The sequence below is a fragment of the Candidatus Dadabacteria bacterium genome (assembly GCA_026708565.1).
Lineage (GTDB): Bacteria > Desulfobacterota_D > UBA1144 > Nemesobacterales > Mycalebacteriaceae > Mycalebacterium.
This window is the reverse complement of sequence record JAPOUR010000005.1, coordinates 1-57,671: the sequence shown is the minus strand read 5'-3', so window position 1 is coordinate 57,671 and position 57,671 is coordinate 1. Positions and strand designations below refer to the sequence as shown.

43 protein-coding genes and 4 tRNA genes (1 of these 47 running past the window's edge) are annotated in these 57,671 nt (G+C 53.2%); 31 read left to right on the top strand and 16 right to left on the bottom strand.

What is annotated here, in order from left to right:
- Positions 1–188 carry the start of a glycosyltransferase gene (locus OXF42_01330; protein MCY4046742.1) on the bottom strand. 520 nt of this gene lie to the left of the window's left edge, so 188 of the gene's 708 nt are visible here — the first part of the coding sequence; it begins with the start codon at positions 186–188; the stop codon falls past the left edge of the window.
- A 56-nt stretch (positions 189–244) separates the two neighbouring features.
- Here OXF42_01330 and OXF42_01325 point away from each other — a divergent pair, with 56 nt between their 5' ends.
- The 4 genes from OXF42_01325 to nuoD are packed head-to-tail and all read left to right on the top strand — an operon-like array spanning position 245 to position 2,922.
- On the top strand, positions 245–715 hold the full coding sequence (locus tag OXF42_01325; protein MCY4046741.1) for an NADH-quinone oxidoreductase subunit A: 471 nt from the start codon (positions 245–247) through the stop codon (positions 713–715).
- An 11-nt stretch (positions 716–726) separates the two neighbouring features.
- Complete coding sequence (locus OXF42_01320; GenBank protein ID MCY4046740.1) at positions 727–1,191, top strand: NADH-quinone oxidoreductase subunit B; 465 nt, start codon at positions 727–729, stop codon at positions 1,189–1,191.
- Complete coding sequence (locus OXF42_01315; protein ID MCY4046739.1) at positions 1,188–1,700, top strand: NADH-quinone oxidoreductase subunit C; 513 nt, start codon at positions 1,188–1,190, stop codon at positions 1,698–1,700. The genes OXF42_01320 and OXF42_01315 overlap by 4 nt, the downstream gene beginning before the upstream one ends.
- A 13-nt stretch (positions 1,701–1,713) precedes the next feature.
- Positions 1,714–2,922: an NADH dehydrogenase (quinone) subunit D gene (gene nuoD / locus OXF42_01310; protein ID MCY4046738.1), complete on the top strand. Its 1,209-nt coding sequence runs from the start codon at positions 1,714–1,716 to the stop codon at positions 2,920–2,922.
- A 38-nt stretch (positions 2,923–2,960) separates the two neighbouring features.
- On the opposite strand, the gene OXF42_01305 is transcribed toward nuoD, so the two are convergent.
- A complete protein-coding gene (locus OXF42_01305; protein ID MCY4046737.1) occupies positions 2,961–6,803 on the bottom strand; it encodes an SIR2 family protein in 3,843 nt (1,280 codons plus the stop codon).
- A 171-nt stretch (positions 6,804–6,974) separates the two neighbouring features.
- Between OXF42_01305 and OXF42_01300 the strand changes: the two genes are divergently transcribed.
- Positions 6,975–7,961, top strand: a complete 987-nt coding sequence (locus OXF42_01300; GenBank protein ID MCY4046736.1) for a DNA adenine methylase — start codon at positions 6,975–6,977, stop codon at positions 7,959–7,961.
- Entirely contained in the window at positions 7,958–8,692 is a 735-nt protein-coding gene (locus OXF42_01295) for an HNH endonuclease (protein MCY4046735.1), read from the top strand. The genes OXF42_01300 and OXF42_01295 overlap by 4 nt, the downstream gene beginning before the upstream one ends.
- 46 nt (positions 8,693–8,738) lie before the next feature.
- Here the strand turns inward: OXF42_01295 and OXF42_01290 are convergent, their stop codons facing one another.
- The 3 genes from OXF42_01290 to OXF42_01280 are packed head-to-tail and all read right to left on the bottom strand — an operon-like array spanning position 8,739 to position 13,002.
- A complete protein-coding gene (locus OXF42_01290) occupies positions 8,739–10,961 on the bottom strand; it encodes a DNA translocase FtsK 4TM domain-containing protein (protein ID MCY4046734.1) in 2,223 nt (740 codons plus the stop codon).
- Positions 10,958–12,436, bottom strand: a complete 1,479-nt coding sequence (locus tag OXF42_01285) for an NADH-quinone oxidoreductase subunit N (GenBank protein MCY4046733.1) — start codon at positions 12,434–12,436, stop codon at positions 10,958–10,960. The genes OXF42_01290 and OXF42_01285 overlap by 4 nt, the downstream gene beginning before the upstream one ends.
- 41 nt (positions 12,437–12,477) lie before the next feature.
- Positions 12,478–13,002: a TlpA disulfide reductase family protein gene (locus OXF42_01280; GenBank protein MCY4046732.1), complete on the bottom strand. Its 525-nt coding sequence runs from the start codon at positions 13,000–13,002 to the stop codon at positions 12,478–12,480.
- Positions 13,003–13,063: 61 nt separating this feature from the next.
- Here OXF42_01280 and OXF42_01275 point away from each other — a divergent pair, with 61 nt between their 5' ends.
- The 4 genes from OXF42_01275 to OXF42_01260 all read left to right on the top strand — a co-directional run bounded on the left by OXF42_01275 (position 13,064) and on the right by OXF42_01260 (position 17,645).
- Positions 13,064–15,268 (top strand): bifunctional alpha,alpha-trehalose-phosphate synthase (UDP-forming)/trehalose-phosphatase, encoded by a 2,205-nt coding sequence (locus tag OXF42_01275; protein MCY4046731.1) that lies wholly within the window; start codon positions 13,064–13,066, stop codon positions 15,266–15,268.
- The gene (locus OXF42_01270; protein ID MCY4046730.1) at positions 15,265–15,762 is read left to right on the top strand and encodes a histidine phosphatase family protein; all 498 of its coding nucleotides are present in this window, start codon (positions 15,265–15,267) and stop codon (positions 15,760–15,762) included. The genes OXF42_01275 and OXF42_01270 overlap by 4 nt, the downstream gene beginning before the upstream one ends.
- A gap of 170 nt (positions 15,763–15,932) precedes the next feature.
- Positions 15,933–16,820 (top strand): ankyrin repeat domain-containing protein, encoded by an 888-nt coding sequence (locus tag OXF42_01265; GenBank protein ID MCY4046729.1) that lies wholly within the window; start codon positions 15,933–15,935, stop codon positions 16,818–16,820.
- A 339-nt stretch (positions 16,821–17,159) separates the two neighbouring features.
- Positions 17,160–17,645 (top strand): endonuclease NucS, encoded by a 486-nt coding sequence (locus OXF42_01260; GenBank protein ID MCY4046728.1) that lies wholly within the window; start codon positions 17,160–17,162, stop codon positions 17,643–17,645.
- On the opposite strand, the gene OXF42_01255 is transcribed toward OXF42_01260, so the two are convergent.
- The 11 genes from OXF42_01255 to OXF42_01205 form a co-directional block, all read right to left on the bottom strand.
- Positions 17,620–18,000: a hypothetical protein gene (locus tag OXF42_01255; GenBank protein MCY4046727.1), complete on the bottom strand. Its 381-nt coding sequence runs from the start codon at positions 17,998–18,000 to the stop codon at positions 17,620–17,622. The two genes, OXF42_01260 and OXF42_01255, sit on opposite strands and share 26 nt — an antisense overlap.
- The gene (locus tag OXF42_01250) at positions 17,997–18,218 is read right to left on the bottom strand and encodes a type II toxin-antitoxin system HicB family antitoxin (protein MCY4046726.1); all 222 of its coding nucleotides are present in this window, start codon (positions 18,216–18,218) and stop codon (positions 17,997–17,999) included. The genes OXF42_01255 and OXF42_01250 overlap by 4 nt, the downstream gene beginning before the upstream one ends.
- Positions 18,219–18,250: 32 nt before the next feature.
- Positions 18,251–18,895 carry an HAD family phosphatase gene (locus OXF42_01245; GenBank protein MCY4046725.1) on the bottom strand — a complete coding sequence of 215 codons (645 nt, stop codon included), beginning with the start codon at positions 18,893–18,895 and terminating at the stop codon, positions 18,251–18,253.
- Positions 18,892–20,187, bottom strand: a complete 1,296-nt coding sequence (locus tag OXF42_01240; protein ID MCY4046724.1) for a malate dehydrogenase — start codon at positions 20,185–20,187, stop codon at positions 18,892–18,894. Before OXF42_01240 ends, OXF42_01245 begins: the two co-directional genes overlap by 4 nt.
- A gap of 18 nt (positions 20,188–20,205) precedes the next feature.
- Entirely contained in the window at positions 20,206–20,451 is a 246-nt protein-coding gene (locus OXF42_01235) for a zinc ribbon domain-containing protein (protein MCY4046723.1), read from the bottom strand.
- Between the two features lie 68 nt (positions 20,452–20,519).
- Positions 20,520–21,233, bottom strand: coding sequence for a cytochrome c biogenesis protein CcdA (locus tag OXF42_01230; protein ID MCY4046722.1), 714 nt, complete (start codon positions 21,231–21,233; stop codon positions 20,520–20,522).
- Entirely contained in the window at positions 21,230–21,835 is a 606-nt protein-coding gene (locus OXF42_01225; protein ID MCY4046721.1) for a TIGR04282 family arsenosugar biosynthesis glycosyltransferase, read from the bottom strand. The genes OXF42_01230 and OXF42_01225 overlap by 4 nt, the downstream gene beginning before the upstream one ends.
- A 28-nt stretch (positions 21,836–21,863) precedes the next feature.
- The gene (arsS, locus tag OXF42_01220) at positions 21,864–22,871 is read right to left on the bottom strand and encodes an arsenosugar biosynthesis radical SAM protein ArsS (protein ID MCY4046720.1); all 1,008 of its coding nucleotides are present in this window, start codon (positions 22,869–22,871) and stop codon (positions 21,864–21,866) included.
- Positions 22,872–22,894: 23 nt separating this feature from the next.
- Positions 22,895–23,230 carry an arsenosugar biosynthesis-associated peroxidase-like protein gene (locus tag OXF42_01215; GenBank protein ID MCY4046719.1) on the bottom strand — a complete coding sequence of 112 codons (336 nt, stop codon included), beginning with the start codon at positions 23,228–23,230 and terminating at the stop codon, positions 22,895–22,897.
- Between the two features lie 214 nt (positions 23,231–23,444).
- Positions 23,445–29,834: a hypothetical protein gene (locus OXF42_01210; GenBank protein ID MCY4046718.1), complete on the bottom strand. Its 6,390-nt coding sequence runs from the start codon at positions 29,832–29,834 to the stop codon at positions 23,445–23,447.
- A 340-nt stretch (positions 29,835–30,174) separates the two neighbouring features.
- Positions 30,175–32,229 carry a DUF2723 domain-containing protein gene (locus OXF42_01205; GenBank protein MCY4046717.1) on the bottom strand — a complete coding sequence of 685 codons (2,055 nt, stop codon included), beginning with the start codon at positions 32,227–32,229 and terminating at the stop codon, positions 30,175–30,177.
- 64 nt (positions 32,230–32,293) lie between these two features.
- On the opposite strand from OXF42_01205, the gene OXF42_01200 reads away from it, so the two are divergent.
- From OXF42_01200 to OXF42_01100, 21 genes are all read left to right on the top strand, one after another.
- Positions 32,294–32,971: an HAD family phosphatase gene (locus OXF42_01200; protein ID MCY4046716.1), complete on the top strand. Its 678-nt coding sequence runs from the start codon at positions 32,294–32,296 to the stop codon at positions 32,969–32,971.
- Positions 32,972–33,004: 33 nt separating this feature from the next.
- Entirely contained in the window at positions 33,005–33,607 is a 603-nt protein-coding gene (gmk, locus tag OXF42_01195) for a guanylate kinase (protein ID MCY4046715.1), read from the top strand.
- Between the two features lie 24 nt (positions 33,608–33,631).
- Positions 33,632–35,797, top strand: a complete 2,166-nt coding sequence (locus OXF42_01190; protein MCY4046714.1) for a RelA/SpoT family protein — start codon at positions 33,632–33,634, stop codon at positions 35,795–35,797.
- Positions 35,798–35,830: 33 nt separating this feature from the next.
- Positions 35,831–36,547 (top strand): signal peptidase I, encoded by a 717-nt coding sequence (lepB, locus tag OXF42_01185; GenBank protein ID MCY4046713.1) that lies wholly within the window; start codon positions 35,831–35,833, stop codon positions 36,545–36,547.
- Complete coding sequence (locus OXF42_01180) at positions 36,544–37,482, top strand: aspartate carbamoyltransferase catalytic subunit (protein MCY4046712.1); 939 nt, start codon at positions 36,544–36,546, stop codon at positions 37,480–37,482. Before lepB ends, OXF42_01180 begins: the two co-directional genes overlap by 4 nt.
- Positions 37,479–38,762 (top strand): dihydroorotase, encoded by a 1,284-nt coding sequence (locus tag OXF42_01175; protein ID MCY4046711.1) that lies wholly within the window; start codon positions 37,479–37,481, stop codon positions 38,760–38,762. The genes OXF42_01180 and OXF42_01175 overlap by 4 nt, the downstream gene beginning before the upstream one ends.
- 124 nt (positions 38,763–38,886) lie before the next feature.
- Positions 38,887–44,676 (top strand): putative Ig domain-containing protein, encoded by a 5,790-nt coding sequence (locus OXF42_01170; GenBank protein MCY4046710.1) that lies wholly within the window; start codon positions 38,887–38,889, stop codon positions 44,674–44,676.
- A 312-nt stretch (positions 44,677–44,988) separates the two neighbouring features.
- On the top strand, positions 44,989–48,642 hold the full coding sequence (locus tag OXF42_01165; GenBank protein MCY4046709.1) for a hypothetical protein: 3,654 nt from the start codon (positions 44,989–44,991) through the stop codon (positions 48,640–48,642).
- A 99-nt stretch (positions 48,643–48,741) separates the two neighbouring features.
- The gene (locus OXF42_01160) at positions 48,742–49,926 is read left to right on the top strand and encodes an MFS transporter (GenBank protein ID MCY4046708.1); all 1,185 of its coding nucleotides are present in this window, start codon (positions 48,742–48,744) and stop codon (positions 49,924–49,926) included.
- 7 nt (positions 49,927–49,933) lie between these two features.
- Positions 49,934–50,119, top strand: coding sequence for a type II toxin-antitoxin system HicA family toxin (locus tag OXF42_01155; GenBank protein MCY4046707.1), 186 nt, complete (start codon positions 49,934–49,936; stop codon positions 50,117–50,119).
- A 10-nt stretch (positions 50,120–50,129) separates the two neighbouring features.
- A complete protein-coding gene (locus tag OXF42_01150) occupies positions 50,130–50,342 on the top strand; it encodes a type II toxin-antitoxin system HicB family antitoxin (GenBank protein ID MCY4046706.1) in 213 nt (70 codons plus the stop codon).
- Between the two features lie 89 nt (positions 50,343–50,431).
- On the top strand, positions 50,432–51,901 hold the full coding sequence (lysS, locus tag OXF42_01145) for a lysine--tRNA ligase (protein ID MCY4046705.1): 1,470 nt from the start codon (positions 50,432–50,434) through the stop codon (positions 51,899–51,901).
- Complete coding sequence (locus OXF42_01140; GenBank protein MCY4046704.1) at positions 51,902–53,152, top strand: ABC transporter permease; 1,251 nt, start codon at positions 51,902–51,904, stop codon at positions 53,150–53,152.
- On the top strand, positions 53,152–53,826 hold the full coding sequence (locus tag OXF42_01135; protein MCY4046703.1) for an ABC transporter ATP-binding protein: 675 nt from the start codon (positions 53,152–53,154) through the stop codon (positions 53,824–53,826). Before OXF42_01140 ends, OXF42_01135 begins: the two co-directional genes overlap by 1 nt.
- Positions 53,819–56,098 (top strand): outer membrane protein assembly factor BamA, encoded by a 2,280-nt coding sequence (bamA, locus tag OXF42_01130; protein MCY4046702.1) that lies wholly within the window; start codon positions 53,819–53,821, stop codon positions 56,096–56,098. Before OXF42_01135 ends, bamA begins: the two co-directional genes overlap by 8 nt.
- A 29-nt stretch (positions 56,099–56,127) precedes the next feature.
- On the top strand, positions 56,128–56,673 hold the full coding sequence (locus tag OXF42_01125; protein ID MCY4046701.1) for an OmpH family outer membrane protein: 546 nt from the start codon (positions 56,128–56,130) through the stop codon (positions 56,671–56,673).
- A gap of 2 nt (positions 56,674–56,675) precedes the next feature.
- Entirely contained in the window at positions 56,676–57,116 is a 441-nt protein-coding gene (gene fabZ / locus OXF42_01120) for a 3-hydroxyacyl-ACP dehydratase FabZ (protein ID MCY4046700.1), read from the top strand.
- 80 nt (positions 57,117–57,196) lie between these two features.
- A tRNA-Thr gene (locus tag OXF42_01115) sits at positions 57,197–57,269 on the top strand.
- 50 nt (positions 57,270–57,319) lie between these two features.
- A tRNA-Tyr gene (locus OXF42_01110) sits at positions 57,320–57,402 on the top strand.
- A 16-nt stretch (positions 57,403–57,418) separates the two neighbouring features.
- Positions 57,419–57,492, top strand: a tRNA-Gly gene (locus OXF42_01105).
- Positions 57,493–57,505: 13 nt separating this feature from the next.
- Positions 57,506–57,578 (top strand) — tRNA-Thr (locus tag OXF42_01100).
- Positions 57,579–57,671 lie beyond the last annotated feature (93 nt).

Genomic DNA, 57,671 nt, shown 5'->3' with positions numbered 1-57,671 from the left:
ACGTTTTCAAAACCGGCGCACACCTCAGGAGTTCCGTCCATCGGGGTTACGGTGTCCACAACTAATATCCTGTAAGTGATTCCGTAGTCATCAAGAATGCCAATAAGACGCGGCAGGAGGATTTTCAGATTTTCCTCCTCGCGCATGCAGGTGATGAAGATGTTCAGTTCGCAGGGTGGTTTGGTCATTTGGCGGGGGGATTATACCGGAATGAGAGGTTTTTTTTGACAGGGTTTCAGGTCAAGTGTTCACTGTTTCACTCCGCTTGTCTCAAAGCGCCATTCAAAACGGGTGGGGCGTAACCGCCCGCCCACTTCTTGACAATCCCCGCCCGTCCCTTAACCTTGTTGCCGTAATGGACGGCGACGCCTACGCTCCGGTGGTTATTGTCTGGGTTCTGACGGCGGGACTTGCGGCTGTCCTGCTTTTTTTTTCCGTTTACCTCGGAAAAGACAAACCGAATACTGAGAAATCCTCCCCCTACGAATCGGGCATAACGCCGATTGGCGAAGCCGCCGGGAAGTTTCCGGTGAACTACTACATCATCGGCGCGCTTTTTATCCTGTTTGACATAGAGGCGGTTTTTCTGATTGCGTGGTCAATGGTCGCCCGCGAACTCGGCGCGGTGGCGGCGGTTGAACTTGGGGCGTTTCTCGCCGTCATAGTGGCGGGCTATCTGTATGTTCTGTTCAAAGGAGTGCTGGATTGGCGGTAAGCGGCGGCGGCATTTTAGGCGGAGACGGCTTTGTTTCAACCAAACTTTCCGAGTTTGTGAACTGGTCCAGAAAAAACAGCCTCTGGCCCATGCCGCTGGGCACGGCATGTTGCGCGATAGAGATGATGGGAGCGTTCGCCTCCCGCTATGACATGGCGCGTTTCGGGGCGGAGGTCGCAAGATTCTCGCCGCGTCAGGCGGACCTCATGATAGTTTCGGGCACTATAACCTACAAAATGGCGTCGGTGTGCCGGAGAATTTACGACCAGATGCCGGAGCCCAAGTGGGTTATAGCGATGGGCTCATGCACTTGCGGCGGCGGCCCGTTTGACAGTTATGCGGTGGTTCAGGGAATAGACGAGTTTCTGCCCGTTGATGTTTATGTGGGCGGCTGTCCCCCGCGCCCCGAAGCGCTGATAGATGCGGTTATGAAGATACAGGCAAAGATAGAAAACGAAGGCGCTCCGCTGAAATGAGCGTTCTTGAGTCAGTTAAGAACACACTCGGCCCGTTCTCGCTCTCAAGCGGAGAGATGAGGGGGGGCGAGCCTTTTTTTGTGATACGGAGGGAAGCCGTTAAAGAGGCGTGCCTCAACCTTAAACTGGAGCGCGGCTTTGCCTACCTTTCAGACATCACCGCCGTGGACTATCTGGGCGAAAGAGCCGGGGCGCGGTTTGAAGTTATCTATAACACCGTCCGCTTTGACTCCCGGTATAACGAGGAGATGAGGGTTTTTCTCAAAGTTCCGCTGGATGCGGACATGTTGCGGCTGGAAACGGTTTCCTCCGTGTGGAAGGGGGCGGACTGGCTTGAAAGAGAGGTGTTTGATATGTTCGGAATCGTTTTTAACGGACACCCGGACATGAGAAGAATCCTGCTGCCCGAAGATTTTGAGGGCTTTCCCCTCCGCAAGGATTTTGACGTCAGAGACAGAGAACCCGCAAAGCGCTCGTTTGAAAAGGCGCTCAAAGAGGGAAACTTCTGATGAGGGGTTTTTGATGGAAAAGGTTCAGTTTGTTACGGACGGCGGCAATGGCGACGCCGAAATGATTCTGAACATGGGCCCCCAGCATCCCGCCACGCACGGGGTTTTGCGCATAGTGCTGGGGCTTGACGGCGAGGTCATAAAAAATGTTGTGCCTCACATCGGATACCTGCACAGAGGCATAGAAAAACTGTGCGAAAACATCACCTACCAGCAGTGCCTCCCCTACACGGACAGGATGGACTACCTTGCGGCAATCTGCAACAACATAGGATTTGTTCTCGCGGTTGAGAAGTTGCTCGGTATAGAAGACGAAATCCCGGAGAGGGCAAAAGCGGCAGAGGTCATAATGTTTGAACTCGGCAGGATTGAGTCCCACATGGTCGGCATAGGGACGGGCGCGCTTGATTTGGGCGCGTTCAGTTCCTTTATGTATTGCTTCAAAGAGCGGGAAAGGATTTATGACATCCTTGAGATGGTTTGCGGAGCGAGAATGACAACCTCCTATCCGAGGGTCGGAGGACTCCCCAAAGACCTGCCGGAAGGGTTTGCCGATGCTGTGAACAACTTTGTTAAAGATTTCCCTCAAACCCTTGATGAGGTTGATAAACTTCTGACAAAAAACGGTATATGGCTTCAAAGAACGAAGGGCGTGGCGCAGATAAGCGCGGAGGACGCGATTGATCTCGGTTTGTCGGGTCCCACTCTTCGGGGAAGCGGTGTGGAGTTTGATGTGCGGAAGGCGAAGCCGTATTTGGGGTATGAGAATTACGATTTTGATGTTGTGGTGGGGGAAGACGGGGACGTCTATTCCCGTTACCTCTGCCGGATGGAGGAGTGTAGGCAGAGCGTCCGCATTATAAAGCAGGCGATAGACAACCTGCCGGACGGCCGCTACATTGCCGACTTGCCGGAGATTGTTCTTCCCGAAAAAGAGCAGGTTTATACAAAGATGGAGTCGCTGATACGCCACTTTGTTTTGGTTTACGAAGGCTTTTCCCCGCCCGCGGGCGAGGCGTATTGCGCGGTTGAGAACCCCAAGGGTGAACTTGGATACTACCTTGTGAGCGATGGCACGAAAAAGCCCTACCGCATGCGCGTCCGGGGCCCGTCATTTGTCAATCTTCAGGCGCTCGCGCCGATGCTTGAAGGCGCTTTTGTGGGGGATGTGGTGGCGGCTCTGGGAAGCATAGACATAGTGCTCGGAGAGGTTGACAGGTGATTGTCTATTCAAGAGTTCTGGTAACTGATTTCTACTCTCTATATGGGGTGCTGACGCAGATAAGTCATTAAATTTTCATACCGAAGATCTTTTTCCAATGCAGGATTATTAGTTTTTATATCCTCAAGACAGTCTTTAAGTTCATAGGGCGGCCATTCACTATTATCGTTGATGACCAGTCTCAAGAATTCCAGAGATTCCTCTGGAAACTCTTTACACAAGTCAGAATCACAAAGTTTATGGACTAGAAAACTGTGTCCTTCTGACGGTTGAAGCCAGTGACGTAGAAGGTCAAGCGCATCCGGAAACTTTTCCGACGCCGAGACACATAGACTGCCGAGGCTTGTGGAAATGTCGGGAGTAATTTTGTCCTTGTCTTTTGGCCAAATGGATTTCAGGTATGGGACGACTCGGTTTGTCCAATAGTTAGTGCGTTGCTCACTTGCGCTTTCCAACTCTATCACGAGTGCTTGGGCTACTTCACATAACCCGTCTGTAGAGAGCGCGTCAGTAGCTCGCTTAAGTTCAGTTTGAGTGAATGTGCTACTGCCACTCTGGTCAAGAGCCGCAAAGGTGAGAATCCGCGCATAATACTGCTTACCGTGGTTTTCCAGATCCTCATAGTGGGTTGCAGTATTGAGAAAGTCCGACTTGAGTTCCTCCATCAGAGGGTAGTATAGGCGGGGTGACCACAGGAAACCTTCCCAGACTGCCCGTGCTTCTGTTTCTGACTGTTGCCAGTTAAATAACGGCAACAAGTGCTGTATTGTCCACTCGCGGTCTACGCGAAACAAATTGATAACATGGTGCGCTAACAAAACACGGCCATGTCGAAACTGACTGGTTTGGGTATCACAAAGTTCAGTGAATATGGGTTTGAGTTTCTCCGGCAGACCTTGTTTATCTTCCAAGGTCTGCCGATACCACCAATCTAACAACGCCTGCGTTACATAGCCTACTGGATGATTGATGGCGAGGTTGACAGGGTCGTCGGTCTTGGCATTATCCTGATATTTCAGACTCAGGATACGGCGCGTGAGGATTAGAAACTCTTCTTCATGGCCCTCAAAGGTTTTGGCAATGGCTTTCAACCACCAACCAACTCCGTAGGTGACATCCTTGTTCTGTAGAAAGTCATCGGGAGCTGTGGTTAATACGGGTGCGACGGATCGCCATAAAGTCTCGCGCACTTTTTCATCTGATGACCAGACCCGTAAAGCGTCCCCCCAGCGTTGGTCAAGCCAAATGTTTTTTCTGGCAAAATGGTGTAAGGCTTGTGCTGTGTTCTCAAAATCATTTTTGCAAAGTTCTTGCCAGTCATCCTCTCTTCCTTCGGCAGGATGGTGGTTTTCTGTCAAGTAGTTTACCAACCCATCTAGGTCGCCACTCGGTATCGGTTCAAACTGTAGCCAAGGCTTTCGTCCACCCCAAACACCGCTCTCCATCCGGTCTGGAAATTCATCACGTTCATCTTCAGCAAGTTGGTGCTGGACAGAGAGCGCATTCAGACGTTCTTGGCCTGTGGAGCTCAAACCAGCACCAGATTGAACCATCTCTGCCAGTCGTAGCCAGATTTTTTTGTCAACAATGTCCCTGTCTTCCGGGGTCATATTGTCTCTGAACATGTTGAGGGGTGGCCCGGCAAGGACCGCCTGCTCAAGTTCTCGCAACATCGGTTCATCAATTTGTGGAGCCAAGACAGCCAGCAGTCGTATGGATTCACGCCGGGTTTTATCTGACCACAACCACCACTTTTCATCTGCGAGCAACCAGTCAAGTGCGCGGCGATGGGTTACTACACCGCCCTGTGTAGCGGCAAAAAATGCGAGACGCTTAAAAAGAGGATAGGGCGTTTGCCACCATGCCTCTGCCACGAGTAATGCATGTTGCGGTGATTGCTCGGCTGTGGCCAACCATGCGTCCCGAGCTAGGTCTATCAAAGAAGTCCATTCGTGAAATCCCCTATTCTGCCGGTGCTTACTGATTGAAGGTTGATACTCAAAAGACGGGTCGCTCTTGTTGTCCGCGCCACCAAGTTCACGCATCAAATCCAAGGCATCGCGCAATAAGGCGCTAAAATCGGTCAGCAATTCCGGTAAGGCCGCAGTCCAACGCTCGCGCTCGTTATCATTCAAGTCATTCAATTTGGAATGGATAGGGCCTGCCGAAAGCACAATCTCCCAACTAACAAGCTCGCTTAGACACTCTGGCTTTTGATTTTCGCTATCACCTGTTGGCAAACGGAAAAGTGGTTCACTTATAGATACTCGTGGTGTAAGTATCTCACGTAGTTCAAACCGTAAAGTTGTGGTGAGTCCGTCTCGCTCAAAGCGCTTATGCCATTGGTAGAAATCATTGCTTTGTGTCTGCGATTTACGCGATTTAACGCGCCCAGCAAGCAGAAGCCGCCATAGCGTTCGCATGTGTGGCCCGGGAATTGCCTTGGGTGCATTGTTACGAATACGGTCTATCGTGGTCGTATCACCGTCTTGCTCATACTTAGCAAGTTTGTGCAAGCATTGTTCTACCACCCGGATCAGGTCCTTATGCAGTTGACCACCCTGTTTAGCCAACCAAAGCACCAGAGCAGGGTCATCAAGATGACGTACCAACCACCGTGCCAAGTGTTGCATAATGTTATCCCATTTACTACCAAGAGAACCAGTATCAGAGATGACCATCCATGGTGCCAGACTGTAAGGTGATGGTCTGGAAACCAGACTGAATTTAAGGTCGTTATCAACCTCTGTTCCAGAAGAAACACCAAAGCGCTCCAAGTCAACATGTTTGTAGCGGTCTTCACTAAAAGGTTCCAAGAGCCAATCCAGATGTGGAACCGGATTAAACTCGGCGAAGCGCTTCATTGGGAGTCCAGTCTGGTCGCTCAGTGCCCATAGCATACGACCAACAAAGTCATCTTGCTTGGTGCTCTTCGATGGACGTGTCATTGCATATCGCACAACAATGCTTTCTTTCCCGCCCACACCATCTCTGTATTTGTCGGCCCAATCCCGCAGTGTTCTGTGAAGGTAGGAGTGACGATTGTGCTCCCGATAGAGAATGGGTGTAACATTTTTGGCCCGCCATTCGTTGTAGACCTTCTCTTCCTTGCCTTTGGAGTAACTACCAAAAGCAAACATTTCCGGTGGCGACTCACCGAGCAAACGGTCAGCAGCAAGAGCGTCCATCATATAGCGCAATACTGGGTCGCCGATGCTGTAACCGACAAAGCATACAATATAGTTGCGAAACAGTTCGCTCACGAATCGCGCTGCCCAACGTTCCGTAAGATAGGCCAACCCAAAGTCGCCACTGGAGACAACCAGACTATCCAGATCGTTTGGCATGGGTGGGTTGGTATCGGGCAACAGACCATGTAGATACACCAGCCTGTCCCATCTGTTCTTCGGAATTGGCAACTGTGGTGCCTGAGAGCGGTTGACCGACAGTGATTTTGTGGCGATTACTTCCTCAAAAAGACGGTCAAAGTTAGTAGTGACCAACCGCATTTGTCCCTCGCGGTTCCTGCCTAGCGTCAACAGGGCTTCGTGAGTCGCGGTTGCTTTCTCGGCACTCTTCGGGTCACTGATGTCTGGGGTTAGAATACTTGCCAGTTCCCTTCTTACTTTCCCGCGATCACCAGCAATATCTGCTTCCAATAAGCCTATCGCAGTATCAAACTTCTTGGCCTCTATTGCCGATTGTTGCACCTCATTGCGTGTGCCCACCAAGTTATCATAGAGTTGTTTCACTAGGTCGGCAAAGCCAGGCAAGCCTGCTGGGTAAGAAATCCCGGCCCCACAGAAAAAGGCTACTTGCCCATCTTCGTGCGCCTGTAGCAACTGTTCTGGAATGTCAGGACCACCTTTTACAAATTGCATAGTATCTCCTTATGTTGAACAATTATAAGCAAGAAACCAAGGTAGAAACTCAATATATCAACTGAATTCAATTGACACCCAAGTGGTAAGGCCAGAATCTGCCAGATCGCCTTGTACTGTTTTCCACAGTAGCGTATCAGGTCATTTATGTTACAATTTCAAGTAAGACACATGAAAGAACTCAATAGCAAAGACATGTCGCATCAACCCTTGTATCAATTACAAGAGATTGACCCGTACTGCAACTTACGCAAGTTACCACACCCATTTCCGTATCAGGGAAGCAAGCGAGGCATTGCTAAGTACATCCTCCCTTACTTTCCGTCTGATACCAAATGCTTAATAGAGCCGTTTTGTGGCGCCGGGGCTATCTCTATTGCCGCTGCCGCTTACGGAATGATGGAAACAATTTCACTAAATGATTTGAATAAACCCCTGATGGACTTATGGGTGGAGATATTAGAGCGACCAAAAGACTTGTGTGACGAATATGAAAGACTGTGGAGTGAGCAACATTCAGATAGAAAGTCTTACTTTCTGAAAGTGAGGGATGAGTTCAACATCGCACACAAACCTTGCTACTTGCTTTACTTATTGGCACGGATTGTAAAAGGCTCTATCAGATACAGTTCTGACGGCAAATTCAATCAGAGTGCGGATAACAGGCGTTCAGGAATGAAACCCCACACAATGAGACAAAACATATTGGGCGTGTCAGCACTTTTGGCTGGAAAAACCAGCACATCTGCAATGGACTTTCAAGTGATAGTGGAAAGGGCTGGCGAGAACGATTTGGTTTACATGGACCCACCCTATCAAGGCACATCGTTTACAAGGGACCATAGATACATCAATGGCTTGTCTTACGATGATTTCGTGGATGCACTTGCGGTTATGAACAAAAGAAACATCTCATACATCATAAGCTACGATGGTATTACTGGTGAAAGAATGCATGGAAAACCACTCCCGAAACACCTCCGCCTTCAACACACCACAATCTATGCAGGCAGATCCAGTCAAGCGACATTGTTGGGCAAAAACCATCAGACCATTGAATCCCTGTACTTGTCTGATCCTTTGGTGAATAGACTACGGTATGAAGGCCCCGCTTTGTGTGTTAGTAATAGAAAGCAACAAGAGATTATATTTGCATGACTAAGCAAAGTTACCCCAAGAAGTTTCTTGCTTTGCTGAAGAGTATTAATGCCAAGCGTCCCAAAACAGTTATTGACCATATCCTCAAACATGGTCAGGTAACAACCGAGGAATTGAAGGACATTTATGGCTACAACCATCCTCCTCGTGCTATAAGAGATGTGAGAGAACAAGGTGTGCCTATTAAAACTTTCCGTGCCATCGGTTCGGATGGAAGGAAAATCGCTGCATATAAGTTTGGAGACCCATCAGAAATCCGGTCTGCACAACTTTCTGGTCGTACGGCGTTTTCTTCAAGCATGAAAAATACACTGATTGAGAAGCACGGCGCACGGTGCAATATTTACCTTGAATCATTTCCCCCAAGGGAATTGCAAATTGATCACAGAATCCCTTTTGAAATTGTGGGAGACCAAAGTGATCTTTCAAGTAATATGGATGACTATATGCTTCTATGCGCGTCTGCAAACAGGGCGAAATCATGGAGTTGTGAGAATTGTGCTAATTGGACAATCAAGAAGGCTGAGACATGCCAACAGTGCTACTGGGCCTACCCAGAATCTTATAAGCATATCGCGATGCGTGACATGCGGAGGCTTGACATCTTATGGTCTGGCGAGGAAGTCAAAGAGTATGAGTTTCTCATGAAAGAAGTTTCCAAAGCCCAGAAGGAAGTGCCAGACTATGTAAAAGATGTCATCCGCAAACACCTTAAAAGAAGTTCTAGTTGATTTTCATGGGTCAACCACATGGCTTATACTGAAACAAAGACATACATTACCCCTCGCTCGGCGAAATAACCTCTCTCGGTTTTCCCGCTCCCTGCGGCTCTCCCACAATCCCCTCGCGCTCCATCTGTTCAACAATGGTCGCCGCGCGGTTGTAGCCAATCTTAAGCCGCCGCTGAAGCATTGATATTGACACCTGCCCCGCTTCGGTGACTATTTCAAGCGCCTGCTCATACATCTCGTCCCGCTCCTCAGTGCTGGAATCACCCTGCTCGCCCTCAGGTTTGTTGATGGCGTCCGCAACCGCGCTGTCAAACGCGGGCTCGCCCTGTGATTTGAGAAAATCAACAATTCTCTCCCGCTCCTCGTCCGTTATCAGCGCGCCCTGAATTCTCTCCAGCGCGCCGGTTCCGGGCTTGAGATAAAGCATGTCTCCCTTGCCTAACAGACTTTCCGCTCCCTGAGCGTCAAGGATAATCCTTGAGTCCACCTTTGATGAGACCAGAAACGAGATTCTTGCCGGAATGTTCGCTTTCAAAAGTCCCGAAACCACATCCGCGGACGGGCGCTGAGTGGCAACAACAAGGTGTATTCCCGCCGCGCGCGCCTTCTGCGCTATCCTGATAATGCAGTCCCGCGTGTCGGACGCGGCGGACATTATCAAATCCGCAAGTTCGTCTATCAGAATTACAATGTAGGGCATAATTTGCGGCGAGCCGGGACCCTCATCCCGCTCTATTGCGGAGTTGTATGAATCTATGTTTCTCACGCCTTTTTGGGAAAGAACCTTGTACCTGCCCTCCATCTCGGCGACCGCCCACTTGAGGGCGGCGATTGCTTTTCTCGGCTCTGTAACAATGGGGTGGAGCAGGTGGGGGATGTCTTCATAAATGGCAAACTCAAGCATTTTCGGGTCTATCATAAGGAGGCGCAGCCTGTCCGGCCCCGTTTTGTAAAACAGGCTTGCGAGCAGCGAGTTCAGAAGCACGCTTTTGCCCGACCCGGTCGTTCCCGCTATCATCAGGTGAGGGGCGGCGGCAAGGTCGGTGTAATAGGGCGCGCCGGATATGTCTTTGCCGACCGCTATGGTAAGAAGCGATTTATTTGCCGCAAATTCGGGGTTTTCTATAATTTCCCTCAGGCATACCTTCTCCCGCCGGTTGTTGGGGACTTCAATGCCCACCACATCCCTGCCCGGAATGGGGGATATGATTCTTATGCTGCTCGCGCTGAGGTTCATCGCAAGGTCATCTTCAAGCGAGGCGATCTTGCTCACCTTGACCCCGGAGGCGGGCTTGTATTCAAACATGGTGATAACGGGGCCGGGCCTGATCTCCGTTACTTTTCCCGAAACGCCGAAACTCTGGAGTTTTTCCTCAATCAGGCGCGCGCTCCCGTAGGCGCTTTCCTTGTCAATCTCCGTTTTTCCGCCTTCCGGCCTTTCCAGCAGGTTTATGGGAGGAAGGGCAAAACTGCGCCCTTCAGGCCGGGGGGCGGGGTCTTTTTCCGCCGGTTTGGGATTTTTCTTATCCTGTTTTTTGATGACCAGTTTCGGGGCTTCCGCCGCCTTTTCTTCGCCGGAGGGGACAACGGGCGCGGGTTGTTTTTCTTCCTTGATTACCGGCGGGGAGGGCGGGGTTTTTGCGCGGAACTTTTTCACCAGACCGGCGGCAAACACTGCCGCGCTCCGCAGCATTTCCGACAGGCGCAAAAGAACGGAAACGACGGCTTTCAGAGACACGCTCAATGTTTTTGCAACGGCGTTAAAACCTGATGACAGAACCGTCCGCAGGCTGGTTCTTGCAAGAAACACAAGGCACACGGAAACAACGGAAAGCCCGACCACATAAGAGCCGAACACACCAACCGTATCCACTGTGAAGCGTAGAATCTCCCGTCCCAGTTTCCCGCCCGCGCCGTCCTGAGTGAGGTGGTTTACCAAAACCCCCTCAAGAGCCAGACCGGACAAAAGCGCGGTTGACGCCAGAAGCCCTATGGCGGCGGCGGCGTCTTTCAGAAGCGCCTTTCCCTTCACGCTGAAAAATACAAGGCGGACGCACAGGTAGGCGCACCCGGCGGGAATCAGCAGGGAGGCGACCCCGAATGCGGAAGACAGCGTCCCCGATACTGTTTTGCCAACCCATCCGACCGCGCCTCCGCCGAACGGCGAAAGCGAGCCGCCCGCAACAAGCCCCGCCGCCGTTATTGCTCCGAGCAGAAAGACGCCGACAGCCGCCGCCTCTTTTTTAAATCCTCCTTTTTTGTTGCTCATCGTAAAGTCAGCGCCCGCGCGGCGGATTCGGCAAGCCCCGCCGTGTCAAACGGCGCAATCCCCAGCAGCAGGGTTACAACGCACAATAAGGCGACCGCCGCGCGCGCTCCGAGCCCCGCTTTCCATCCGGCGGTCTGCTGTTTTGACACCGGCTTCATAAACGCGAACACCGCAACCTTCAAATAGTAGTAGGCGGAGACCACGCTGTTGACAAGGGCAAACACCACCAGAAAGTGCAATCCCTCCTGCGCCGCCGGAAGGAAGACCCGGTATTTTGCAAAAAAACCTATGGTCGGAGGAACTCCCGCGAGCGCAAACATAAACACCGCAAGAGCCAATGCGGCGGCGGGTTTTGTCCGCCACAGCCCTGATATGTCGCCGAAAGTCTGGTATTCGTTTCCGTCTCTTCCAAGAACGGACAGCAACCCGAACGCGCCGAGGCTGACCGCCGCATAGGCGTAAGAGTAATAGAAAACGCCGGAAAGCCCCGCCGGGTCGTCCCCGGACAAATAGGCGGCGACACCGACCAGAACATACCCCACATGGGCGACGCTTGAATATGCGAGCATTCTCTTCACATTGCTCTGCGCTATGGCCGATATGTTTCCGGCAAGCATGGTTACCGCGGCAACCGCGCTGACTATCACCGGAAGCGCCCACTGCCCGGCTGACCCTATTTCCACGACAAACCTTGCCAGAACCGCAATCGCTGCCACCTTGACGCCCACGGACATAAAAGCGGTCGCAGGCATGGGCGCGCCGTGGTAAACATCGGGAATCCACTGATGAAGGGGGGCGGCGCCCGCCTTGAATATGAAGCCCGTAAACACAAGAGCCGCGCCCGCAAGCAACATCGGATTTGACGGCGAGGCTTCAAACGCGCCCGATATGACGCCGAATTCCAGACTTCCCGTCCCGCCGTAAAGCAGCGCGATGCCCAGAAGCATAACGGCGGAGGAAAACCCTCCCGTAACCAGATACTTAATCCCCGCCTCGGCGGGGGCAACGGTTCGGGACGAAAATCCGGCAAGGGCGTAGGCGCAGATTGAAACCACTTCAAACGAAACGAAAAGCGACACGAACTCAACCGATTCGGCCATCAGCATCATCCCCGGCACACACAGCGAGACAAGGGCGAGAAACTCTCCAAGCCGCTCGGATTCTCTTATGTAAGAGGCGGCAAAAAGGGACGCCGCCGCCGCGCTTGCAAGAAATATGGAGTTGAAAAAAGCGGAGAAATCATCAAGGTAAAGAGTGCCGGAAAACGCGCTCTCCGCGCCGCCGAACCTGTCCGCGTTGAGAACAAAGGCGATGGCAAACCCGATAAGCGCAACGGCGCAGAAGATCGTCCCGCGCCTCTGTTCAGAGACGGTTTTCAATACGGGCGCGGCAACGGCGAGGACAAGTCCCGCAATGCACAGCGCAATCTCCGGGGCTATCAGAGAGGCGTTTGCTGTAAGCTGGGCAAGGTTCATAACACAGGACGGGACAATTTTTTACGGCAAAGCGGGCGGTGTCAATTTTGCCTCAGTCCCGATGATATTTCGGCAAAGGTTACGGGACCCGATATCTTGCTCACTATCCTGCCGTCGGGAGAGATGAAAAAGGTTTCCGGAACGCCCGCGACACCGTAATCAATGTGGACGGCTTTGTCCGGGTCGTAGCCGTTCGGGTATTCAACGCCGTGCCTCGCGATGAACTCAAGCGCGGCTTCCCTGTCATCCATAACATTGACGCCCATAATGACGGCATCTTTTCCGTACGCCCTTTGCGCCCTGTTGAGTTCTTCCGCCTCCTGAGCGCACGGAAGACACCATGACGCCCAGAAGTTCAGCACCACAGGCCGCCCCGGCGCACCGGCAATGTCAAACTTTTTTCCGTCAAACAGGGTCAGCCGCAAGCCGGGCGCGGGCTTGCCAATCAGGGGAGAGTCCGGCCAGTCTCCGCGCTGTCCGGAGAGACGCCTTTCAAAAGAGTAAACAATTAAGACTGCGACAACGGCGATGAGCGCCGCGCTGATGACTCGCGTTACTGTTCTCATACCGCCCGCTTCGCGTATAGTATTACATTATCCGCCCGGATATTGCCAGAGCGCCGGAAAAATGGCAGGAAAAATAATCACAGTCTCAAACCGCCCGCCCCTCTCCGCAAAGGTTGGCGCGGCGAACACCGGCGCGGGGGGAGTTTCCCTCAAGCGCAACATAGGCGGGGTTGCCACGGGCATCGGCGGCGCGAACTTCGGCGCAGACGCCGTGTGGGTGGGCTGGCCCGGCGTTTCGTCTTCCGGAATGAGCCCCGGGCGGACGCAAGAGATAAAGCGGCTGCTTGGGCCCGGCCTTCATCCCGTTTTTCTGGATGATGCGGAGACCGAGGGTTACTACAACGGCTTTTGCAACTCAACCCTCTGGCCGCTCTTTCACTACTTCCCTCAGATTGCCGAATATGACAAACACTTTTTTAACGCATACCGGAAGGTGAACAAAAAGTTTGCAAAAGCCGTTCTTGAAGTGGCGGACGGGAATGACACAATATGGGTTCACGACTACCACCTGATGCTTCTTCCCTCGCTTTTGAGGGAGCGGCTTCCCGATGCCGAGATCGGGTTCTTTCTTCACATACCTTTCCCTTCCTCCGAAATTTTCAGAATGCTTCCGGGCGCGGCGGAAATCCTTGACGGCATGTTAGGGGCGGACCTTGTGGGCTTTCACACCTTTGACTATGTGCGGCATTTTTCAGAGAGCGTGAGGCGAATCAAGAGAATTGAAAACTCAATGGGCGTTTTCAATGTCGGCTCCCGCCTTGTCAAAGCGGACATGTTCCCCATGGGCGTGGATGTGAAAAAGTTTTCCTCCGCCCTCAAACTGGAGTCCGTGAAAAACAGCATCAGGAAAAAGTCGCGCCTTTTTTCCCCGAACTGCCGCGTAATTCTTTCCATTGACCGGCTGGATTACACAAAGGGCATAGACAGGCGGCTTGAGGCGTTTGACTTGTTCTTAAAGGAAAACCCGAACTGGCGGGGCAGGGCGGTTCTTCTGCTTGTCGCAGTCCCTTCGCGCTCCGATGTTGAGAGTTACAAAACTCTGCGCTCAGAAATTGAGCGGATGGTGAGTGAAATCAACGGCAAGTGGGGAACAATGAACTGGGAGCCGATTAAATACCTTTACCGCTCTTTCAGTTTCCGGGAGATGGTTTCCCTTTACGCGCTTGCGGATGTTCTTTTCATAACCCCCGTCCGGGACGGGATGAATCTGATTGCAAAAGAGTATGTCGCTTCACGCCCGGACGGGCGGGGGGCGCTTATTTTGAGCGAGATGGCGGGCACTTCAAGGGAGCTTGGAGAGGCGTTCATAGTCAACCCGAATGACTTTTCCGCCACGGCGGGGGCGCTTCGCGCGGCTCTGGAGACGCCCACAGCGGAGCGCAAGCAGCGAATGGAGGCGATGAGGCGGCGGCTTGTCAGATACGACCTTGCCAAGTGGACGCGCGATTTTCTGGACAAACTGCGGCAGACAAGGCGCATGCAGTCCGCCATGTCTTCAAGGATTTTGTCAAAGCGGGCGGCGGATGAAATCATCGGAAAGGTAAGAAGGGGCAAAAAGTCCATAGTGTTGCTGGACTATGACGGCACGCTTGTTTCTTTCAGGGAGAACCCCGAAGACGCAAAGCCCGATGATGAGATATTAAAAAGTCTGCGAGCCGTTGCCGCGAATCCGAAAATCAAACTTGTGATAGTGAGCGGCAGAGACAGAAAAACCCTCTCCCGCTGGCTTGGGAAAGTGAGCAACTGCATCATTGCCGAGCATGGCGCGTGGATAAGAGACGGGGGGAAATGGCGGCGCACTTCTCCCGAAACGCCGGGTTGGAAAAAAGAGGTTTTGTCCGTGCTTGAGATATTTTCCGACAGAACTCCCGGCTCGTTTGTGGAGGAAAAAAACTATTCTCTTGTGTGGCATTACAGAAAGGTTGACCCCGCGCTTGCGGTTGTGAGGGTGGGGGAGATTAACGAGGCGCTCGCCGGAATGGTGCAAAATCTCAATGTCAGGGTAACGCAGGGAAACAAGATTGTTGAGGTGGGGGATTTGTCGGTCAACAAGGGCGCGGGTGTTCTCCCGTGGTTTTCAGGCGGCGGGTGGGATTGCGCGATTGCAATGGGGGATGATGTTACGGATGAGGATATGTTTTCGGCGCTTCCGTCTTATGCTTATTCAATCAAGGTCGGGCACGGGCGACCGAGCAGGGCGAGGTTTTATACGCCTTCGGTCACAGAGGCGCGGCAGTTTGTGCATCGGTTGGCGAGGGTTAAGTGAAAACGCTTTTTCTGATAAGGCACGCCCACAGCGGAAGGAAGTCGGGGGTTGCGGATGATTCGAAACGTCCGCTTTCGGACAGGGGAAAGGCGGAGGCGGCGGAGATGGGGAAACGGCTTAAAGCAGGAAGGGTTAATTTTGACGCCTTTTATTCAAGTGTTGCGAAAAGGGCTTATGAAACGGCGAGAATTGTTGCGGGGGAGGTGGGGGTTTCGGTTGAGGATATTGTAAGGGATGAAGGGTTTTACACCTTTGATGTTGAAAGGCTTTTGTCCGCCGTCCGGTCTGTTGATGACGGGTTTTCCACTGTTGCGGTTTTCTGTCACAATTTTGCGGTAAGCGGGGTTGCGAACCTTCTTGCGGGAGCGGAGATAGAAATGCCGACTTGCGGGGTTGTTCATATAGAAACGGGTTCGGAAAAATGGAGCGGGGTTTCGGCGGGAGAGGGAAGGGTGGTTGAGTTTGATTTTCCGGGGCGGGATAAATCGGGTTGATGTTTGGCGGTTAGAGGCAGAGGGATGGGGGAGAAGCAGTATTGCTTTCCCCGTCATTCCGTGCTCCGCACGGAATCCAGAGGGGATGGGGAGATGTGCCGTTGACAAAACGGGGAGATTGCCGTTAGGGTTTCGCCGTCCAACAAACCGATGACGGGAAGGATTGAGAGATGAACAGAGCATTTTACGGGTTTGCCATAGCGGTTGTCGTTTTAATGGGTGCGGCTTACTATGCGGGTCTTTATGGGTCGCAAACCGAGGTGAATGAGAGAGGTTGGACACCTCTAATGTTTGCGGCGAGGGACGGAAACTCTAAAGCAATACGAGAGTTACTAAAAGCGGGTGCGGACATAGAGGCAAAGGATAACGATGGCTGGACGGCTCTGATGATTGCGGCGATCCTCGGGCAGACAGAAGCAGTAAGAGAGTTGCTAAAAGCGGGAGCAGATATAGAAGCAAGAGAGAGTGAAAGCGATTTGACGGCTTTAATGCTTGCGACAGGTGGCGGCCAAACCGAAGCAATACAGGCATTGCTGAAAGCGGGAGCAGATATAGAAGCAAGAGAGAGTGAAAGCGATTTGACGGCTTTAATGCTTGCGACAGGTGGCGGCCAAACCGAAGCAATACAGGCATTGCTGAAAGCGGGAGCGGATATAGAGGCAAGAGAGAGTATAAGCGGCGGGACGGCTCTAAGGCAGGCGGCATTTCATGGCCAAACCGAAGCAATACAAGTATTGCTGAAAGCGGGAGCGGATATAGAGGCAAAAAATCATTTAGGCGCAACGGTTCTGATGGCAGCGTTGTTCGGCGGCGGGCACATAGAAGCAATACAGACATTGCTTAAAGCAGGGGTTAATATAGAGGCAAGGGAGAATTATGGACTCACGGCTCTGATGATTGCGGCAATTCATGGCCAAACCGAAGCAATACAGGCATTGCTGAAAGCGGGAGCAGATAAACGGGCAAGTGTCGACGGAGTTACGGCTTTTGATGCATGGCAAGCGGCGCATAAAGACCATCCTGATTTTTACGAAATCACAAGGTTGCTTCAACCATGATTTTAGAAAAAGAAAAATACGGACAAACATGCTACTCTATTCTTGTTCAAGATCCTATTTATGATAACACCTATACCTATATTTACCCCGCATGCTTCGAAGCAGAATTGCTTGTGAGATATAGTGAAAGTCTGGAAGAAGTAGCAGATCAGATTACTTATATGCTTTTATATACAAAGTATCAAAAGATAGAATGCAAGGGACAATCTTGTATAAAAGGCAGTTTGCGAATGTATTCACAGACAAAAAAAATGATATTTCATATTAATGTGGTTATGAAACAGAACCACAAGTCTTTTACGATACTTAATTATGGAATAGAATGGTAGGGTCTGCATCATGAAGAAAAAACTGACAGCCATTGTTCTCTTCCTCTGTCTCCTCTCCGCCACACCCGCAGAGGCTCACAGAGTCCATTTCCCGAAAGAGTCACAGATGGAAAACTTCCTTGTGAAGAACTGGAAGCACACTGTCTTTGCTGAAAACTTTGACATATACAGAGACAAGAAAGGGCGAACCGGCAAGCAATACCCTACGGACACGGGAGGGAAGATTGACATCCTTGCCATTAGCAAAGACAAAAAGACCTTTCTTGTGATTGAACTGAAACGGGGCGGGACTTCCGATACGGTTATCGGGCAATGCCAAAGGTATATGGGGTTTGTGAAAGAGAAACTGGCAAAGAAGGGTCAGGAAGTCAGGGGAGCAATAGTAGCCTCAAAGACAAACAAGAAAATCAAACGAGCTTTGTCGGTTGTGCCTAACATTGACTTTTATAAATACAAAATCAACTACAAGGTTATTCACTTGGAGAGGGTTGAGTGAGAGATAAGAAGAGACGTATTATAGCATCTTTAGTAGATTCATTATTCTTCTTTTCTTTCTTTATGTCCTCACAAGACATGCCATATTCTTTTTTAATCTGTTCCAACATAAAGTGTTTAACAGTACCTTTGTGAAGTCCTTCTTTCATCATTGTATCTTTGAGGGCTTTTTTCATCTCCAGATGCTCCCTATATAACTTTCTTGTAGGATTAGATTCACCACGCTTTCCTTCGTATCTTTTAAGCGATTTTAGTTTTTCGATCAATTCTGTATACTCTTTATTCAAAGAACTTTTCCTCCTTGAGATCTTTTCACACTTTGTTGATTTTTCTTTCTCGGCTTTCCGCCGTTTCACACCACTATTTCAACTTCTTCAAAACTTCCGCCGCCCGCACTGCTGACCGCCTGAGAGCGGTTCAACTCAAGCATTTCAGACAGGGAAACTCTCAGCGTCTCTATAAGTTCCTCGCGGGTCGCCTCCTGACAGTTCACGCCGGAAATTTCCTGTATCCAGCCTATCCACCAGTCGCCGTCCTGTTTGATTATCGCTTTGTAATGGGATTGCTTGCTCATACCTTCAATTATCACAAGGCGCATTGCGTATGTCAAAACCCAAGCACACCCTCAACCTCCGATATCTTCCCGCAAACCGCCCCGCACTTGCCGAACTCATCCGCTTTCAAGCGCGGGTCGGGAATTGCCACGCAAAACATCCCGGCATCCGCCGCAGACTCAACCCCGCGCGGCGAGTCCTCAACCGCCGCGCAAAAGCGGGGCGCAATGTCAATCTTTTCAGCCGCAAGCAAATAAATGTCGGGCGCGGGCTTTCCGTTTTCCACACAATCGCCCGACACCACCGCATCAAACAGGGTCCCAAGCGAAAACTTTTCAAGCACATACGCTATAACCCTCATGGGCGAACTGGACGCAAGAGCGGTTTTCAACCCGCCGCCTCTGAATCTTTCAATCGCCTCCCTTGCGCCCTCAAACATTGACAGACGCTCCTCATAAATGCCGAGAAGGATCTCCATCCTCCGCTCTATCAGACTTTGGGGGGAGCAGTTCAGCCCGAACTCCCGGATAATCAGTTTTGACGAGTCAATCTGGCTCAGTCCGACAACCTTGTCCCTGAAAAGAGGGTCGTAACGAACGCCCTCCGATTTGAGCAGTTTTATTTCCGCTTCTTCCCACAGGGGCTCGCTGTCTATGAGCACCCCGTCCATGTCAAAGATGACGGCTTGAAAATTCAAAGTTGGTCTTGAATCTTGTCTTCAAGCGACTTTTTGTATTCCGCCGTGTCTATCTTCACTCTTGCAACGCCGGTTTCAATTGCCGCCTGCGCCACCGCCGCGGACTCCCACGGAAGAACGCGCGGGTCAAACGGCTTGGGCACTATGTAATCGGGAGAAAACTCTATCGGGCTTCCGCCGTACGCCTTTATAACACTGTCGGGAACGGGCTCTTTCGCCAGAGCCGCAAGCGCCCTGACCGCCGCAATTTTCATCTCCTCGTTTATGGAACGCGCCCTCACATCAAGAGCGCCCCGGAATATGAACGGGAAACCGAGAACATTGTTCACCTGATTGGGGTAGTCAGACCTTCCGGTCGCCATGATTACATCATCACTTCTCGCGCTTTTTGCATCCGGATATGAAATCTCCGGGTCGGGGTTCGCCATGGCGAATATAATGGGGTTTGCGTCCATGCTTCTCACCATATCCTGACTTACCGCTCCGCCGTTTGACAAGCCCACAAAACACTGCGCGCCTTTCATCGCGTCTTCAACAGTGCGGTGCTTGGTCTTTACGATAAAACGCTCTTTCTGAGGGTTCAGCCCCTCCTTGCGCCCTTCGTAGATTACGCCCCTGCTGTCGCACATTATTATGTTTTCCCGCTTCACGCCGAGAGAGACAAACAACTCCGCGCAAGCGATTGCGGACGCGCCCGCGCCGTTGAAAACCATAGTAAGGTCTTCAATGTTTCTGCCCGTCAACTCACACGCATTGAGAAGCCCGGCGGCGGATATGATCGCCGTTCCGTGCTGGTCATCATGAAAGACGGGGATGTCCATCTTCTCTTTCAACTCATCCTCTATCTTGAAACATTCCGGCGCTTTTATGTCTTCAAGGTTAATGCCGCCGAAAGTCGGCTCAAGGCTCTCAACGATTCTTATAAACTCGTCGGGGTCGGAGCAGTTTATGTTTATGTCGTAAGCGTCAATGTCCGCAAACCTTTTGAACAGAACCCCTTTGCCCTCCATTACCGGCTTGCCCGCAAGCGCCCCTATGCTGCCGAGGCCCAGAACCGCCGTTCCGTTGGAAACCACGCCCACAAGGTTGCCCTTGTTGGTGTATTCGTAAGCGGTGTCAGGATCTTTTTCTATCTCTTTGCACGGCTCGGCCACTCCCGGAGAGTAGGCGAGGGAAAGGTCCCACTGTGTCGCGCACGGCTTTGAGGGGATAACCTCAAGTTTTCCCTTCCTCTCTTTCCTGTGATACTCAAGCGCGGATTTTTTCAGGTTTTGTTCCGATTTTTCTGCCATGGTTTTTCTCCTTCGCCGTTACCCGCACCCGCAACTGCCGCCGCCGCAACATGTGTCTGTGCCGTTTTCCGTTTCAGCCGCCTCAACAGGGGCGGGGGGTTCGGCGGAACTCGCTCCAAACCCTTTGAAGCCAAAACCGAAAGAGGAAAGAAGTCTTGTAACTTTCTTCGTTCCGCAACTTTCGCACTTTGCAACCTCATTGCCGAGGTGAAGGAACTCAAATCTGTTTCCGCACTTCGCGCATTCGTATTCGTAACAGGGCATTGGAAGACTCTCCGTCAGCGGCTTAATATATGGAAAGACGGGGGATTAGTCAACAGGCGGCAATCCCGTCAAATCCTCGTCCAGAAATCAAGCCCCAGAAACTCAAAAAACCTCTGCCCGTAGATATTCACATAAAACAGCAACCCCGCCGCCATCAAGAACCCCGCCGCCAGCAGCATCCCCCCGACCGCATACTTATAGACGGAGTGATAGCGGCTCACAAGCGCCGAGAGAGACCGCCACCTTCCGAGGAACAGGGCGGCAAGCACAAACGGCGAGCCGAGCCCCGCCGAATAGGTCAGCAGAAGCAGCATCCCCCCGGACGGTTCGGGAGACAGCGCGGCGTAAGACAGTATGGACGCAAGCATAGGCCCTATGCACGGCGTCCACCCGAAAGCAAAGGCGCACCCCAGCATGAACACATAGGCCGCCCCTCTTCCCGCGCCGGGGGCGGACGCCCGCCGCTCCCTCATCAGGAAGGGGATTTTAATGACCTCCAAAGTGAAGAGCCCTAAAATCATCACCAGAGCGCCGGAAACAACAGAAAGGGTCTCCCTGTATTCCGCAAGAAAAGACCCGGCGAAGGACGCCGAAGTTCCCATGAGGGAGAATACTGAGGAAAATCCCGCCACAAACAAAACCGCAGGACCCACCGGGCGGGCGTTGCCCGCCGCAATCGCGGACAGGTATCCGGGAACCAGAGGAAATATGCAGGGCGAGAGAAAAGACGCCGCGCCGGCAAGAAAGGCGAGGGTGAACGCGGGGGAGGCGGTTTCAATCATGACGTTTCCCCGCCGTTTTGGATATACGATTCAAACCGCCCGCCGAGGTCTTCCGCTTCATCTATGTCGCGCAGTGTTTGCAGCATGCTCACCTTAAGGGAAAGCGCCTCCGCTTTTTCAACCGTCCGGGCGGTTACCGAGTTTGAACTCCATTCAATTCCGCAAAACAACTCCCGGTAAAGCCGCCTCATTCCTATAAGGTAATAGCCGCCGTCTTCGCACGGCCCTATAACCACATCCGCCCCGTCAAGCCGCTCAAACGCCCCGGCGATAATTGCGGGTGTAATGTCAGGGCAGTCCGTCCCGATGACAACAACCTTTTCGCTTCCCTCCCGAAGGCAAAGCCCGATGGCGTTTGCCATTCTTCCGCCCAGCGAATCCCCGCTCTGCGGAGAGAAAGCCCCCGAAAAGCCGCCGAGCCACCGCCTTACTTCTTTTTCCATTTCCGGCGGGTCAAAGAAAATCCGCGCTCCGCGCTCCGCCGATTTCACAACATCTTTCGCCATGGCGGAATAAACCGCCGCCGCCCGCCGGTTTCCCAGTTGCTTTGCCAGCCGCGTCTTCACTTTTCCCGGAGTGGGGTGCTTGAGAAAAATCGCCACCGTGTTCAATGTTGCTGGTTTCCCGTGGTCAGGCGGTTTGCCCGCCGCAACTGCTTCCCCCGCCCGCCGTGCAGCCGAAACAGTGGCTTCCGAATTTAATATCGCGCCCGACAATGCTTTCATGCGAGGAATTAAAAACGGTCGCCCCTCCGCCGTTTTCCGCCGGGACGCCCATGCCGAGCATCTGGTTGAAATCGCAGTCGTAAAGGTTTCCGTTATGGTCAACGCTTATCATGTCGCGGCACATCACGCCCTCGGCGGCGGAGGGGTTGAACGCGGACACGATTTTGTCCATGTAGGAGGAGTATTTGTTTTCCCGTATCAGCCACTGCCGGAATCTGTTTATCGGCATATTTGTTATGCAGTAAAGGTTGTTGAACTCAATGCCGTGCCGTGACTTGAGTTTTTCCTTAAATGTTTTTTCAAGCCCCGTCTGTTCGGACGGAAGATACTCTCCCGGAGGGTTGTGGACGAAATTCAGAACAAGCCCGCTTCCCTCGCCGCCGTAGCCCTGTTCGTTAAGCAGCAGGGCGGAGCGGACGCTTTTTTCAAACACGCCCCTGCCTCTCTGTTTGTCTGTGAAATACTCATCGTAATGCGGCAGAGAGGAAACCACCTCAACCCCGTGCCGGGCGAAAAATTCCGGCAGGTATTCCTTGCTTTCCCCGGTAACGGGATTTCCGTCAAAGGTAACGGTCAGGTTGTGGCGCACGATAATGTGTTTCCCCATTTCCGCCGCCCGCCGGACGAGGTGGTCAAAATGCGGATTCAGTTCCGGCGCGCCGCCCGTAATGTCAAGCGTTTCCACTTTTTCATCCGACAGTATTTCAAGGCAGCGGTTTATGGTTTTGATGTCCATCTGCTCGGTCCGTTTCGGGGAGGCGTCAACGTGGCAATGGACGCACGCCTGATTGCAGAGTTTTGTAACATTAACCTGAAGGGTTTTGAGGGAGCGCGGCGTTATGCTGACGTTTCTGTCTTTGATAAATGCGGAAAAGTTTCTTCCGCCGCCGTTGCTGCCGTTGTGTTCCGTCATTGTAAAAAAGGGGGGAGGGCGGGCTACAGCGCGCCGTTTTCCTTCAGGGTATTTTGCATCTGAACCGCGTGGATAAGTTTAACTCCCGCTTCCATTGAGGCGGCGACATGAACGGCCTCGGTCATTTCTTCGGGGCCCGCGCCGGTTTCAATGCATCTGTTGGTGTAGGCGTCAATGCAGTAGGGGCATTGTTTGGAATGCGCCACCGCAAGGGCGATGAGCGCTTTTTCTCTGGCGGTCAAAGCCCCCTCATCGGAGGTGGCGGCGTTGTAGTAGTCAAAGAACTTGTCCATCAGGTTCTTTGCGAATTTTCCGACCTCGTTGAATTTTTTAAGGTCTTCGGGTTTGTAGTAACTCATAGCAAATGCCTCCGCGCGGGTTTGGGGTTATTTTAACACAGAACGGGGCGGGGTGGGGGTTGTGGTCAAAAGGTGTTGTTCAAGGTGGCCTTTAATATGGAAGGAATTGCAGTTTATATTCAAGGTAGCCTTGAATAAGGAGATAGTTTTGCCGGAATCCGGTCTCTTTTCTGTCATTCCTTGCTCCGACAAGGAATCCAGAGGGGGAGGGGGATTATTGCTGTTTGCCTCCGAATTGGATGTCAAAGCCCGCTTTGATCGCTTTCTCGTCAAAGCCCGAATCCATTGCTCCGCTAAAGTGGAATTGTATCATATCATTCAGACGGACACCCGCACTTGCGCCGATGCCGAACTCGCCCCGATAGGCGGAACTTGTCATGCCGAAACGTGCCCGGCGGTCTTTCTCAACGGCTATGAACTCTTGGGCCATAGACATTGCGACCGCTTTGCTCAAGCGGTTGCTTACATCCACCAAGCCGGAGACGCGGCTTTCAACGGAGGAAAGGCGGGTTTCGTGGTCGTTGATACGGGCGTGTGCGCTTCCGGTGGGGTTTGGGTCATCGCCGATTGTGCCAATGCGGTCATCCATTTCTTGAAGTGAGTATCGCCCGATACGGACACCTGTCTCATCTCTCTCGCCTATGACAATGGAATTGCCTGATTCGGTTCTAACGCCTGCCCCTATGGAAATGCCGCCACGTATTGTTACACTCGCATTTGCGCCGATAGCCGTTCCGCCGCTTAAAGTAACGGATGCGTTATAGCCGAGAGCCGTTGATTCAGTTCCATCTGCGCGGGAGCGATCGCCGCCGTTAATTGAGCCGCTACTTGTCTGTATGCCAGCCGTTGCAACCGGACTTTCTGCTCTTGCCTCCGCTCCCTGAACAGAAGCATCATCAACCTCGCTTTGAATCGGGGGGCGCGGCGGGTCGGGAGGGCGGGGAGGACTTGAAGTTCCGTGGGCGGTGGCAGGGTCATAACCTACACGTCTGGCAAAATGCTGCAAATCGTAAATCCCTATCTGCACATCGGACTGATTGGTATTGCCGATGCGAATCTGTCCTACACCGCTGGTTGCCACTTTGGCCTTCACATTATGTCCAATGGCAATTGCGCCCAAACCGACCGCGTGCGCCCCCACGCCAATGGCAATGGCGCCTTCCGAGTTAAAGTTGGGAAGATTAGTTTCAGGCACGGTTGACGCCCCTGCTCCAATGGCAACGGATTGCGGCGAGGTCGCGTTTGCCGAATGGCCGAATGCTGAAGAATTAACCGCGCCCGGTCCTGCGTATGCGCCCCAGCCGAAAGTTGATGAGTTGTTGCCGACCCCGTCCGCGCCGCCCTCACCGAAAGTGGTTGCCTCCGTTCCGGTCGCGCTTGGGAGTATAAAGGAAAAGTCGGTGGAATTGATTGCGGTATGAATCGCGTTGTTAATGATTCTCCCTTCCTCTGTCTCTTCCTCTATTATGGCTCTGACAGCAGTGCCTCTGGAAGAGTTGACACCCTCTATTTGCGCCCGGAGGGTGTCGTCTGCCATGAGCAAGGCGGAGTTAATACTGCTGACCGTTTCCTTGTCGGAGAACTCACTCAGGTTGAACGCGCCAACAGTTACATCCCCAATTGAGGAATCGCCGATACGGATTTGTCCGGCATTGGCAAACATATTACGCCCGATTGCAATGGAGTTCATGCCCATGGCGCTCGCCCCGCCGCCGAGGGCGATGGCTCCGTTTGCAGTAGCGTATGAAAAGGAACCAATGGCTATGGCGTCTTCCGCGTATGCGCCGGAGGCCCTATGTATGCCCAAATTCTCATCGTAGAAAGTAAGAAAGCCACTGTGCGCACCGATGGCTATGGCTTTTACGGCGGTAGCTTGTGCGGAAAAGCCGATAGCCGTTCCCCCTTCTTCCGCAAAAGATTCACTACCGATAGCCGTTCCCCCGAAACTCGCATTTGCACCATAACCGAAGGCGGTTCCACTAGCAGACACTTCTCTTTCTATGTTATCGTCATAATAACTACGGCTATTCGCCCTCGCCCCAATTCCCACGGCGGTGGAGTTATACCCGAACACGCTCGCATTCTGACCGATAGCAAGCGAACCGTTTTTCGCATCCTGAAAGAAAGGCAACGATTGGCTAATGGTCTGAAACTCGCTCAGATCGTATTTGCCGATTTCAACATCGGATATAGACGAGTTGCCTATCCGAATTTGGTTTGCTCCGGCAGTAACACCATCCCCTATGGCGATTGCTCTCACACCGGTAGCATTTGCTTTATGGCCCAGAGCGGTTGAGTTTTCACCGCTCGCATTCGCCGCCTGTCCTATTGCGGTTGAGTAGTTGCCCGCTCTTGAGTCAACACCAAGAGCGGTTGAAAACTTGCCTCGCGCAGTTGCCCCGTTTCCAAATGCGGCGGCGTTTGTGCCTCTTGGCTCTCTTGTGTAGCCGACCGCTCTGTCAATTTCTTCCTGCCAGTTCTTTTCGGCGGCATTAGCAAATCTCCCTAAAGAGTAGTTGCCGATGGTTACATCCTTTATGGAGTTAGAGCCGATACGGATTTGTCCGGCATTGGCAAACATATCTTTGCCGATTGCTATGGAGTTTACGCCTATGGAACGCGCTCCGCCACCGAGGGCTATGGCTCCATTTGCGGCGGCGTTTGACAGATAACCGATTGCTACAGATTCTTCCCCGTGCGCACCTCCATATGTGTAAGACCTTGAAACAGAATTCCAATATCGTCCGCCACCGCCACCGAGAGATATGGCCCCTTGGGCGGTCGCGCTTGAATAGTAGCCGATTGCTATGGAGTCTTGCGCAGTTGCGCCCGCCGCAATTGCGCCCGCACTGCCTATAGATATTGAATACTCACCCGCGCTCCGTGCAAAATAGCCCAGAGCGGTTGAATAATCTCCCTCGCTCCTTGCACTATAGCCCAGAGCGGTTGAATAATCTCCCCCGCTCCTTGCCCTATAGCCCAGAGCGGTTGAAGAATCTCCCCCGCTCCGTGCAAAATAGCCCAGAGCGGTTGAATGCCTACCCGCGCTACTTGCCCTATAGCCCAGAGCGGTTGAATTCCTACCCGCGCTACTTGCCCTATAGCCCAGAGCGGTTGAATTCCCACCCGTGCTACCTGCCCTATAGCCCAGAGCGGTTGAATAATCACCCGCGCTACCTGCCCAAGAGCCCAGAGCGGTTGAATACCTACCCGCGCTCCTTGCATTAGAGCCCAGAGCAGTTGACCAATCACCCGCACTACTTGTCCTAGAGCCCAGAGCAATTGAACGAATACCCGCGCTACTTGCAATATAGCCCAGAGCAGTTGACCAATCACCCGCACTACTTGCCCTAGAGCCCAGAGCGGTTGAATACCTACCCGCGCTCCTTGCATTAGAGCCCAGAGCAGTTGACCAATCACCCGCACTACTTGTCCTAGAGCCCAGAGCGGTTGAATTCCCACCCGCGCTACTTGCTTTAAAACCCAACGCAGTTGAACGAATACCCGCGCTACTTGCCCTAAAACCGACAGCCGTCCCTCCGGAATCAGCATTTGCGCCATAACCAAAGGCGGTTGTGCCATAGTGGTATTCTGTGCCATAATACCAGTCTATCCAACTGCTATTAGCCCTCGCCCCGATTCCCACAGCGGTGGAGTTATAACCGAACACGCTCGCGTTCTTCCCAACAGCAAGCAAACCCTTTGACGCATCCTGAAAGAAAGGCAACGATTGGCTAATGGTCTGAAACTCGCTCAGATCGTATTTGCCGATTTCAACATCGGATATAGACGAGTTGCCTATCCGAATTTGGTTTGCTCCGGCAGTAACACCATCCCCTATGGCGATTGCTCTCACACCGGTAGCATTTGCTTTATGGCCCAGAGCGGTTGAGTTTTCACCGCTCGCATTCGCCGCCTGTCCTATTGCGGTTGAGTAGTTGCCCGCTCTTGAGTCAACACCAAGAGCGGTTGAAAACTTGCCCAGCGCAGTCGCGCCGTTTCCAAATGCGGCGGCGTTTGTGCCTCTTGGCTCTCTTGTGTAGCCGATCGCTCTGTCAATTTCTTCCTGCCAGTTCTTTTCGGCGGCATTGCGGATTTCCGCTAAATCGCCCAAAGAGTATTTGCCGATTGTTACATCACTGATGTTACGGTCGCCAATGCGGATAGCGCCGTTACCGTCCGAACCGTCACCGGCAACAATATCTTTCCCGATTGCTATGGAGTTTACGCCTGTAGCGTTCGCCCCGCCACCGAGGGCAATGGCCCCGTTTGCGGAAGCGGCTGACAAGTAGCCAATGGCTATGGCATCTTGTGCTGATGCACCTAATTGCCTATTAAGTAAAGTTGATAAAAAAGAGGCGCCGCCAATGTTAATGGCTGTAAATGCAGAAGCAGTGGCTCTATGGCCGATAGCAATTGAGCTACCACCCGCGCTATTTGCATGAGAGCCCAAAGCTGTTGATCCCCCACTCGTACCTGTTGTTGCATAAGCACCCACAGCCGTTGAACTTCTACGCGCGGTTGCATAAGCACCCAGAGCTGTTGAACCTGAAACAGTAAATAAAGCCCCCCAATCACTCGCCTCTGCCCCAATACCCACGGCGGTGGAATTAAACCCGAACACGCTCGCGTTCTCCCCAATGGCAATCAGACCATCTGACGCATCATGAGTGAAAGGCAACTGACTGCCGACAGCATCGATAATTGCCGTTTCAACATCATCGCCGGTCTGAAACTCGCTCAAATCATATTCGCCAATCTCAACATCGGATATAGACGAGTTGCCTATCCGAATTTCCCCCGCTCCTGCTTCCACGCCGTTGCCGATTGCTATGGCTCCCGTTGCGGCAGTTGCGCCTGACCCTAAGACCGTTGCCCCTATACCGCTTGTTGCTTCGTAACCGACAGCCGTTGAAAACTCTACCGCATTGGCAAGCCCGCCGAGGGCGGTTGACCTTTCACCGCCCGCCGTTGCCCTTGCTCCAACGGCAACGGCATCTCTTCTTGACGCATTTGCCAAGTAACCAAATGCAGAACTTTCAAAGTCACCCGCAAACGAGTTTCGGCCAACCGCCGTTGAAAATGCCCCGATTGCCACCGCATTCTGACCTACGGACGTGGAACTTTCGGCGGATTTCGCGCCTTGCCCGACCGCTGTTGCAAACTCCCCGATTGCCTGCGCCCCTTGCCCTACTGCCGAGGAATCGTTTCCGCTCGCCAATGTGCCATAACCGAATGCGGATGAATTAAGACCACTTGCCGATGAATTCGCGCCTACGGTGGTTGCGGAGGTTGCACTTGCGGTTGCCAAATGACCCAGTGCCACAGTGTCATCCGCGTGCGCTTTTGATTCCTGACCCACAGCCGTTGCGTTTGTTCTTGGTATTAAATCAGTACGCGTAAAAGTTAAAGTGTTGCCGCTTTTATGCCAATACCCCGTGCTACCGGAAGTAGTATAGATATACTCGTCTCTAATATCAGTAATAACAATCTCAGTATCAATCTTCCCCGCCTCCGCTCCCTGACCTATAGCCGTTGAGTTTGCCCCCGGCGCCTTCGCTCCCTGACCCACAACAGTAGAAGCCACTGCGTTTGCTTGTGCGTCCTGACCTAGAGCCGTTGCCCCCTCGTGGCTTGCACTTGCTTGAGAGCCGACCACTGTTGAAAACGCCCCGACTGCCTGCGCTCCATGTCCAATTGCCGAGGAATACCGACCTACGCTACTTGCCTGATAACCCAGTGCGGTTGAAAACGAACCCGCGCCTCTACCATATGCCGACAACTCCCTGCCAACCACACTGTCAATTGCCGTGTCAATCGTTCCGCCGTCCGCCACACCTGTGCTGATTACATCATCAATCGCCCTGTCAATCGTTCCGCCGTCCGCCACACCTGTGCTGATTACATCATCAATCGCCCTGTCAATCGTTCCGCCGTCCGCCACACCTGTGCTGATTACATCATCAATCGCCCTGTCAATCGTTCCGCCGTCCGCCACACCTGTGCTGATTACATCATCAATCGCCCTGTCAATCGTTCCGCCGTCCGCCACACCTGTGCTGATTGCAGATGAAACATCATCGGCGTTCTGAAACTTGCTCAAATCGTAATTGCCGATTTCAACATCGGTCATAGACGAGTCGCCTATCCTGATTTGGTTTGCTCCGGCAGTAACACCATTCCCTATGGCGATTGCTCTCACACCAGTCGCCATTGCCCCATAGCCCAGAGCAATTGAAGAATGACCCTCGCTTCTTGTGCTACTGCCGATAGCGGTTGATCTTGCTCCAGTTGCCTTTGCGTCCTGACCTATAGCGGTTGAACCCACTTGAGTTGCCCGCGCAATCTGACCCAAAGCCGTTGAGAAATCGCCATAAGCCCCCGCACCTCTACCTATAGCAGTGGATTTTGTCCCATTGGCAACCGCATCCTCGCCGAAGGCCGATGATTTTGCACCGCTCGCATTCGCATTATCTCCGACCGCTGTTGTCTTGTCCCCGCCTTCGTGAGCGCCTTCCCCCGCTTTATACGCCCCCGCTTGCGAAACCATCCCGACAACCAGAAAAGCCGCCGTCAAAAAAGTTTGTGCGAATGATTTTCTCATTGGTCAATTCTCCTTCGGTCTGACGCTCTCGGCGCCGGGCCGTGTGAACTTTCTGCAAATACGTAGTAAGAGAAGGTCTGCACCTTTTCCCCGTCTAAAGGTCTTCTATCAGTAACAGAGACCCGACAGGAAACTACGTTTTCCTGCTTCAAGTTCACGGCGACTACTTTACGGCTACCCGTCAACCTGTCAAGTTCACACCGGAACATTTCACATCCCGCTTTTACAAACCCGAAACCGCAAAAACCCCACCCCCTCTGGATTCCTTGTCAGAGCAAGGAATGACAGGAGAAAGGGACTGGTTTCCTTGTCTGAGCAAGGAATGACGGAAAAGCAAAAATTAATTCCCCGCCGGAATCGGCCTGAATCTTTTCAACGCTTCCCGGTCAAGCGAAGGATTGGCCGGATGGTTATAAACCTCAAGAGATTTGGCAAACTGCCTCCGCGCCTCCGCGCTATCACCCTGACGGTGTGCAAGTAGGCCGAGGCGGTAATAACGCCGCCCCTGCATTTCCGTGATAAGCGTCTCATCAACGGAAAGTTCCGCCCGCTCCAGCAACTCCCGCGCCATTGCCAGTTGCCCGGTGTCGCCCGCATTCTTTATCAACACCTCAGCCGCGGCGGCAAGACCCTGATAATGCCTCTCCAGACTTTTAATTTTTTCCGCAACCGCGCGTTTTGTCGCCGGGTCTTGAGACAGCATGGCGTAGCCCAGAAAATAACCGTATTGCCCCATTAGTATGCCGTGCTGGGCGCGATTCCAGCGGTCTTGCGGCGGGGGACTGAGGGAAATGGAATTAAAATAATCGGCAACACGCCTGTCAAAAAGACCGTTCAGGGTAACCGTGCCCGGCGGCTTTTGAGTGTTTAATTTCCGGTAAAAACCAAAATGGGCTATGCCGCCCGGATTGGGTATGTCTTTGCTCCGGGTAACGGTGTAAACGGGGCGGGTGTTGCCGCGCATAAATGTTTGGAAAGATTCCTTCTTCTTGCGCTCGGTGGTTGTGGTGGGAATGAAAAGGCGGTTTGGAAAAATTAGCCCCTGAGTGTTGATGAGTTCCACATCCGGACGCACGCCCTCGGTGTGGTGAAGATAACCCAGAGGGGCGGTGTCATTATCGCCCACCACAAACAACACGGCTCCGGGCTCAAGACCCCCCAGTATCATCCTGCCGTAGGTATCGGCAAAGCGGTCCTGACTGCGGTTGTTGACGTCCAGATTCTTGTGCAGAACAAACACGGGAATTAACAGGGCAAGCGCGGGCAGGGTTCGGACAAGAGGATGAACAACCGCATCCCGGATATAAACAAGGCCGTGGCACATCCACAAAGCCATGACGCCGTAGGCGATAAGAGGATAGGGGCGGAAGATGGCGAGCCGTATGTAATCGTAGTCAATGCCGAGGGCGAGAATAAGCAGCAAACTGTGGGCGAAGAAAATCCAGACGGTCGCCGCAATCAGAGTTTTTCTCCCCTCGCGGTAAAGTCGGCGAATTCCGGCAAGCGCAAGCAAAGCGCCCGCTGGGGTGAAAAGGAAAATACATTCCTTCAGGAAATACCACGCAAACCCCGCCTTGTCCGCCAAACCCGCGCTGGGGCTGGCGTCCACACTGCCGTAACCCTGCCGACTGATGTAATACCAGAAATCCTCAAGACTGCCGACGGGGCCGTAGGAGGCAATCAGCCCCGGCTGCCATGAACGCCAGACCATCCACAGGTAAAGCGCGCCCGCTGTGCAAAACGCAATCGCCAGCAGGCGCGGCAGACCGCCCGCCACAAGCCGCCACCGGGGCAGCAGCAGTATGGCAAAAGCGGGAAAGGCAAGCGTCATCAAATGCAAATGGTTCGCCAGCCCCAAACCAAAACACAAGGCGGCAAAACTGAGCTCGCGTTCCGGCTTCCCGTCTTTCTCCGCCGCCCTCAGGCAGAAGAGCAATACGGCAAAGGTCAGCAGCGCGTTCAGGGTGTAAACCTCGGCGATGATTGCCTGAGACCAGAAATGCTCGGACACCCCGTAGGCCGCCGCCGCCGCAACCGCAAACAGGCGCGGCGCTCCCGTCCGTCTCGCCGCAAGGAACAGTGTCGCGCACGCAAGCGCCCCCAGCAGTCCGCTGAGCAGGTGTATCCGCAACGCCGGAGAGCCTAACGGCAGGTGGGAGAAAATATGACCCAGCAGGGTGTAAAGAGGGTATCCGGGCGGGTGCGCCACACCGGCGTCAACGCTTGCCATAATGAACAGGCCGTCATCCTCAAAGGTAACGGTTTGCGGCGCGGTGAGGGCGTAAACCGCAAACACGGCGGCGGCAATCGCAACCGCAAACGGCAACTCTTTCCGCATTCCGGAGGGAGCGGCGGTTTCGGCGGTTTTGTCTCTCTGTCTTTTTGATGTTGCCATATCAGACCGGTAGCGGACATTTTACCGTGTATTCTTTCCGGGCGGGAACAGGCGGAGTAATTCTATGGCAAAGATCGTAATTTTTGATTTTGACGGCGTTATTGCCGACACCGAGGCAATCCACATGAAAGCCTTCCGCAAGACGCTTGCCCCTTTGGGAATCAGTTTTTCGGACGAAAACTATTTCTCCCGCTATCTCGCCCTTGATGACAAAGCCTTCTTTGAAACCCTGCTTGCTGAAAACGGAAAGGACGCGCGCGGGGAAACCGTCTCCGCGCTGGTGCGGGAGAAGTCTCTCCTGACGGAAAACGAAATTGCCCGGTGCGAACTGTTTGAAGGGGTGGACGCGCTCATAAGGTCTCTCGCGTCCGAAGGTTTCACCCTTGCGATTGCGTCCGGGGCTTTGAGGAAAGAGATAGAGGCCGTGCTTTCACACGCCGGGCTGCTTGGGTTTTTCCCGTGCATTGTGAGCGCCGAGGATTGCGAAAAATGCAAGCCCGACCCCGAACCGTTTGTTCGCGCCTTAAGGGGGATTAACCTGAGCAGGGCGCTTGATGAGCCTGCCATGCCCGGAGAGTGCCTCGTTATAGAGGATTCGGTTCACGGGATAGAGGCGGCGGCGGCGGCGGGAATGAGGTGTGTTGCGGTGGCAAATTCCCATCCCCGCGAAATGCTTTCGGGCGCGGATATGGCGGTTGACTCCGCCCTTCAACTGAACGCCGCCGTTCTGGCTTCTTTTTAAGTCCGCCGCTCTTGCTATATAATTGCGCCCGTAATGATATTTGTAATCTCAGGCCCCTCGGCAAGCGGAAAGACCACACTGGTTCAACATGTGAGGAATGTTATGCCGGAGGTGGAGTTTTCCATCTCCTGCACCACCCGCCCGGAGAGACCGCAAGACAAAAACGACGCGCACGACTACGATTTTGTTGACCGCGAAACCTTTGAGCGCCGCGTGCAGGAGGGCTACTTTGCCGAATGGGCGGACGTTCACGGCAATTTCTACGGAACTCCGTGGAATCAGATCAACAAGGCGTCTTCAACCTCCGGGGGAACTACGGACGTGATTCTGGATGTTGATGTGAAAGGAGCCCAAAACATAAAGGAAAGGTTTCCCGAAGCGGTTCTTATCTTTGTCGTTCCGCCGGGCATTGACGAACTCAAAAACCGCCTGAAAAGAAGAAACACAGAGACGGACGAAAGCATATCTCAGCGGCTTGCCTCTCTGCGAGAGGAACTTTCGGTCATAGACCAATACGACTACATAATCGTTAACAACACAATTGAGGATTCGCAAAGGGAGATAGAGTCCGCGATAGAGATTTTCAGAACGCGCAAGGAGCGCATAGACAACGTGAAGAAGGAGTATTCGGGGTGAGAGCCCGAAACGGCGGCGGGCGCTATGATACGGCTGGGCGACATAATAGATGAGGCGGGAGCATCCCGCGAATTGTCCATACCGGACGTTGGCCTCATCAACAAAGCGTATGTGTATTCCGCCAAAGTTCACGCGGGGCAGAAAAGGTCTTCCGGAGAGCCGTACCTCAGCCACCCGCTTGAGGTTTCCCTTATCCTCGCAAAACTGGGGCTTGACACCCACACCATAGCAACCGGGTTGCTTCACGACACGGTTGAAGACACCCTCGCCACCCAGGAGGACATCAGGGAGATGTTCGGCGATGAAATATCGCGCCTTGTTGACGGAACCACCCAGGTGACCAAACTGTCGCACTCAAGCAGCGAGGAGCGGCAGGCGGAGAATTTTAAAAAACTCATTCTTGCAACGGCGAGGGACGTGAGGGTTGTCCTGATAAAACTTGCAGACCGCCTTCACAACATGAGAACGCTTGAGTTTCTTCCCTACGAAAGGCGGAAAAGAATCGCGAGGGAAACCATGGACATATACGCCCCGCTGGCGCACCGGCTCGGCATCGGGTGGCTTGCATCGGAACTTGAAGACCTCTCTTTCAAATTCCTCAACCCCCGCGAATACGCAAGAATAGAGCGGAAGATGAGCAAGGGAAAAAGGGGGCGCGAGCGCAAGATGGAGCAAACAAGGAAGAGCCTGCAAGAGCGGCTTTCCGCCGCGAAAATCAACTGCGAAGTTTCGGGCAGGGTGAAAAACATCTACGGCGTATACCGCAAAATGAGGTGGCAGAATCTGGAGTTTGCCGAACTTCATGACATCATCGCCCTTCGCGTGATAACACACTCAGAGGGCGACTGCTATCTCGCGTTGGGCGAGTCTCACGCGCTCTGGGGAGCCGTGCCGGGGAAAATTAAAGACTACATATCGCTTCCCAAGAGCAACGGCTACAGGTCTCTTCACACCGCCGTCATGCTTCCCGACGGAGAGCAGATGGAGATACAGATAAGAACGCATTCCATGCACGAGTTTGCCGAAAAGGGAATAGCCGCGCACTGGAAATACAAGGACAACTCACCGAACCCCGACACGGCGGCGGGAAACAGCCTCTCGCGAATAGGCGACCTTGCGGGTTCGGAAGACTCGTTTCATCCGGCAAACTTTATAAATTCCCTGAAGGCGGAACTTGAGCCGAGCGTCATATACGTTTACACGCCCAAGGCGGAACTCATAGAACTCCCCGTGGGCTCAAGCGCGCTTGACTTCGCCTACAGAATCCACACCGACATCGGCAACCGCTGTCTGGAGGCGATTGTAAACAGGCGGCCGTCATCGCCGCTCAAACCTCTCAAAACAGGCGACATAGTTGAGATAAAGGTCTCGCCGGACGCGCGCCCATGTGAGGAGTGGCTTGACGCGGTGGTAACTCCGGAGGCGAAAAGGCGCATCAGAAAATACCTGTCCGGAATGAAGCGGGAGCGCTCTCTGGACATAGGGCGCAATATATGCGAGAGGCGGCTTGCCGCAATAGGCAAAAATCTCTCCGAGATGGTAGCGTCCGGAGAGATTGACAAATCGCTTCAAAAACTCGGCCACCGGACCCCGGATGATTTCTTCCGCATGGTCGGCTACGGCGCCGCCTCGGCGAGAAGTCTGCTGGAAATCCTTGACCCCGGCTTTGAGATTGAGCCCGAAAAGATGGGAAGAATAGAGAAAATTCTTGAAAAGGTCGCCGACCCTGAAAGCAGAAAAATGATATCGGTTGAAGACGAATACGTGATTACCCGCTTTCCGGCGTGCTGTCTTCCCGTGCCGGGCGAAGCCATAGTGGGGCGCATAACGCGGGGGAGCGGGGTGGTTGTTCACTCATCGGCGTGCGAGGAGGGCGGAAGCGGCGCGGGGGAGGGCGAAACCGCCGTGCGCGTGGAGTGGCGGGATGACTTCAAGGGCAAGGCGACAACGGGGCTTTCCGTTGTATGCGCCGACAGCGATGATGTGGCGGCGGAGGTTGAGGAAACCGTGGCGTCTCTCGGCGCGGAAAAGGTAACGGGCAAACTCACCCGGCGTGAAGAGGGAAGACGGTACGGCTTTCTGTTGAAGGTGGAAAACATAGGGTTGCTTGAAAAGGTTATTGATTCGCTTTCACTGCTTGAGGGGGTTGTGTCCGTTGAAAGATGCGGAAGGGCTCTTGCGCTCAGGTAACAAACGGTTAGGGTAACAGTCCGGCGGCGGCGTATGTCCGGTTTTTTTTTAAGCAAAGATTCCAAATCGTCCTTGCGGCGGAATGTGGAATCAGTTCTTCTGGCGCTCCTGCTCGCCTTCACGGTCAGGGCGTTTATTTTCCAGCCTTTTAAGATACCGTCCTCCTCAATGGAGCCCGCGCTTCTCGTGGGAGACTACATAGTCGTCAAAAAATTCGCATACGGAACGCGGATTCCCTTTTCCGGCATACAAATTTTTGACGGCGGCGCAATTAAGCGCGGGGATGTTGTGGTTTTCAAAAGAGCGGAGCGCCCCGGAGAAAGAAAGAAAAACTATTTCATCAAAAGGGTTGTCGCCACCGGCGGTGATGCGGTTCAGGTGAGGGGCAGGGATATATTTGTGAACGGCTCCAAGGTAACGCAGTCTTACGCGGGCTCTCACACGGCGGACGGCGGCGCGGCGTTTGAGCGCTATTTGCAGAGGTTCGGGGAAAAGAGCGTCAACGTGATTTACCGCAAGGGGCTTTCCTCAACCTACAAGGGAATTGCCTCGTCCGCGTTCCGCGTTCCGGAGGGGCATGTTTTTCTTATGGGCGACAACCGCGACAACAGTCAGGACAGCCGTTTGTGGGGAACGGTTTCCGGGCGCGATGTGGTGGGGAAAGCCGTTATTGTTCACTGGTCGTGGAGTTTCAAAAACTCCCTTCTTCCGAAGGTGAGGTGGGAGAGAATTTTTTCAGAGATTAAATGACCGGTTTTGACAAAAAAGATTTGACGGGAATAGCGGACCTTTCGGCGGAGGAAATCAACTTTATTCTTGAGACCGCGTCTTCAATGAAGGAGTCCACCGGGGGCAAGGTGAAGAAAGTTCCCGCGCTCAGGGGAGTAACGGTCGCAAACCTTTTCTTTGAGCCGAGCACGCGCACCAAGGCGTCATTTGAAATTGCGGAGAAACGGCTGAGCGCCGATGTGTTGAACTTTTCCGTCTCCCAGAGCAGTGTGGCAAAGGGCGAGAGTCTGCTGGACACGGCGAAAAATCTGGAGGCGATGGGGGCGGAGGTGATAGTCATCAGGCACGGCATGTCCGGCGCGCCGCACCTTCTTGCCCGGCAGATAGGGGTTTCCGTTGTGAACGCCGGAGACGGCGCGAATGAGCATCCGAGTCAGGCGTTGCTTGACATGCTTACAATCCGGCGGGCGAAGGGGCGCATCAAGGGGCTCAGGGTTGTAATTGTGGGCGACATACTCAACAGCAGGGTTGCGCGGTCAAACATACACGCGCTTTTGAAACTGGGGGCGTCCGTCGGCATTGCGGGTCCCTGCTCAATGCTGCCGGCGGAATTTTCGGCGATGGGGGTGGACATATTTCACTCAATGGAGGAAGCCCTGCCCGGCGCGGATGTTGTTATCATGCTGAGGGTGCAGTCTGAAAGGGAGAGCGACCGCTATTTCCCTTCGCTCAGAGAGTATTTCAAGTTTTTCGGCCTTACGGAAGAGCGCATCAAACTTGCGCCGCCGGGGCTCGCCGTCCTGCATCCGGGGCCTATAAACAGGGGCGTTGAACTGACCTCTCAAGTGGCTTACGGGCCCGGCTCCGAGGTGCTGGAGCAGGTGGCAAACGGAATATCTGTGAGGATGGCGATACTGTATCTGCTGTGCGCAAGGCGGTCGGGAGGCAACTCGTGAAGATACTCATCAAAGGGGCGAGAATAGTTGACCCCGCTTCAAGCCGGGACGGAAGCAAAACGGGGCGGATTTTTATTGAGGGCGGCTTGATCCGCAAACCTCCGCCGCGCGCGGAAAAACTTCCCGGCATAAAGGTCATAGACGGGCGCGGCATGGTTGCGGCTCCGGGCTTGGTTGACATGCACGTCCACTTGCGCGAGCCGGGTTTTGAGCACAAGGAGACCATAAAGACGGGAACTTTGAGCGCGGTTGCCGGAGGGTTTACCGCCGTTGCGTGCATGCCCAACACCAGGCCCGTCAATGACAATGCGGCGGTAACTCAATACATTCTGATGAAGGCGAGAACGGAGGGTTCGGCGCGGGTTTTTCCCATAGGGGCGATCACGAAAAACGAGGAAGGGAAATCCATGGCGGACATCGGGGAAATGTGTGAAGCCGGTTGTGTGGCCATATCGGATGACGGTTTTCCCGTGGTTGATTCCGCAATTTTGCGGCGTGCGATGGAATATGCAAAACCGTTTGGCGTTCCCGTCATATCGCACTGTGAAGACATGTCGCTTTCCGCGGACGGTGTGATGAACGAGGGGTATGTGTCAAACCTGATGGGTCTCAGGGGCATACCGGCGGAGTCCGAGGAAATCTGTGTTTCCAGAGACATCACGTTGTCGCGCCTGACCGGCGCACCTTTGCACATTGCGCATGTTTCGGCGGCGGGTTCGGTTGCCGCTGTCCGGCGGGCGAAAAAGGAGGGTGTCAGGGTAACGGCCGAGGCGACGCCGCATCATTTCACGCTTTCGGACGAAGCCGTGCGGGGTTACAAAACAAACGCGAAAATGAACCCGCCGCTCCGGACGCAAAAAGATATAAACGCGATTTGGAAGGGGCTTGCGGACGGGACAATAGACGCGATTGCCACTGACCACGCCCCGCATTCTCATGATGAGAAAAATGTTGAGTTTGACAAAGCGCCTTTTGGAATAGTGGGGCTTGAAACCGCCCTTTCTCTTTCCTTGCGTCTTGTGGATGAGGGGGTTTTGAGCTTGAGCGGGATGGTTGAGAAAATGTCAACCGTTCCGGCGCTTATACTCGGCACGGGAGGGGGAATGCTGAAAGAGGGCGCTCCCGCCGATGTGGTGGTGTTTGACCCTGAAGAGGAGCGGGTGATAAATGCGGAGGGGTTTTATTCCAAAGGGAGAAGCACGCCGTTTGACGGGTGGAAGATGAAGGGTGTGGTGAAATGGACGATTGTTGGCGGGGTGGTGAAGTTTAGTTCGGAATGAACCCGCCCGTCCGTAATTGTCCGTGCAAGTCCGTGAAGGTCCGGGGTGAAACTTGACAAGAAATCCCGTATCCACATACAATAACGGCAATGTCTTGTTTATGGTGGCAAGCATGAGAGAGAAAATGAGTTTGTCTTTCTTGTTCCGGTGTCTTGTGGCGGCTGTCCTGCTCTCCGTTGTTGCGGGAACGGGCGGGCAAGAGGCAAGGGCGCAGACAGGGTCATTTCCGACATTTAATTCTCCGACTCCGATTGACCATACAGTCACTCTTGAAAACATAGCGGACGGTTTGCCTCTGCCCCAAGCGGTGGGTGGCACGGGGCGTTTGACTTATGGCATAGACCCTGAATTGCCTCATGGGTTGAGTTTGGATGCCGGAAACCTTCGCATTGAAAAGTCTTCCGGTGTTGCTTTCCCGGCTACCATAGAAAGAACCGCCTATACCCTGACGGCAACGGATGAAAACGGGGATCAAACAGGATGGGATTTTCATATTACGGTTGAGAACAGAACCCCTGACTTTGGCACACCGACCGCGATTGACAAGATATTGTTTCTTGGCGATGCATTCGGTTTCAGCGACAGGATTGAGTTGTTCGAAGCAACCGATGGCAATGGCGCGATAAACTACACAATAAGCCCTCTACCTAACAATCTGTTGTTTAGGGATCCTCGTCCATACCACTCCCCTTATCTTTATGCTTTTAGCTATCAACCGCTGGACACCTTGCAGCCAAGGACCGCCTACACTCTGACAGCAACAGATGCCGACGGGGATACGGACACATATACTTTCCACCTTACGATTGAGGAAGACATAGACCCTGACTTTGATTCGGCAAGCGAAGTTGACTTGAAATTCACCGTTGGCGGGGAAATACCCCACACACAACTTCCTGCGGCAAACAACGGCAACGGGACATTGGAATACGCAACGACCGCTCTGCCCGGCGGATTGCGGTTCAACGCCCGCACCCGTCGCATTAGCGGCATTCCGACTACCGTGCAACCGCGAACTCAATACTCCTTGACGGCGAAGGATTACAACGGGGATACGGCAACATTTAATTATTACATAACGGTTGAGAGTGTCCCCTTTGGCTCGCCACCCACCTTTGGCTCACCACCTGAAATTGATGTTACATATACCGTCGGTTCGGAAATAGTTCCGCCTTTGCAACTGCCCTCTGCAAGCGTCAGCGCCGGAACTTTGACTTACTCAACAACCGCTCTGCCCGTAGGTCTGACTTTTGACCCCGACACCCGCACGGTTAGCGGAACACCGGTTGCTGTGCAAGCAAAAACTCGCTACACACTGACGGCGGTTGACGGAAATAGCAACAGCGGGACTTACGATTTTTACATAACGGTTGAGGGTGTTACCTTTGGCTCGCTGCCTGAAATTGATGTTACATATACCGTTGGTTCGGAAATAATTCCGCCTCTGCAACTGCCCTCTGCAATCGTAGGCGCCGGAACTTTGACTTACACAACAACCGCTCTGCCCATAGGGCTGACTTTTGACCCCGACACCCGCCGCATTAGCGGAACGCCAAATACCCCGCAGGAAAGAACCGTCTATACGCTTACGGCAACGGACAGCGTTAATTCGGCGACCTTTGATTTCCATATAACGGTTGAGGGTATTGTCTTTGCTCGGTCGCCTGTAATTGACAGGACATTTATTGTCGGCACGGAGATAACATCTTTTCAGTTGCCCGAAGCAACCGGTGGCGGAGTTCTTACTTACTCAACAACCGCTCTGCCTGTAGGACTGACTTTTGACTCCACCACCCGCCGCATTAGCGGAACGCCGACTACCCGGCAGACGAGAACCAGATACATCCTTACAGCAACGGACGGGGTGAATTCAGCAACCTTCGATTTTTATATTGCGGTGGAAAACCTCACCTTTGCTTGGCCCGTAATTGATAAGTTGTTTGTTGTCGGCGCGGGTGTGACGGCTTTTCAACTGCCCGAAGCGACCGGCGGAGTGGGGAGTGTGACTTACACAACAACTGCTCTGCCTACGGGACTTGCTTTTGAACCGTCCACCCGCCGAATTAGCGGAACTCTGTCCGTCACACAAGCAAGAACCGGATACACATTGACGGCGGTTGACGGAGACGGCAACAGGGCGACTTACGATTTTTACATAACGGTTGTAAATGAAAGCGCGCGGCCAACCTTTGGCTCAACTGCTCCGATTGACTGGACATTCACTCCTGAGAATATCAGTGGCGGTCTGTTCCTACCCCAAGCGGTGGGTGGCACGGGGCGTTTGACTTATGCAGTGAACCCCGCCCTGCCTGTGGGGTTAAATTTTAATGCTCAAAACCCGTCCCTCGGTCTTTCTGACAACAGGTATGCTCGCACTACTGTCAACTTTCCAGCCGCACTCCCGAGAACCCGATACACCCTGACAGCGACCGATGAAAACGGAGATCAGGCAACATGGGCTTTCCACATTACGGTTACGGACATAGAACCGGACTTTGGCACACCGCCCCCGATTGACTCGGTGTTTATTAGTGGTCTCCGCCCCAGACAATACGGTGAGGAGGACATCATTTTCTTGCCGCGAGCGTTGGGCAACGGAGCAATAACCTATGAGGTGAGTAGCACTTCCCTGCCCGATTTGAGATCAGGGCCTTTCCCTTTTCATCCTTTTCCTCATCATCTGCACGATGGATTGTTTTTTGAGGCTCATGACCTTTTGCTGGGCATTGATTCACCAGCCATGCTGACAAGAACCCAATACACCCTGACTGCAACCGATGCGGACGGCGATACGGCAACATGGACTTTTCACCTTACCGTAGAGGAAAACACAACTCCCGACTTCAGTGCGGTGAGTGAAATTGACATGACATTTTCTCCCGGCGCGGAAATATCTCCCATCCAACTGCCGGAAGCGACCGGCGGCAACAGGCCCTTGATTGGTTATACAATAACCTCCGGCACGCTGCCTCCGGGGCTGGTCTTTAACACCTTATCGCGCACAATCAGCGGAACTCCGGTCAGCGGGCAGGAAAAAACCCGACTTGTCATGACCGCGACGGACAGAAACGGTGATACGGCGGAATTTACTTTCCACATCACAATTGATGGCATTGCTTTTGCTTATTCGCCCTTAATTGACAGGACATTTGTTGCTGGCACGGAGATAACCGCTTTTCAACTGCCCGAAGCGACCAGTGACGGAGTTTTGACTTACTCAACAAATACTCTGCCCACGGGGCTGGCTTTTGACCCTGCCACCCGTGCGGTTAGCGGAACGCCGACCGCCACACAGGCAAGAACCCTCTACACCCTGACGGCGGTTGACGGAGACGGCAACAGTGGGACTTACTATTTTTACATAACGGTTGTGAATCCAAGCACACAACCGACATTTGGCTCGACCGCCGCGATTGACCGGACATTCACTCTTGGGAACATAGCGGACGGATTACCCTTGCCCGAAGCGACGGGCGGCACGGGGCGTTTGATTTACTCATTAAGTCCTTCTCTGCCTTCGGGGTTAGTATTTGAGGCTGAACGGCGCGCCGTTGTCCAATGTCCTAATTGCGGCGGAGACTTTCCGGTCGTGCAGTCAAGAACCCAATACACCCTGAGGGCGGAAGACGAAAACGGGCAAGCGGCAGAGTTTTCTTTCCACATTGCCGTTGCGGACACACAACCCGATTTTGGCTCGCAAACTGCGGATATGGAGTTTGTCCGTGATGGATTCGGCAGGGCTTCGTTGCCACTTGCGGATGACGGCAACGGCGCGGTGACCTACACAATAACCCCCTCTCTTCCTGCGGGCTTGAGGTTTGTTACGTCCCTTCACAGTATCAGTGGAACTCCGACCGCCACTCAAGCGCGAACCTCATACACTCTGACGGCAACGGATGAAGACGGGGACACAGACACAATGGTTTTTAGTTTGACAGTTTTGGATTCACCGCCGCACGATGCGGACGCCACGCCGGACTTTGGCTCGCCAACCCCGATTGACAAGGTGTTCATTGTCGGCGCGGAGATAACCGCCTTCCAACTGCCCGAAGCGACCGGCGGAGACGGGGCTCTGACCTATGCGGCCACTCTGCCCGCCGGTCTGAGTTTTGACCCTGATACACGCACTGTCAGCGGCTCGCCGACCACCGCTCAAGAGAGAACCGGACACACTCTGACTGTACAAGATAGCGACGGGGATACGGAGGTGTTTTCTTTTTACATTACCGTTGAGGAGGATACACAACCCGCCTTTGACGCGCCGTCCGCAATCAATTTTGAATTCAATGTTGGCGAGTATGATTTTGTCATCCTGCCCGAAGCGATTGGCGGCAACGGTAAATTAACCTATGAGGTAACGCCCTCTCTTCCCGACGGGTTGCGCTACTACGCTCCCGATAGAATTCTCGGCGCACCAACCGTTGCGAGCGCAAGCGCCGAATACACCGTTACCGCCACCGATGCGGACGGCGATACGGATACGATGAACTTCACCCTTGCGGTTTTTGGAGCCACCACAGTCACGGAGACTGTTACCGAGGCGAATGAGGAAACATTGCCGAGGGTTGCGCGGGCAATCGCCTCTGACGTGACCGGCGCGTTGCAGGACAGCATCAGAGGAGCGTTCTCGGGCGGCGTAAGAAACGCATTCTCCGTAAAGGGCGGAGATTGGAGACAGTTTTTAGCCGCCGAGGTGTCCCGTGAAAATGAGCGGGGGGAAATGCCGGAGATTAATTTGGCGGATTTTGCTTTTTCGGTTGCATCATCGGATTGGGATGACCCGTATTATGAAACCGGCGGTTTGTCAGTAGGTTTCAGGACTTGGGGGCGCGGATACCAACGCAATCTTAACACAAGCAGCGGAGAGGCGGACATTGACGGCAGCGTTACCGGTGGAATTGTCGGTGTTGACACACTGATAACGCCCGGCCTGCTGTTGGGCGTGTCGGCAAATCTGTTTAGTTCTAAAATAGATTTTCACAAACCCGGCGACCCCGTGTTGCCGCACAGGACCGAGGCGTGGAGCCTCCATCCGTATCTGGGGTGGCAACCTTCCTCCCGCGTAGTTCTTTGGGTAACTGCGGGTTACGGATTGGGCGATGTTGAGGTTGCAAAGGAGGGCGGCGGTTGCGGGCCTTTGGGGAATGAATGCCTCAAAAGCGACATAAATCTCATCACCGGCGGCGGCGGCGGGAGTGTGCTTTTGGGCAACATAAAAGTTGGCGACGGACAAATAAGCATAGATATGGCGGGTGATGTAGCGCTTGTGCGTATGTTGGAAAGCGATTCCGTCGGTGGTTTTGAGACGGACGGCGGAACAGCGCGTTGGGGGCTTGATTTCAGCTACGGCAGGCAAGTGGGTTTGTCTGGCAGTTTCAGTGGCGACATATCTCTGGCATACCGCTACGATTTCGGAGACTCGGGGAGCGGGGACGGTCTTGAATCCGGAGTCGGTATTAATTTCAACATACCGGGGTCGGGCTTGCGCATAAATGCAAACGGCCGGGCGCTTGTTTCCGGCACGGACAGTGTGGATGAATACGGCTTTTCGGGCCACATAGCGTGGTCTTACGACAGCGGGGGAACGGGGCCTTATGTTAATTTCAGCCCGCAGTGGGGCGCAACCAATGACAAGCGCGATGAGTTGTGGGAGCAGGGCATAGCGGAGATTGATTCCGCCGAAAGCGACAGGCGGCGTTACGATATTGAAGCGGGCTACGGCGTTCCGCTTGTTGATGGCTCAATAATGACCGTTTTTGCCCGCAGTGAGATGGAAGGCGGAACGGCAACCTCCAAATCCGGCGGTGTGGATGTGAAAACGGCAGGCGGATTTACCGCAGGTTATGAAGCCGTCTCACGCCTAACCAGCCAGTCGGAGCACCGTGGCTACCTGCGGTTCAGCAGAGAGTTCTGACCGCCCGTCTCCGGTGAACCCGTCCTTTAGATTTTTCCTCTCTTCCGGTTTTGTAATACCCACCGCCAATGAACCCGCTTTCCCCGTCATTCCTTGCTCCGACAAGGAATCCAATTCCTTCCTCCCGTCATTCCTTGCCCTGACAAGGAATCCAGAGGGGTGGGGCTTTATGTGTTTTATGCTCGCCGGAGAGTTAGAGGCAATTAAATAATTTTTGAGATGACCTCTTGACTTAAAGGGGAAGTCTCCTAACACTTTCCCTAATCAAAGACCCGATGCCGACAAGGTATCGGGTCAAAGGAGAATTGAGCAATGACAAAATCATTGACACAAACTTTTTTAACGGCGGCTTTTCTGATTGTCGGAGTGGTATCACAAGCGGGAGGGCAGACATTGCCTTTCAGTGAAGATGCGGCGAACCATTCGCTTGCCATAGGTCAGAATGCGAGCGTAGTGGGTTATAACTCCACCGCTTTGGGATTTGAAGCAAGCACAAATAGCAGTTTTCTTGATGATGACGACTATAACGAAATCGCTCATGACTCAACCGCCTTGGGCTATAGGTCAAGCGCGAGAGGACGGTCAACATCTATCGGTAGCGGAAGTAGCGCTAATGGTTATTCAACTGCTATCGGCTTTGAGACAAGCGCAGCCGAAGACTCAATTGCTATCGGCTTTAGGACGAATGCGATTAATTTTTCAACCGCTATCGGAATTTCTGCAAATAGCACGGGTTATCATTCAACTGCTATCGGAGAGGTTGCAAGTAGCACGGGTCATTCATCAACTGCTATCGGAAGTTCTGCAAGGAGCACGGGTCGTTTATCAACTGCTATCGGAAGTTCTGCAAGGAGCACGGCTCAGTCTGCAATGGCTATCGGCACTCAGGCAAGGGCTACCGCATGGGGAGCAATAGCCATTGGTCAGGGTGGTGAGCTCGTATTTAGAGACCCGGAGACACAACAATATACACTCAGACACTCCGGCGCATTTGGGTCGGCTTCCATAGCAATCGGTAGTTATTCAAACGCTTCCGCATGGGAAGCCTTAGCGGTTGGTCGCCTTTCAACCGCCACAGCAAACGGAGCCATAGCAATCGGTGGCGGAGCGAGTGCCGCAGGTATAGGTTCTATAGCAATCGGGAATAGTATTTCCGCCAACGCCGGACAAATCCGCATAGGTCATTACACCATAGATGATGTAACTATCGGCAATTACTCTTTGAGTGATTTTGCGGGAAAAGCCTCGGTCAACGCCGCACAGATTAAGCAACAGCAAGAACACGAAAAACGCATAGCGGAAATCCTGAATGCCGAAGAAGCCATTAAAAAAGCGGTCGGCTACACAAGAGAGCCAAGAGGATACAACGCCGCCGCTTTCGGTAACGGGGCAAAGGCGGACGGTGTGTTTTCAACGGCAATCGGGGTCAATTCCCTTGCCGGTGCTAACGGTTCCGCAATCGGTCAAGGTGCAAACGCAAGCACACCTTCCGCAACGGCGGTAGGGCAGGCAACGCTTGCGGGAGAGGCACACACAACGGCGGTCGGACAGGGGGCGGAAGCGAGGGCGGTTAACGCAACTGCGTTAGGTCGTTATGCTTTCGCCCTCGGAATAAACTCGTCCGCCGTAGGTGAAGACGCAGAGGCAACGGGCGACAGTTCAACTGCGGTCGGACAGGGTTCTCGTGCAGTCCGGCTGTCAACGGCAGTCGGGCAGGGAGCGAAAGCGACACGGGCAAATTCAACGGCAGTAGGTCAGGGAGCTGTTGCGAGCGGACTAAGGTCAACCGCAGTAGGACAGGGGGCTGTTGCGAATATACAATGGTCAACGGCGGTCGGACAGGGAGCAGTAGCACAGCATACTTCAACGGCAGTAGGAGAGAGATCTCAAGCAAACGGGACTGCTTCATCTGCCTTTGGTCAACAGTCGGTAGCATCTGGTAGGGCATCAACCGCCATAGGTCAGATTGCACGCGCAACCGCAGATAGTGCTACTGCAATTGGCAGGCAATCTTCAGCGAGAGGAAATATGTCAACGGCAATCGGTGAATTTGCACAAGCAAGTCAGATTGACTCATCTGCTTTTGGTCAACATGCGAGGGCATATGGCTCTAATTCATCGGCAATAGGTCAAGGGTCTGAGGCAACGGGCGACAGTTCAACTGTGGTCGGACAGGGTTCTCGTGCAGTCCGGCTGTCAACGGCAGTCGGGCAGGGAGCGAGAGCGATACAGACAAACTCAACGGCAGTAGGTCAGGGAGCTGTTGCGAGCGGACCAAATTCAACCGCAATAGGACAGGGGGCTGTTGCGAATATCCAATGGTCAACGGCGGTCGGTCAAGGAGCAGTAGCACAGTCTACTTCAACGGCAGTAGGAGAAAATGCCAAAGCAACCGGGGGTGCTTCATCTGCCTTTGGTCAAGGGTCGGTAGCATCAGGTGGGGCATCAACTGCCATAGGTCAGATTGCACGCGCAACAGCAGATAGTGCTACTGCAGTTGGCAGGCAATCTTTAGCGACAGGAATTAGTTCAACGGCGGTCGGTGGATTTGCACAAGCAAGTAAGATTGACTCATCTGCTTTTGGTCAATATGCGGTAGCAAGAGGAAATGCTTCAACGGCAGTAGGTCAAGGCGCAAAATCTAATGGTCATAATTCAACGGTAATTGGACAAGGAGCATTTACACCACATGATAGTGCAACAGCAATAGGTCAGGGAGCAGTAGCCGGAGCAAGGTCAACGGCAATTGGACACAAAGCAAATGCTGGTTACCTAGCAACAGTGGTAGGTCAGGCGGCTTATGCAATAGGTGATGCCTCAACCGCAGTTGGCATGGGGGCAAACGCAAGCAAACAATATGCGACAGTTGTAGGGCAAGACGCAAAAGCACTGGGGGCGAACTCAACGGTAGTAGGTCATTTAATAACGACGCGAGGCATAAACTCAGCAGCGGTCGGTAGAGGGGGAATTATAGAAGGCAATGACAATGTATCGATCGGTCACTTGGCAATAGTAAGACAAAAAGACGCCGTTGCCATTGGAGCGGATGCAAGGGTAGGCAGAGGCGGCACTGGTGGCATTGGAGGAATTGCCATAGGGCGTAGAGCGTCAGTAACATACACAGATGCAATTGCCATAGGGCGGGATGTGTCTGCTGGACGAGATTTGTTTTCCCCTCATCATGGGCAAATCCGCATTGGCAATGTCAATCAGTCTGATGTGCGGATTGGAAGGTATGACTTGAGAGCACTGTTTGCAGACCAGTTCCCTCAACAATCCCCCCCAAGAACACCTTCTCCCGCCGGAATTAGCCCCGCTTCCGCTGTTGTAAGAGGCGCGGAGGCAAAGGCGGAAAGTCCGGTTGTTTCGGCGGCTGGTGGTTTACATAGAGACATAGACTCTCTTAACTCCGCTGGCGCAACAGACGGAGGATTTTCAAGAGCAGTAGCGATAGGTGTCGGTGCGGAAGTTACCGGAACTGGCGGAACGGCTATCGGATACGGCGCTAGGTCAAGCGGAGTAGCTATAGGTAATGGCGCGGTCGCGGAAGCAGGGGACTTTATCTCAATCGGGCGTGACATAACTACTCAAGGCAGACAAGCCCAAATTGCTATCGGTGCGGAAAGACTTACCGACGTGAAAATCGGCGCTTATGACATCGGCGCAATGAACACTGAAATTGGCAATCTCCGCAATAACATTAACGGTTTCCAATCCGGTCTTGACACAACAAACACCCGCTTGAGCAAAGCGGTCGCAATGTCTATGGCTCAACAGTTCATAGCCGTTGACAGAGACCGGCGGGCAAGGTTCGGATTGTCTCATGCCGGGTATCGCGGACAACACGGCATAGGCGCAAGTTTCGGTGTCCGTATCAATGAGCGGATTCAAGTCCACTTTAGCGGAGCATCCGATACCGGATTTGACGAGAAGGCAATCAAATCAGGGATTGACTTCCAATGGTAAATCCCCGACCCCTCTGGATTCCTTGTCAGGGCAAGGAATGACGGGAAGAAAAAAGGCGGTTCTTTCGGGAGCCGCTTTTTTTTGATACCCTTTCCCTCAATGAAAAACCCGTCCTTCAGATTTTTCCTCTCTTCCGGTTTTGTCCTACCCACCGCCTCGGCGGCGCTTTTCTTTTTTGTCTTTCATTCATTCCTGCTTCTCCCGCTCAGGATTCAAGAACTCGGCGGCGGGCCGTCTGAAACCGGCTTCATTATGGGAATCTCAGGAGTGAGCATGTTGCTCTTTACCCCGCTCTCCGGCGCGATGGCGGACAGGTTCGGAAGGAAGATTTTTATCGTTGCCGGATTTGCCGCCCTGTTTCTGACATGCGCGGGATTTGTTTTTCTCACCGCCCTGGACTGGACTGTTTACGCCCTGAGAATGCTTCAGGGCGCGGCGTTTTCGCTGTTCTTTACCGCCGCCGGGGCGGTTGTTACTGAAACAGCCCCCGAAGGAAACAAGGTTCAGGCAATGGGCATATACGGAATGTTCACCATAGTCGGCTATGCGGTTGCCCCATACATAGGCAAGCATGTTGTTGACCTTGCGGGCTTCTCCACACTTTTCTCTCTGGTTTCGCTGGTGTGCTTTTTTGGAATCATTCTCTCGCTTTTCGTTCGGGACACTTTCTCGGCGGAGCGGGATGATTCAGCCCCGCCGGGATTTTTGCCGCCGTTTTCAGCGCCGCTTGTCATTTGCGGGGCGGTTCTGTTTGTTTCGGGCTGGGTTTTTCTCTCGCAGTTTTCCTTCGTTTCCCTGACCGCGCGCGCGGCGGGCGTTGAAGATTTTTATATCTTCTTTGTGTCCTTCACCGGCGCGGTTCTGTTTGTGCGAATCTTTCTGGGCTGGATTCCCGACAGATACGGCATCGGGTTTGTCTGCCCGCCGTTCCTTCTTCTCGCCTCTCTTTCCGTTTTCGCTCTGTCCGTGTCGCATGTTCCCTACATGCTTGCCTCATCGGGAGCGCTCTTTGGAATATCTCACGGGTTTACATATCCGTCTCTTTACCTTCTTGCCATGGAGCATTCCGGCGGCGGGGCAAAGGCAAAGGTGTTTGCCTTTTGCAGCGCGTGTTTTACCGGCGGCGGAATGCTCGGCACTTTTGCCTCCGGCATTGTTGCGGATATGGCGGGGTATTCCGCAATGTATGCGGCGCTTGCCGCAGTCTCATTTGCCGGATTTGCGGGGTTTGTCCGCGCCCGCCCGTTGCTAACATCTTTGCCCCGCAATGCCAAACTGATATAATTTCTCAATGAAGGTCAGGGAGTTGATTAAGATGATTGAAGAAGATGGCTGGTTTCAAGTGAGAGTTCGGGGAAGCCACAGACATTATAAACACCCGACCAAATCCGGGGCGGTTACCGTGTCGGGAAAGCCCGGTGTGGACATTCCAAAAGGCACTTTGAATAGCGCTTTGAGGCAAGCGGGGTTAAAATAAGAGCATGAAAATGAAATACACAGTTGTCCTTGAAAGAGGCGAATCCGGTTTCGGGGCTTTCGTTCCCGACCTTCCCGGATGTATAGCGGCGGGAGAGACAAAAGAGGAAGCCCTCTCTCTTATCCAAGAGGCGATAGAGTTTCACCTTGAAGGTTTGGAAGAGCAGGGCGAGCAGACTCCCGCCCCGCATTGCGATTTTGTTCAAGTGGAAGTGAACGCCTGACAAGCGGGCATCTCCGGTGTTTGTCCCCGCCGCTTGTTAAAAACCGCCAATAAAAGTATAGTGTCGCCATTCCTTTGGAGTTACCACGCATGAGCGACAAACCGCAAGAAACCGGCGGCGGAGAAAGTAGCGAATACACACTCAGAAAACGCAAAGCGGGCGAGATTCGCTCCGGCGGCGCGAACCCTTACTCAAACACCTTCAAGCCATCCGTTTTGATTGAGAATGTCCTTTCCGCAGACGGGGAGAAGCCTGAAAAATTCTCCATTGCCGGCAGGGTTCTTTCCAAAAGAAGTTTCGGCAAATCCGTGTTCTTTGATGTTGCTGACTCTTCGGGGAAAATCCAGTGCTACGCAAGCAAGTCGGACACCTCCGAAAACGGGTTTGAAACCGTGCAGAAACACTTGGACACCGGCGATTTCGCAGGGGTTGAGGGCTCAGTGTTCACCACAAGAACCGGGGAACTGACCGTCAAAGCGGAAGACGCCGCGCTACTGACAAAAGCCCTCCGCCCGCTGCCGGAAAAATGGCACGGGCTCAAACAGGTTGAGACCAGATTCAGAAAACGTTATCTGGACTTAATAGCCAATCCCGGCGTAAAAGAGACTTTTGTTCTGCGGTCGGCGTGCATAAGGTTCATCAGGAAGTTTCTGGACGAAAGAGGCTTTCTTGAAGTGGAGACCCCTGTGCTGCATCCGGTTGCGGGAGGCGCTGCGGCGCGGCCGTTTGTAACACACCACAACGCCCTCGGCATGGACCTTTTCCTGAGAGTCGCGCCGGAACTTTACTTGAAACGCCTTGTCATCGGAGGGCTGGAGAGGGTGTATGAGATAGGCAGAGTTTTCAGAAACGAGGGCGTTTCAACAAGGCACAACCCCGAATTTACCATGGTTGAGTTTTATCAGGCATACGCCGACTACGGCGACATGATGGCAATTATGGAGGAGATGCTGCCCGCTCTTGTCTCCGCCGTCAGCGGAGGAATGAAGATAAGTTTTGACGGGAACGAACTGGACTTTACCCCGCCGTGGAAGAGGATAGACATTCACGACTCTCTGCGGGAAAAATACGGCGAGGGCATATTGTCGGATGACGCCGCGCTGTTCAAGGAAGCGGACGCGCTCGGCGTGGGGCACGACAATGTGAGAGGCAAAGCAATTGCGGGAATCTTTGAGGAGACCGTTGCCGCAAAGTTAAAAGATCCCGCGTTTGTGTTCGGCTTTCCGCTGGATGTTTCACCCCTTGCGCGCGCGTCCGACTCAAGGCCGGAAATCGCCGACAGGTTTGAGTTGTATGTAAACGGATGGGAAATAGCCAACGCTTTTTCGGAGTTGAACGACCCCGAAGAGCAGAGAAAAAGGTTTGCGGCTCAGGCCGAAAGAAAGAGAGAGGGGGATGACGAGTCTCACGACACGGATGAGGATTTTCTCGCCGCCCTTGAGCACGGGATGCCGCCCACGGCGGGCGCGGGAATAGGCATAGACCGCCTTGTCATGCTCCTTACCGGCTCAACATCCATCAGGGAAGTTTTGTTCTTCCCCCACATGAGACCGTCTTAAATGTTTGAGTTTCTGGTTGCGTTCAGATATCTGCGTTTGCAAAAAAAAGCCGGGGCGGTGCTGTCCACCGCCGTCATATCCGTTTTCGGGATAAGCGTGGGCGTTTTCTCGCTCAATACGGTGCTTGCCGTGATGTCGGGATTTCAAACCGAACTCAGCAAGACCATCTTGGGGGCATCCCCCCACGTGCTTGTTTCAAGTTACGGCGGCAATACGGAGCCCGCAGCGCGGGTTGCGGAAAAAATAGAGGCGATCCCCGGAGTTGGAAGCGCGTCTGCGGTTGTTTACGGAATGGGGCTGCTGATTTCACAGACATCATCCCGGTGGACAAGCGTAACGGGAGTTGACCCGGCCACGCACTCCGGCACAACTCCGGCGCGAGTTCCCGAAACGGGCGGGCGGGTATTTCCGCTACTTGAGCACGGGAGTGTCATTCAGGGGGAAACCCCCATACTGCTTGGCCGCTCGCTTGCGGAATCCCTTGGCGTGGCGGAGGGGGATGTTGTCACCTTTGTTTCCCCGCGCAATACGCAAAAACCAATCGGTGGAAATCTACGGAAACACTTGAGAACGGAAAACATGCGCGTTGCGGGGATTTTCAAATACGGCCTCGCCCAGTTTGATTCGGCCGCATCTTATGTTCATATAGAGGATGCCAACAGGTTTTTTGAACACTCCGCGCCGGTCTCTTTTGAAGTTCTGGTTGAAGACCCGATGAAAGCGGATATGACGGCGGGGGCGGTTGGGAATGCGCTCGGCTTCCCGTTTGTCGCGCAAAGCTGGCAGGAGGCAAACGCGCGTCTCTTCTCCGCCATTCGTCTGGAGAAATTAGGCATCACGGTTTTTCTGGGCTTTATAGTGGTGGTTGCCTCGCTGAGCGTGATGAGCGCCCTTCTTATGATGATGATTGAAAAGAGCAGGGACATAGCGATACTGCGCGCCGCAGGCGCAACGGGTCGGCAGGTTGGAGCGGTGTTTGTTATCATGGGGGCCGCGCTCGGATTTGCGGGGACATTTGCCGGAACTGCGGCCTCGCTCTTTGTGTGTTACCTGCTTGCCGACAGTCAGGCGGTCGCGGGTCTCATTCCGTTTGACCCCGATGTTTATGGAATATCAAAATTCCCTGTTACTATAGAACCCCTGTATTTCTTCATCATTGGAGTAGCGAGTCAGTTGCTTTGCGTTATATCCGCCTTTTACCCGGCGTATTGCGCGCGTTCCGGCAACCCCGCCGCAAAGTTGAAGGTTTGATGAGCACGCTTATAGAGGCGAAAAATCTGGAGAAAGAGTATGCGGGCGGCGGCGGTTCGGTCAGAGCCGTCTGCGTTCCGGACTTTGTTGTCGCCCATGGCGAGAGCGTTGCCATAAACGGCAAATCCGGGTCGGGAAAAACAACCCTGCTGAACATGCTCGGCGCTCTTGAAGCCCCCACCCGCGGGGAGTTGTTTTTTGAGGGCGAGCCCTATGCGGCGGCGGGCGGTGACCGGGGCGCCCGGCTCAGGAGAAGAATGGGCTTTGTTTTCCAATCCCATAACCTGCTTGACGAGTTCACCGCCCTTGAAAATGCGGCAATGCCCGGCCTCATATCAGGGCTCACCAAAGCCCGCTCCCGTGAAAAGGCGCGTGAGATGTTAGCCCTTATGGAACTTGAGGGCTTGTCCGGCAGGCTTCCGGGCGAACTTTCCGCGGGGCAGAGGCAGAGGGTTGCAATAGCGCGCGCGCTTGTTTGCGAGCCCGATGTGGTTTTTGCCGATGAGCCCACGGGAAATCTGGACCCGAAAACATCGGACACGGTGGCGCGGGTGATGCTTTCGGCAAGGGATAAAACGGGCGCGGCACTTGTTGTGGCAACTCACAGCGGGGAACTATCCGGAATGTTTGACAGAACAGTTGTTGTAAGCGGTGGCGGGGTTGCCGATGCTTAACAGGGCAATCTTGCTTATTCTCTGCGGGGTCGCGCTGTTTTTTGCCGCCCCGGTCGCGGCTCAGGAAGAGGTTGTTGTCTCGCAATTACGCATTGAGGGCAACAGCAGAATAACGGATGACTTTGTGGAGACGGTTGTTTCTCAAAGGGCCGGAGCGCCGTACGATGAGGACAAGGTCGCGGAAGACATCAGAAAACTGTATGCCACGGGAAAGTTTTACGACATCTCGGTGGAGAAAGAGACCCTGCCCTCGGGTGTGGCGCTTACTTATAACCTGTTGGAAAATCCGGTGCTTGTTGACCTGTCTTTCAGTGGAAACAAAAAAATTGAGGACAGCGACCTTGAGGAAGGGGTCGGCATTAAAGAAAACACAATGGTCGGCACGGGAGATCTCCATGAGGGCTCAAAGAGAATAAGGCAACTGTATGCCGCCAAGGGCCACAGCGGGGCGGAGGTTTCATACAACATTGAGCCCGAAGCGGACGCCGGTATAAACGTTACATACAAGGTGAAGGAAGGTCCCAGAGACACCATTTCATCGGTGCGGATATCGGGCAATGAAGATATCAAAACCAAGACCCTCAAAAAACGGATATTCAGTTCGCCGCGCCGTTTTTACTCTTTGGGGCAGAGAGGGCTCTTTATACTGGAAGAGGTGGAAAAAGACACCGAGCGCATAAAGTTCGCTTATCTCGGCGAGGGGTATCTGGATGTGAAGGTGTCCACTCCTCAGATTGAATATAACGAGGAAGAGAAATCCTATGCCGTTCTGTTCAATGTTCAGGAGGGGGAAAAGTATTTTGTGGCCGACATATTGTTTGACGGGCTGGACTCCGCGCCGCCGGAAGTGAACAGGGATGAGGTTCTCTACAAGATAGCGCTAAAGAAGGGCGAGCCCTACGGAAACGGCAAGATGACATCCGCCATCAATTTCCTCACCGCTCTTTACACCAATCAGGGTTACGCCAATGTCAACGTTGAGCCGTCTGTAACGAAGCAAACCACCGAAGACGGCAAACCGGGAGTGGCCGTCTTGTTCACCATTGAGAAAGGCGGGGTTTTCCGCATAGGCAGGATAAACATTTTAGGCAATGACAAAACCGTGGACAAAGTGATAAGGCGGCAGATTCCCATAGTTGAAGGCGACATTTACAAGTCGGGGGATATTGCGGCTATCAGACCCCTTGTCGGTCGTCTGGGATTTTTTGACCCGGACTCCCTTCAAGTGACGAACGAGTTGTCAAAAGACAGGGAGAACGAACTTGACGTGGACATCACCCTGAGCGAGGCGTCAACGGCGCAATTCAATCTGGGCGCGGGCATAAGTTCCGTTGAAGATTTCATCTTCTTCGGTTCAATCAGAGAAGCAAACCTTTTCGGCACAGGCAAAACCGTGGAGGCCAGCGCAAACTTCGGCAATATCACGGACACTTACAGCCTCAGATACAGCGACAGAAACTTCTTTGACACCGACTGGACTTTTGACCTCTCCCTCGCCCGGGTTGAGAGAGACTATGTGGACTATGACTCGCTGACCACCGGAACCACAATCGGCATAGGAAAGTCTCTCTACAGACAACTCTGGGGGCGCGTTTACTACCGGTGGGAAAATCTTGAGATATCCAACCCCTCCGAGGCCGCGCAACAACAGGGCATTGTGGAGTCAACCGGAATCATAAGCGGCATAGGGGCGGACATCAGCTGGGATAACCGCGACAACTACCAGTTTCCGACCAGCGGTTACAGGACGATACTGCTTTACGAACACTCCGGCCCCTTCGGCGGCGACACTGACTTGAGCAAACTGGTGTTTGAAACAAACATGTGGATACCGGTCTTCAAAGGGGCTTTTTTCGCCATGAAGATAAGGTATGACAGGGTGTTCCTCCGCGGGGAGGGCAATTCACACGCGGTTGATGAACTGCTCTACCTGGGAGGAGCTTCGGACCTCAGGGGGTTTGATTACAGGGAGTTGACCGTTGGCGGCGGGGGCGGAACGGAGAGAATTTACGCCAAGAACGACCTTATAGTGCCGCTCTTAAAACCTCTTGGTATATACGGAGTTTTATTCTACAATATGGGCAATGTCTTTGACTCTGGCAGGGGAGAGCCGCTTTCCGTCAATCCGTCCAATCTCCGGAAGGATTTTGGTTACGGGTTCTGGTGGCGCTCACCTTTGGGTCTGGTCAAGATTGAGGTAGGCTATCCGATAGACAGGCGGCCCTTTGAAGAGAGAAGGCAAGTCAACTTCTCAATAGGAGCCGCATTCTGACGCAGCCTCTGAGAAAGGAGTAAAACAACATGAAACGAAACATTTCCGGTTTCAATTTTTTCAGTCTGCCGCTTGCGGCGGCCGCGCTGATATTCTCGTCCTTTGCGCTTTGCGCCCCGGCGGACGCGCAACAACAGGGACGCGTTGCAATAGTTGACATACAGCGGGTTCTTCTGCAGTCCAAAGCCGGCAAAAAGGCGCGAGAGTCTTTTGAAAAAGAGTTCAAGAAAAAGCAACAAATCCTTGACGAGAAAAGCAGGCGATTCGAGAGAATGGAAAAGGAACTCACAAAGAACCTCTCCGTAATGAACGAGGACACCCTCAAACAGAAAAGCAAGGAACTTGAGTCCACCAAGAAGCAACTTGTCCGTGAAAGAGAGGATTTTTCCGATGACCTAAGAAGGAATCAGGAAGATATGAGGCTGAAGTTTTCCAAGGAAATACAGAATGTTGTCAATGAAATCGGGAAGGCGGAGGGCTACTCAGTCATACTTGCCAAGTCCGGCGTGCTGTTTGTCTCTGACGGCGTTGACATAACAGAGAAGGTCATAGAACTGCATGACCGTAAATACTGAAAGTGGTCTTTGACAAAGAACAGATCAAAGAGTTCATCCCGCACAGAGAGCCTTTTTTGTTTCTGGACAGTGTCGCCGGGATGGAAAGGGGGGTGAGCATAAGCGCCCTGAAAACCTTCAGTCCTGATGAGTTTTTCTTTCAGGGGCATTTTCCGGGAAACCCCATTGTTCCCGGCGTGGTCATCACGGAAGCGCTTGCTCAGGCGGGCGGGGTGCTTATCGGCGCTTCTTTTGCGGAGGAGATAAAAGAGCAGGGGTTTTCAAACGCCTATCTGATGGGACTTGACAGTTGCCGCTTTCGCAAACCCGTGCCGCCGGGAGAGCAACTGACTCTTTCGGTAAGCCTTGAGAGGAAAAGGGGCAGAATCATGGTGTTTGCCGGTCGTGCGACCGCGGACGGGCTGAAAGTTGCCGACGCTTCCATAACGGCATCTTTTGTCTGACCGGTTTTGATTTGACACAGATTCTCTTTTGTATATAATTCGCGCCTTGGTCGGTAGTGTTTGAATTTAGAAGTCTTACCGCTGGCGTAGCTCAGTTGGCAGAGCAGCTGATTTGTAATCAGCAGGTCGGGGGTTCGAATCCCTTCGCCAGCTGTCCGAGCTTGCGGAGGGTTTTTGTTATGTTTGTTGCGCGTGATAGACAAGGGGAGATGGCTGAGCGGTCAAAAGCAGCAGACTGTAAATCTGCCGGCGTGAGCCTACGTGGGTTCGAATCCTACTCTCCCCAAAGGCTCGGGCAATTTGCGGGAGTAGCTCAGTTGGCTAGAGCATCAGCCTTCCAAGCTGAGGGTCGCGGGTTCGAGTCCCGTCTCCCGCTGGCAAGCGACACTGCCCATGTAGCTCAGTCGGTAGAGCACATCCTTGGTAAGGATGAGGTCGGCGGTTCAAGTCCGCTCGTGGGCTGTGAAAATCTGACCGTCTTTAAACATTCTTTTCGTGACAAAGGAGGGATAAAAGATGTCCAAAGCGAAATTTGAGAGAGGCAAGCCGCACCTT

Bases quoted from the DNA above. Each gene is read 5' to 3' on its own strand.
- OXF42_01315 (MCY4046739.1), top strand. From the start codon at position 1,188: ATGAGCGTTCTTGAGTCAGTTAAGAACACACTCGGCCCGTTCTCGCTC.
- nuoD (MCY4046738.1), top strand. From the start codon at position 1,714: ATGGAAAAGGTTCAGTTTGTTACGGACGGCGGCAATGGCGACGCCGAA.
- OXF42_01305 (MCY4046737.1), bottom strand. From the start codon at position 6,803: ATGCAATTTGTAAAAGGTGGTCCTGACATTCCAGAACAGTTGCTACAG.
- OXF42_01300 (MCY4046736.1), top strand. From the start codon at position 6,975: ATGAAAGAACTCAATAGCAAAGACATGTCGCATCAACCCTTGTATCAA.
- OXF42_01295 (MCY4046735.1), top strand. From the start codon at position 7,958: ATGACTAAGCAAAGTTACCCCAAGAAGTTTCTTGCTTTGCTGAAGAGT.
- OXF42_01290 (MCY4046734.1), bottom strand. From the start codon at position 10,961: ATGAGCAACAAAAAAGGAGGATTTAAAAAAGAGGCGGCGGCTGTCGGC.
- OXF42_01285 (MCY4046733.1), bottom strand. From the start codon at position 12,436: ATGAACCTTGCCCAGCTTACAGCAAACGCCTCTCTGATAGCCCCGGAG.
- OXF42_01280 (MCY4046732.1), bottom strand. From the start codon at position 13,002: ATGAGAACAGTAACGCGAGTCATCAGCGCGGCGCTCATCGCCGTTGTC.
- OXF42_01275 (MCY4046731.1), top strand. From the start codon at position 13,064: ATGGCAGGAAAAATAATCACAGTCTCAAACCGCCCGCCCCTCTCCGCA.
- OXF42_01265 (MCY4046729.1), top strand. From the start codon at position 15,933: ATGAACAGAGCATTTTACGGGTTTGCCATAGCGGTTGTCGTTTTAATG.
- OXF42_01260 (MCY4046728.1), top strand. From the start codon at position 17,160: ATGAAGAAAAAACTGACAGCCATTGTTCTCTTCCTCTGTCTCCTCTCC.
- OXF42_01250 (MCY4046726.1), bottom strand. From the start codon at position 18,218: ATGAGCAAGCAATCCCATTACAAAGCGATAATCAAACAGGACGGCGAC.
- OXF42_01240 (MCY4046724.1), bottom strand. From the start codon at position 20,187: ATGGCAGAAAAATCGGAACAAAACCTGAAAAAATCCGCGCTTGAGTAT.
- OXF42_01235 (MCY4046723.1), bottom strand. From the start codon at position 20,451: ATGCCCTGTTACGAATACGAATGCGCGAAGTGCGGAAACAGATTTGAG.
- OXF42_01230 (MCY4046722.1), bottom strand. From the start codon at position 21,233: ATGATTGAAACCGCCTCCCCCGCGTTCACCCTCGCCTTTCTTGCCGGC.
- arsS (MCY4046720.1), bottom strand. From the start codon at position 22,871: ATGACGGAACACAACGGCAGCAACGGCGGCGGAAGAAACTTTTCCGCA.
- OXF42_01215 (MCY4046719.1), bottom strand. From the start codon at position 23,230: ATGAGTTACTACAAACCCGAAGACCTTAAAAAATTCAACGAGGTCGGA.
- OXF42_01210 (MCY4046718.1), bottom strand. From the start codon at position 29,834: ATGAGAAAATCATTCGCACAAACTTTTTTGACGGCGGCTTTTCTGGTT.
- OXF42_01205 (MCY4046717.1), bottom strand. From the start codon at position 32,229: ATGGCAACATCAAAAAGACAGAGAGACAAAACCGCCGAAACCGCCGCT.
- OXF42_01200 (MCY4046716.1), top strand. From the start codon at position 32,294: ATGGCAAAGATCGTAATTTTTGATTTTGACGGCGTTATTGCCGACACC.
- gmk (MCY4046715.1), top strand. From the start codon at position 33,005: ATGATATTTGTAATCTCAGGCCCCTCGGCAAGCGGAAAGACCACACTG.
- OXF42_01190 (MCY4046714.1), top strand. From the start codon at position 33,632: ATGATACGGCTGGGCGACATAATAGATGAGGCGGGAGCATCCCGCGAA.
- lepB (MCY4046713.1), top strand. From the start codon at position 35,831: ATGTCCGGTTTTTTTTTAAGCAAAGATTCCAAATCGTCCTTGCGGCGG.
- OXF42_01180 (MCY4046712.1), top strand. From the start codon at position 36,544: ATGACCGGTTTTGACAAAAAAGATTTGACGGGAATAGCGGACCTTTCG.
- OXF42_01170 (MCY4046710.1), top strand. From the start codon at position 38,887: ATGAGTTTGTCTTTCTTGTTCCGGTGTCTTGTGGCGGCTGTCCTGCTC.
- OXF42_01165 (MCY4046709.1), top strand. From the start codon at position 44,989: ATGACAAAATCATTGACACAAACTTTTTTAACGGCGGCTTTTCTGATT.
- OXF42_01160 (MCY4046708.1), top strand. From the start codon at position 48,742: ATGAAAAACCCGTCCTTCAGATTTTTCCTCTCTTCCGGTTTTGTCCTA.
- OXF42_01155 (MCY4046707.1), top strand. From the start codon at position 49,934: ATGAAGGTCAGGGAGTTGATTAAGATGATTGAAGAAGATGGCTGGTTT.
- OXF42_01150 (MCY4046706.1), top strand. From the start codon at position 50,130: ATGAAATACACAGTTGTCCTTGAAAGAGGCGAATCCGGTTTCGGGGCT.
- lysS (MCY4046705.1), top strand. From the start codon at position 50,432: ATGAGCGACAAACCGCAAGAAACCGGCGGCGGAGAAAGTAGCGAATAC.
- OXF42_01140 (MCY4046704.1), top strand. From the start codon at position 51,902: ATGTTTGAGTTTCTGGTTGCGTTCAGATATCTGCGTTTGCAAAAAAAA.
- OXF42_01135 (MCY4046703.1), top strand. From the start codon at position 53,152: ATGAGCACGCTTATAGAGGCGAAAAATCTGGAGAAAGAGTATGCGGGC.
- bamA (MCY4046702.1), top strand. From the start codon at position 53,819: ATGCTTAACAGGGCAATCTTGCTTATTCTCTGCGGGGTCGCGCTGTTT.
- OXF42_01125 (MCY4046701.1), top strand. From the start codon at position 56,128: ATGAAACGAAACATTTCCGGTTTCAATTTTTTCAGTCTGCCGCTTGCG.